Raw genomic sequence first — 57,671 nt, 5'->3', positions numbered from 1 at the left:
ATTTCATCGTACACTTCAGCTAGTGTTGACGTAATACGCAAACCCTTAATGGGTGTATAGCTCAAACTTGGACTGTCACCGGCAGTAATGTCATAGGAGACAAGGCGGTACAAAGGTTGGTTGTCTTCATCCACTGACATGACGATAACGGTTTTAGCCTGCGCGGACTCGAGCGAGTCGACCAGCTCATTCTGAGTCGGCTCAAGCAAAAGTTTAAAGTCGGTTTCCATAACATTTTCAACGCCGGTTTTTTGCAGCGCCACATGCACAGGTGCCAATTGGTAGGGAAGATCTTGTAACTCTAACTGAGCGATAAAAATCGATTTCGACTTAAACAGCTGGCTGGATATCAGGTAGGCGGGAACAATAACCAGCATTGCCGGAATAATAATTTCCACACTGCGTGACAACTCAACGATAGCCAGTAATGCTGCCATAGGTGCGTGGATACAGGCCGCCAGAATACCGGCCATACCCAATAGAATAAAGCTGTCAAAAGACAGAGCTTGCTGAATACCCAGCACGTCAACAGCACCGACAAAGACCGCGGCGATAATGGCACCAATACCGAACACCGCACCAATTAACCCGCCGGGGATACCCATGCCAAGAGCAATGGCAGCGGCAAATAGCTTAGCAAGCAATAAGGTTGTTAATAGTGACATTTCGCCCTGGTGATTAATCACCTGCTCAATAGCGGTTAGCCCGGGACCTAAACTGGTTGGAATAATAACTGCCAGAGAAGCGGTGATAATGCCTGCGAACAGTAGCCGGGTCAGTAAGGACATGTCTTTGACTGTATCCATTACATCCAGCATGAGTTTTTTGAAGATAACGCCGACGACGCCTAACACGACACCAAGAATAACCACCCAAGGCAACTGAGTGGTTGGAATGTCTTGTGCCGATAACATGGCCAACTCTGACGCAACGCCGAAAATTTCTTCGGTGATTAATGACCCGGCGACGGCTGACAGCATGACTGGAATAAAGACGTGGACTTTGTATTCCCGCAGTACCACTTCCATAACCAATACCATAGCGGCAAGTGGGGTATTAAAAGAAGCCGCAATAGCCGCTGCAATACCGCAGGCGGCAAGCGTGCGTAAGGCGTTTTTAGGGGCATCGACATGGAAGCCGAGCCAAGTCGATGCGGCGGCTCCTAAATGAACTGCGGGACCTTCGCGGCCGACACTGTACCCGGCAATCAGGGCAATAATTCCACCAAAAAACTGGTTAACGGTGCTGCGCCAAGGAAGCATGCCGTAATGTTGTTTCATGCGATGAATAACATAAGGAATGCCCATACGAACGTAGCGCGAGCCTGACAAACGAAAAATACCGTAAATTAATAACGCCGCCGCAATGGGTATGGTAAAACGAAGCGTTGTCGGCAAGGGTTCTTGCCAGTAAGTGTCGTTACCAATGAGATGAGCGCCGTACTCAATGGCAAAACGGAAACCGGCAATCATTAAAGCAGCAAGTACGCCACCGGCAAGCCCTAATAGACAGATAGCAATTGTTGTCGTTGGCATGGCCAATTGTTTGCGTAACTGCTGTCGTAATAAAGGCGCCATTTAGTGTTGTTCCTTAAACGAAACCCGGGCTCGAGGCTTGCATATTTATCAATAACATATCAGCATAAGCGGCTAATGGAAATGAGCGAGCATTATGAAGCAGTACTTTAATCTCAAATATTGGCAAAAAAGGTTCGGAAGGCTGCCTGTTTTCTTCGCGGTGGCAGGTCTACTGATTCTGTTTGCTTATCTGGCATATCTTGCCGGCGTTTGGCATGCAAAGTCGTTAAAAGAAACGGTCAGCGAACAGTCCGCACAACTTGATGATATGTATGAGCGCCTGGAACAGATGGAATACCAACGTCATGTTATGCAAGTAGAGTTGGATATTGAGCGTTCATCGAACCAAAGCCTGCAAGACGAGTTAACTGCGCTACAAAACGACAACTACGCATTACGTCGAGACCTCGCTTTTTACCAAAAGATAATGGCGCCTGAGTTGCAGGAAAGTGGCGTGACTATCGACTCCATAACAGTGACACCAAACCAGGCAGATAAGCATTTCCACTTCTCCTTGGCGGTTCTGCAAATTGAGCAACGCAGGCGCTTTGTTGAAGGGCGTGTCGCCATCGACCTGGTTGGTCGCATAGACGGTCAGAAAAAGCGCTTTGATTTAATGAAGCTTGCCAACATTAGCGGCGACGACCGTACCTTTACCATGCGTTATTTTTCGATTTACGAAGGTGATTTCTTCATGCCCGAGGGCTTCGTGCCTGAGCGTATTGACGTATCGGTGACATTAACCGATGGTGGTCGCGGCACGTTGAACCGTTCGTTTTTTTGGAAGGACATTCGCAAAGGTAAACCGGCGCCGAACGTCAGAACCGACGGCGATACTTGACCAAAATAGTCAGGTAAGAGAAAATGCCGATAGAGTTCAACAAAGGTGAAACACTATGAGCAGTTCTGCGGAAACAGCGGTACCTATTGAGTTTACCGAACAAGCCGCAAAAAAAGTGAGCCAACTCATTGCGGAAGAAGAAAATCCGAACCTTAAGTTGCGCGTTTATGTAACGGGCGGCGGGTGCTCGGGCTTTCAGTATGGCTTCACCTTTGACGAAACCCCTAACCCGGGTGACATGCAGGTGGAAAAAGAAGGAGTCACGTTGTTAGTGGATCCCATGAGTCTCCAGTATTTAATGGGCGGTATTGTCAGCTATGAAGAGGGCTTGCAGGGTTCGCGCTTCTTCGTCGACAACCCTAATGCCACTACAACCTGTGGTTGCGGTTCAAGCTTTTCTATCTAGTCTTTACAGGACGTCCGCTTCAGCTGAAAACTGGGCTTATTTGCGCTAAAATGACCTCACCATTTGTTGTGAGGTTTTTTTATGAGTGCATACGCTGAACATATCAAAACGGTTTGTGAGCGCTTCGACAAAGCACTGGCAGATACCGGTTTTGAATCGACCCTGGTTTACTCAGGTCAGCCACGAGTCGATTTTCTTGACGACAACGCGCCGCCTTATCGCGTCAACCCGCTGTTTAAATACTGGGTACCTGTTACTGAAAGCCCCAAAAGTGCGATTTTTTATCGCAAAGGCAGTCAGCGTCCTACCGTTTATCTATTCCAGGCCAGAGACTTCTGGCACGCTCCGGTTGATGTGCCCGAAGAAGAATGGCAGCAGTATGTCGACCTAAAAATTATCGATGACCTCAGTATTATGACTGATGATATCGGCAGTGAGCTGGCGAATACTGCATTTATCGGTGAGGATTTTGCAGAGCCGGTTCATAGCTGGAACGTAAAAGCGCGTAACCCACAAAACCTGATTGATCATCTGCACTTCCACCGAGCCATTAAAACCGAGTGGGAACTTGAGAACTTGCGTGAAGCCAATAAGCTGGCAGCAAAAGCGCATGTCGCCGCAAAAGAAGCTTTCTACGCTGAAAAAAGTGAGCTGGAAATTCATCACGCGTATTTGGCCGCCATTAACTTTCGTGAGTCACAGGTGCCCTATAACAGCATTGTCGCTTTAAACAGTCACTCTGCGATTTTACATTACGATGTCTATGACACAGAGCCGCCGAAGCAATTTCGTTCGTTCTTAATTGATGCGGGGGCACGTTACCGAGGCTACTGTGCCGATATCACGCGTTCATACGCATACGAAGAAGGTTTTTACGCTGACTTAGTAGAAGCAATGGATAATGCTCAGAAAGAGTTACTCAGCGAAATTAAGCCGGGCGTTAATTACTACGACTTACATGTGTCTATGCACCTGAAAGTAGCTAAAATCCTGAGTGACTTTGGCTTTATCAATGGCGATGCACAAAGTATTTACGACAAGGGTTATACCAGTGCCTTTATGCCGCACGGTCTTGGCCACTTTATTGGCTTACAGGTTCATGACGTTGGTGGCTTCCTGAAGTCTGACGACGGCAGCAGCTATGAGCGTAGTGAGCGTCACCCATTCTTGCGTTTATTGCGTGACATTGAAGAAGGTCAGGTCTTTACAATTGAACCGGGGCTTTATGTCGTTGACCAGCTGCTTGAAGAGCACAAAGACAGTGATGATATCAACTGGGACAAAGTGGACGAGCTAAGACCGTATGGTGGCGTTCGTATTGAAGACAGCATCGTGGTTGGTAAAGACGGTAACAATGAAAACCTGACTCGTGATGCTTTTAAAGCGCTTGGTGCAGAGTAAGGCTCACTCGTCGGCTCAATAAAATAAAGTTTTAGAGCCTAATACAACCGGGGCGGCTGCACCTGTCACAGCAGGGTGGTTCCCCGGTTTTTTATGCTCATAGCACCAACCTAACCAGGCAAAAGCCATTGCCTCAACCCATTGAGGATCAACCCCTAATGCCAGTGTCGTGTCGTACTTCTTTGTCTCAAGGCGCTGAGTAATTTCTGTTAAAAGTAATTCATTTTTGGTGCCGCCGCCGCAAAAATAAACTTGTTCAGGCTTGGTCGGTAATTTATTAAGTTCGTTACTCAGAGTTTCCGCGGTTAGCACGAGCAAGGTTCTTTGCACATTTTCAGGCGGGTAGTTTGCTTTAATAAGCGGCTTTAAATAGGACAGGTTAAACTCTTCACGGCCAGTACTCTTGGGCGCGGTGCGGGAATAAAAAGGGTGTTTCAGTAAAGCCTCTAAAAGTTCGTCAATGACCTTGCCCTGACGAGCGAAATGACCGCTCTCATCATAGCTTTTGTTCGCATCGCAGTGTTGTATCCACTGGTCCATTAAAGTGTTTGCCGGGCCGGTATCGAAACCAAGCAGTTGCTGCTCTGGCCCTAGCCAGGTGATGTTTGCAATACCCCCCAAATTGACAATGGCAACGCTTTTCCCCGGCTGAGCGAAAACATGTTGGTGAAAAGCGGGCACTAATGGTGCGCCCTGACCGCCGGCCGCTACGTCTTTGCGGCGAAAGTCGTGTATGACATTAACTTGAGTTTTGAAAGCCAGCCTAGAAGGGTCGCCTAATTGCAGTGTATACGGAGCGCTATGACTTGGCTTGTGGCGAACTGTTTGGCCATGACTGGCTATAGCTGTGACGCTTTTCGCCGGAATTTTGGCTTCACTCAGTAACTTATTCACGGCAGCAGCGGAATGCTCAGCGAATAACACATCAAGCTCTGCCAGCTCATCCGCGTTCCAGTGATCACTAATGCTGAGTGTTAATAGCCGGGCGCGTAATTCAGAGGGAAGTGTATAGCTGTGTGACGCATCGAGCTTCAGTTTTCCATCGGCCGTTATAGCAACCAGCACGGCGTCAATCGCGTCCATGCTGGTTCCTGACATTAAGCCAATATAACGTTCGGACATTACCTCATTGCCAGATAAACACGTTTATTGTCGTTTAATATCGCAATAATTTGGTCGGCTTGCTGGCGGAATGATGGCAGCTCCGACTCAGCCAATGATTTGGCTTGTGGCAGTTCAACTGTTCGAGGGTTTCTGTGTACCCCATCAACCAAGAACTCATAATGTAAGTGCGCACCGGTTACGCGGCCTGTCGCACCCACACGACCAATAACCTGGCCCTGTTTGACTCGGTCGCCAGTTCTGACGTGTTTGCGGCTTAAGTGTAAATATTTAGTGGTATAACGCTCGCCGTGTTGCACAAAAATATAATTACCATTTAAGTGGCTATAACCGGCTTGAACAACTTTACCGTCGCCAGATGACATAACAGGCGTGCCGGTCGATGCGGCGTAGTCAATGCCGTTGTGCGGACGCACACGGCCTGTAACCGGGTGCAAGCGGCGAGGATTAAAGCTTGAGCTTATGTACGTAAAGTTAACCGGCGAGCGTAAGAATGTTTTACGCATTGCTCGCCCATTTGGTGTGTAATATTGGCCATTGTCATGCAATATGGCCTGGAAGTGCTCGTCTCGGTTGACGAACTCCGCCGCAAGAATTTTTCCGTAACCGACAAATTCGCCGTCGACATAGTGGGTTTCAAATAAAACACTGAACTCGTCGTTTTTACGTAAATCGAGGGCAAAGTCGATATCCCAACCAAAAATATTCGCAATTCGCATAATCTGGTTATCGGTTAGTCCGGCACCGATACCCGCGTTCCAGAAACTGGAATCAATAACGGCGTGTGCAAACTCGGTACGCACCTCAACGTCTTTGGTTTCGACTTCTGCGACAAAGCTGTCTTTTTGACGGGTGATAATGAGCGTGTCGGTACCGTTAATATCGTGCGCTAACTGAACCAGTTTGTCGCTTGAATCCGTTGCAAAGCGCAGTAAGTCACCGGGGTGTACTTTACGCAATAGCTTCGCTTCTTCACCTGACTCAGTGACGCGGTAAAGCTCTTGTGCACTAAAACCTAACTTACTAAAAATGTCAGCCAGGTTATCGCCAGACTTGATTTGATAGGTTTGCCAATGCAATTCTTGTGCTGAATTGTCTTCGCTGTTGCCGTTGTTCTCAAAGGCCAGTTCCAATTGGTAACGTTTACCTGGAACCAGCTGATCAACGGAGGCTGTGTTCTTTGACGCCGTAGCCGGTTCTGAAGGAATCACCAACAAAATGAGTAGGGCAACACTAATCGCGCTGATTAGTATTTTATGAGAATGCGGAAGCTGCAGGAACATCCGCTGCATTTGAGAAACTACTTTCAATGTCATATTTAGCGCACTTTAGAACAAACTTTCTTTATTATGATTACCCATGCAAACGATACACAGGGTGTACTCGTTTACGACCTCAGAATAACCTTATGGTTTCGAGGATAATACGAAAAAACGCAGAATACCAGTTTCTGCGCTTAAAACAGTGTTAAGAATGGCGTAAAATAATGGGTTTGACTGGGCAATCGATGGAGAGGTTTGATGAAAACAGAAGTGGCAGAGGCGATAGCTGAGATTACACGTGGTGCCGAAGAGGTTCTGCTGGAAAAAGAATTGGCGGAAAAGCTGGAAAGTGGCAAGCCTCTGATTGTTAAGGCTGGCTTCGATCCAACCGCTCCCGATTTGCACCTGGGTCACACGGTTCTAATTAATAAATTGCGAGTCTTGCAGGACTTTGGTCATAAAATTGTGTTCCTTATTGGTGATTTTACCGGAATGATTGGCGACCCAACGGGGAAAAATGTGACTCGCAAGCCGCTAACGCCGGAAGAAGTGGCGGCTAATGCCGAAACCTATAAAGAGCAAGTCTTTAAAATTCTCGACCCTGAAAAGACAGACATTCGCTTTAACTCAGAATGGATGTCGAAAATGGGCGCTGCGGACATGATTAAACTTGCAGCCCGTCAAACAGTTGCCCGCATGCTAGAGCGTGATGACTTTAAAAAGCGCTACCAAAATAACCAGTCTATTGCGATTCACGAATTTTTGTACCCTCTGGTTCAGGGTTGGGACTCTGTCGAGCTTAAAGCTGACATCGAGCTAGGTGGTACAGACCAGCGTTTCAACCTGCTAATGGGGCGTGAACTGCAAAAAGAAGAAGGTCAGCGTCCGCAAACGGTCATTATGACGCCGTTACTGGAAGGTCTGGATGGCGTTCAGAAAATGTCGAAGTCGCTGAATAACTACATTGGCATTACTGAATCACCCAACGACATGTTCGGTAAGATAATGTCAGTGTCGGATGAATTAATGTGGCGTTACTTTGACCTTCTAAGCTTCCGCTCTATTGCAGAAATAGATGGCTTGAAAGCCGATGTGGCTGCGGGCAAGAACCCGCGTGATGTCAAAGTGCTGTTGGCGAAAGAGATTATCGCACGCTTCCATTCTGATGAGGCCGCAGAAAAAGCCGAACAGGACTTTATTCAGCGCTTTCAGAAAAATGCACTGCCTGACGAGATTGAAGAAAAGACCATAGCGGTCGGCTCTGAAGGTATGGGTATTGCTAATGTACTAAAAGAAGCGGGGCTTGTTCAGTCAACGTCTGAAGCATTACGAATGCTGAAACAAAATGCAGTGAAACTTGATGGCGAACGTTTTACCGATAAAAACTACGTATGCACCGATAAAGACTCTGGGGTGTATCAGGTGGGTAAACGTCGTTTTGCGAAGCTGACACTGACAATCTAATTACATCGTCCCTCAATAAAAACGCCGGTCACCTTAAAAGTGACCGCGTTTTTTTATAACTACTCTTTTTACAGGCTGTTAAACCCGGAAGCTCTTAATAGAGTCTTGCAGCTCATCAGCCAGCTTGGCAACTTCATTAGAAGCCTGGGCTGTTTGCTTAGAGCCGGAAGCGGTTTGTTCGGCAATAGAAACAATCGACTCCAGTCGCTCACTAATGTCGTGAGCGGTACGGCTTTGCTCTTGAGCGGCATTAGCAATGTGATTACTGCTATCAGATGCCTGATGTACCGATTCCGTAATTGACTGCAACGCCTGGGCTGCTTCGTCCGACTGCTGAACACTAAGCTCGGCCTGTTCGCGGCCACGGTTCATAACTTCTACCGCGCGCTTCGAGTCATTCTGCAGGTTTTCAATCATATCCTGAATTTCTTCAGTCGACTCTTGGGTACGGCTTGCTAGCGTGCGAACTTCATCAGCTACTACGGCGAAGCCTCGGCCTTGCTCGCCGGCTCGGGCGGCCTCAATAGCCGCGTTCAACGCAAGTAAGTTAGTCTGGTCAGCAATGCCGCGGATAACATCCAGGATGCCGCCGATATTACTGCTGTTCTCAGACAGTTGATCGATGACCTGGGATGCGCCCTGAATTTCGTGAGCTAACTGCTCAATAGTAGAGCGGTTTTTATCTGAAATTTCACGGACACGTTTTGCTTCATCGTCAGAATGCTGAATTTCGCGTAGAGCCTGGTCAGCGCCTTCAGCCATTTCACTGGCGGTGTTATTCATTTCCTGGGTCGCAGTTGCAACCTGCTCAATTTGACGGCGTTGTTCATCTATTGCGTTGGTAGTTTCGTCAGATACATTTGATGATTGCTCGGCTGCCGTTGCCAGTTGTGTAGCACGGTTCGCTATGCCTTCAATAAGCTTGCGAAGGTTACCCGTTAACTTATTAGTGTTTGTTGCCAACTCACCAAATTCATCTTGTGCGTCATAATCAACACGCTCAGTCAGGTTACCTTCTGCCATAATATTCAGCATGTGGTTAACACGCGACAGAGGTCGGCTGATACTGCGTACAGTTAACCAGGAAATCAGCACGGCTAATGCAATAGAAATAACCGTAATAATGCTGTTTATCCAGCTGCTGGTTGAAATTGAATCGGCTGCTGAGTTACGGCTGTCTTCGGCAATGTTTCGAACCGCTGTTTGCAATTCATCGGTTTGTGTCATCAGCGTATCAGACTGTTGCTGCGCCTGATCAAGAGTTTGGCCTGCATCGACACGACGTTGCTGGCGCAAAATAACGTTATCTGGATAAGAGCCAGCACCCTGCAGTTGATCAATGGCGTTGCGTACTGTTGTTACTGCATCGTCGACCATTTGCTCAGCACTGCCTGTCGATTCATTGTCTAATGCGTCGAGACGAGGACGAATGCTGTCGATATTGATATCAATTTCGCTCTTAATAACATTTGCTGAGTCGAGGTCGTTGGTTTTGTTTAAGTCGTACATTAGAGTTATCAAACTAGACAATGATGACTCAACATTGCTGGCTTCGCGCGCAACAACCTCGTTATTCGACATATCCATGGTGTCGAGTAGCATGATGGCTGCGTCATCTATACTGAAGGCTATTTCGTCAAGCTGATCGGCGGTGGTGCTTCGAAGTTCAAGGTACTCACGCTGATAGTTAAACAGTTGATCGATAAGGTCAACGTACTGTGTTACTGCAGCTTCTGTGTTGTTAATAAGTGCGCTTTGCCCTTCACCCTTGATTAGTCGTTGAAGGTCTTCTAATGAGCTCATAAGCGACTCTTCGGAAGTGTCAAATTCGCCGCGGTATGATTCTATTGCCGATAATGACTCTGCGTAATAAGTTTCGAGTTGAAGACCCGAAAGTTCTAGCGTATCAACCTTAATGGCCGCCACTTCGTTCAGAGCAGGCATGGCTTTGTCGTTAACGTTGTCGACGGATGAGCCAATGCTGTTAATGTTGAACAGTGAGCTCAAACTGATGACGAGTAAAAGCAGGGTTATGATGGCAAATCCACCAATCACTCGCATAGCAACCGTTATTTTCATGAAACCTTCCTCAGCACAGCAATGATTATCTTTGTATTCTAAGCACTAAACGCATTCTGGTAGTAAAATTTGTCGTTACTCAGGTCGTACAGCGTCATGTATTGTCCCCAAACACACCCGGTATCTAACGCGAGAATGTCCTGGCGATGGGTATTACCCATTAATGCAGCCCAATGTCCGAATAATAACCGATAGTCGCTGCCTGACCAAAAGTTAAACCATGGTTGCAAGTCATCCTGCGACGAATGTTGATTCGGATCATCTTTACGGGTTAAATCCAACTCGGCGTTTGGGTGACAATAGCGCATTCGTGTAAATGCGTTCACTATAAAACGGTATCGGTCAAATCCGCTAAGACTTGAGTCCCATTTTGAAGGCTTATTACTAAACATACTTTTAATAAAGTCTTCAAAATCATTGTTGTTCAAAACAGCGGAGACTTCGTCGGCATAGGTTTGAGCTTCTTCGACAGACCACCACGGGTAAATTCCAGCGTGTGAAATAACGGTCGATGGGTTTAACTGTTGCATGAGCGGTTGACTGCGTAACCAATCTACCCAATCCAGCTTCTCCGATGCCGTTAAAATACCGCTGAGCTTGTCGTTACGTTTTGCTTTTCTATGTCCAAGCAAAACAGCCACTAAGTTAAGGTCGTGGTTACCCAGTACCGTGTGGACGGAGTGTTCATTTTCATAAAAAAAGCGGATGGCATCTGCTGAATCGGGCCCCCGAGCTACTATGTCGCCGACACACCAAAGTTGGTCCGTTTTATGGCTAAAGCCAACGGTTTCCAGTAATGCCATAAGCTCACGGTAACAGCCCTGAATGTCACCGACTGCGTAAGTTGCCATAATTAATGAATAATATTCGGAATAGCGAGGCGGAAAGACGGAATATCCGCTTTAAATTGCTCACCGTTTTCGTCGATCATCACGTAATGGCCTTCCATTGTACCAATGGGAGTCGCTAAGACAGTGCCACTGGTATAGCTGAAAGACTCGCCCGCTTGTAAAACAGGCTGCTGACCAACAACCCCGTCACCGGCGACTCGAGTGATCTTATTTTCAGCATCGGTAATGCGCCATTCTCGAGCCAGCAGTTGTACCTGCTGAGAGGTCGTATTCGTAATGGTGATGGTATACGAAAATACATATTGCTCGGACTCAGGAGAAGACTGTGCCGATAAGTAGTGTGTATTGACTTCAATCTCGATTATGCCTGCCATAAATTACTCAGCCTGCTCAGTTAACCAATCTGAAAGCTTGCAATAATCCTCAACGGATAGCGTTTCTGGTCTTGCTGAAGGGTCAATACCCAGAGACTCTAACTGTTCAGCGGGTATTAGCCCCTTGAGGTTATTTCTTATTGTTTTACGACGTTGATTAAAAGCTGTCAAACACAAACTGTGTAGCTGTTTGCGGTCTTTAACCGGGTACGGGCTGTCTTTATACGGCGTTAAACGTACTACGGCTGACTCTACCTTGGGTGGCGGTGTAAATGCTGATGGTGGCACGTAAACAACCGGCGTCACTTCACAAGCCTGTTGTACACCAACGCTAATGCGACCATAGTTTTTTGAGCCAGGTTGTGCCGCTAAACGGTCGACGACTTCTTTTTGCAGCATAAAGTGCATATCTTCAATGCTGTCTGCGAATGACAGTAAATGAAAAATCAACGGCGTGGATATATTGTAAGGTAAGTTACCGAACACACGAACTGGCTTTTCCGCGGCAAATTGGCGAAAGTCAGTCTTAAGTGCATCGGCTTCTATTACGTCGAGCTTTTGGTTTAAAAACGGGTGCGTACGCAAGCGTTCAACCAAGTCACGGTCAATTTCGACAACTTTCAAATGACCGCTGCGATCGGCCACTGGCTCGGTTAATGCAGCTAAACCGGGACCAATTTCAATTAAGTTTTCGCCCGGTTCAGGGTTAATGGCATCAACAATTTCTTCGATAATGCCATCGTCATTCAAAAAGTTTTGACCGAAGCGCTTACGAGCGCGGTGACCCAGGTGGGTCTGGGAATGATTGTGGTGTTTACTCATAATAACTTGCGTTTGCCATATCAATAGCGGTTTGTATTGCCAAGCGGCAGCTACCGTCGTTTATATTGCCGGTACCCGCTAAGTCGAGTGCCGTACCATGGTCAACCGATGTTCTAATGTAGGGCAGACCGAGTGTAATATTGACCGCTTGCCCAAAGCCTTTGTATTTTAAGACTGGCAGTCCCTGGTCATGGTACATGGCGACAACAGCACTGGCGTCGTCCAAATATTTGGGCTGAAAGATGGTATCAGCCGGGTACGGGCCATGTAAGTTCATGCCGCCAGCATTGAGTGTTTCGATGACTGGCGCAATGGTATCAATTTCCTCATGACCTAAATGTCCGGATTCACCCGCATGGGGGTTCAAACCGCACACTAAAATTTTAGGTTGAACTTCTCCAAACTTGTTGGTCAAGTCGTTGTGCAAAATCGTCAAAATATTGGTTAAGCGTTCTTTGGTAATTGCTTTGGAAACGTACGCCAAAGGTATGTGAGTGGTGACTAATGCAACGCGTAACCCCTCGGTTGCCAACATCATGACAACGTCATTACAGTCGGCCTCGTGAGCTAAAAACTCGGTGTGCCCGGAAAACGCGACGCCGGCCTGATTAATGACGCCTTTATGCACGGGACCTGTCACTATAGCGTCGAACTCTCCGGCTAGGTTGCCGTCTGAGGCGCGCTTTAAGCAATCAACAACGTAATGGCCATTGGCGACGGTAAGTTCACCCGCTGTTACTGGCTCACAAACCGGCAAATGCTCTACCCATAAGTGCCCGGCTTCGTGCTTAGGCACTTTTTGCCCCTTTTCGTACTTATGGAACGTCACCGGCAAGTTCAGAAGCTCTGCCCTTTCCCGTAACATATTTTTGTCAGCACAAACGACAACAGCAGCCTCTAAGGGCTGCTGCGCCACTTTTAAAATTAAATCCGGGCCAATACCAGCGGGCTCGCCCGGAGTAAATATCAGGGTTGGGTAACTCACTCAGCAACCCGTCTTATGTAAGCTTGATCGCGCATTTCCTGCTGCCAGTTGTCCAACTCTTCACGGAACTTACGACTAAACAACATTTGGTAAGCACGCTCTTGTTTGCTTTCGTCCGTTGTGTCGGTTGTGCGTCTGTCTGTCACTTCGACAATGTGCCAACCGAACTGAGTCTTAAAGGGTTCACTAATGGTATTTGCAGCAATGGTTTCTACTTTCTCTTTAAACTCAGGCGCGTACTTGTCAGGACGAGCCCAGCCTAGGTCACCACCGCGTGATGCAGAACCCGGGTCTGACGAATGCTCTTTGGCTAATTCGTCAAAGGTTTTCTCGCCGGCAGCAATTTGTTCGCGGAATGTGTTTAGCATTTCTTTTGCTTTATTGTCCGATAAAATTACTGATGGCTGAATAAGAATGTGTCGAGCTTTCACTTCTTCGACTTCAACGGTTTGCTCGCCGCGTTTGTCCTGAACTTTCAGAATATGGAAACCAACACCACTGCGAATAGGGCCAACCACTTCACCAGCAGGTTTTCCATCCACCGCTTCTGCGAACAAGGTTGGCATGCTGTTAATTGTCATCCAGCCCATGTCACCGCCATCTAATGCGGCAGAGCCTGAAGAGGAGCGAATTGCTAAGTCAGAAAAGTCGCTGCCTTCGTCCAGTAAACGAAGGACGGTGTCAGCACGATCTTTCGCTTTTTCCAGCTCACTTTGCGATGAATTAGAGTCTGCAGCAATAAGAATTTGCCCTAAGCGGTATTCGGTTTGAGTGCTTTGGTTACTGTCTATTAGCTTGACCAGGTTATTAATTTCCTGAGGCGTAATAGAAACACGTTGTTGAACGGCTGCGCGCTGAACTTGCTGGATGGTAATTTCATTACGAACGTTCTCACGGTAGCTTGCCCAACTAATACCATTGTCAGCCATTTTTTGGCGGAGCTCATCAATGCTCAGGTTCTGCTCTTGCGCAATACCGTTAATGGCTTGCTCCAGTTGAGAGTCATTAACCTCAATGCCCATTCTATCGGCCATTTGTAGTTGAATTTCCTGCAAAATCAGTCGCTCTATAGCCTGAGTTTCCAACACTTCGTCAGAAGGTGCGTTCGCAGAGTTGAAGTTGTTACCGGCTTTTACTTGTTGCACCAGTTGATCAATTTGGCTTTGTAATACAACGCCATCATCAACAACCACAACAACCCGGTCCAGAAGTTGTTGTGCGTGAGTTGTATTACTGACCAGCAAAGGCGTCGCCAGAAGCATTGCCGTTGCAAAAAAAGCTACCAATTTTTTCATTCTACCTACCACTAGTTACTGAGATAAAAAGGACGGCGATAACCGTACGTACTTTTCTCAAGCATATCTATCAGCCCCCGGTTGTCAGAGGCCAAACCGCTAATAATAAATTGTATGCTAATACCATTGTCAAACTCGGTATCAGCGTTGATTGTCGCATTGTTAAATGCAGGTTCAAGGTCACGATTAATGCGTCGGTAAGCGCTGACGCGAACAGCCCAGCAACAATTGCTGTATTGAATGCCTACCATAGCATCATTTACCCGGTCGTGTGTTAAGTCATAAAACACATTGGCGGCGACTTGCCATTGTTTACTGGCGGCAAATACGGCCTGAGTACCCACTTGCTCAATATCGTTGTTAAGAATGTTGGTGGCCTTACGATGACTCACCTGCACCAAATTACCGCTGTTTTTCCGGTACTCCAGTGCGGTCTGACTCTTACGAGTGCTGTTAAGTTCCGTATCGTATTGAATGGAGCTTTTCAGTGACCACTCGTCAGTCATAGCCCAGTTGATATCCGCCACCCATTCGCTGTTACTGGAGGTGAAGGTAGGCTCTTCCGTTTCTTCAATTAACAGTGCTGTGCGGCTGTCTTCAATGTTATATATTTGCCCGAGGCTGGCTCGTAATACTTCGCGCTCATTATCTGTAAAGAGACTGGTGGTTAAGCCGTAAGTTATCTGGTTGGCTTCGGCAATGCGGTCTAGCCCAGAAAAACGACGGCTGCGAAATAAACCGTAATAGTCATCCTGCAAAAGAGCTGTGTCATAAATACCGATGTTCTGCTGATTTTCATAAGGTACATATAAGTACTGAATTTGCGGCGACAAGGTTTGACGGTAGCCATCGCTGGTGCTTCTCTCTAAATGCAGTTGAGCCTGCAGCCGCGCTCTGGGCAATGTCCGGGTGACATCTTCGTCTAGCCGGATGTCGTCGCTTTGTTGCTGGTAGCGAGTAAATAAGTAAGACAGTTCAGCTTCTGCGTCAAAAGCTGGTTTTTCATAGCGGTACTTGAAGCTGGGCTCGATATGAGCTCGCGTCGCGTAATTACTCGCCCTGTCTTGATTCTGGAAATAAGTGAGTTCAGTGTAAAGGTTGGTGCTAAAACCGGTAAACTTATTTTGCTGATAGTTCAGGCTTATTTGCGGCAGCGTTCGGAATGGGCTTAAGTAGTCGCCCAAAATCTCGTAATCTTCCGTTCGAACCTGAGCCGTCCAGTTTTCATTGATGTAATCAAGTTGAGCTACCCGGTATAAGTGAGTGTCAGCACGCCCGGCAAAGTCGCTGCCAAAATCATTTAAGTAGTTATCATCACTTATTTGCGTGCCGTCCAGGTACAGGCTCAACTTATCGTTAAATTGGGTTTTATGTTGAACATGCCAAAGGTAACGACTGTCTTCGGTGGCAATAGCTTTGTCACTATTTAAATATTCAAGGTTTAGCTGGCCGGCGCTTTCATCAAATAAATAACGATACTCCCCGGTCAGCATGGTGCCGCGCTCAGACATATAAACCGGCGCTACCGTGGCATCCATGTTTGGTGCAATATTGAAGTAATAAGGAACTTCAACTTCAAAGCCGTTATTAGATGACGAGTCAAAGGTTGGATACAAAAAGCCGGTTTTGCGGGCGTCGCTTATTGGGAAGTTGAAGTACGGTAAATAAAGAATGGGTACGTCAAAGAGTTCGAAACGGGCATGCCAGGCTTCACCGAAGTCGCTGTTCTCGTCTATTTCAATGCGCTCTGCTCTTAATTGCCAGGCTGGCGTGTCGCCGGGGCAGGTGGTGAAGCTGGAGTCTTGCAGAAGCACTTGTTGCTGTGACAAGAACAGCAGCTCGGCGTGTCCCCGAGCGTTGACGTTCTCCAGTCGATAGTCGCTGGAGTAAAGTCGGGCTTCGTTGCTGTTTAAATCCAGAAACAGCGATTCACCACTGACGTTTAAGTAGCCGTCGCTGAAGTTAATACCATTGCTGGCTTCAATTTGACCTTTTTGCTGATCAAGGGTTGCCGCTTGAGTTGACAGCCACTGGCCATTGCGCTGAATAATGACATTACCTTCAAAGTAAGCTTTGTCATTGGATAGAATACGAGTCGACTTAGACTCAACGCCTATCTCGCCAGCCTTTGTTGCTTGCAGGCGCACGGACTTATCGGCGATGCTCTCAACAGGCACTGCCTGGCATACCATAGGTTGGGATACTGAATTTTGCGGCGCTGCTGATGCCAAACCTGAAAGCGTTAAAAGCAGGACAGCCAGTAGCGACGTTACTGTGGTAAGCCTAAGTAACAAATGAGTCATCCGTTTTGGTTGTTGTTAGCGTTATTGTATCTGCGTAAAGGGCAATATAATAAAGCAATTTTGTTTGTTTCGCTATTTGATACACTGCAAGTTTAGGCACATAAAGCATATTTCTGGAGGACATTTTGGAAGATAAGCGAGAGCTGGCTCTGCAAGCCTGGTGTGAGTCGCAAACCGGAGTAACACAACCTACCCTGGAAGTGGTGTCGGGAGATGCCAGTTTTCGTCGTTATTTTAGAGCGACTAACGGCCGTGAGAGCCTTATTGCGGTTGACTGTCCTCCAGATAAAGAGCCTATGGAACCTTTTTTGGCGGTTGCTGAAGCGTACCGTGATGCTGGCGTTACTGTACCGGAAGTGATTGCGGCTGACACTGAACATGGCTTTATGCTGCAGTCAGATTTTGGCCAAATTTTGTTACTGAGTAAGCTTCACGCGCGCAATGCCCGTCAATTTTATGAGCAAGCCCTTGCTGCATTACCTAATATTATGGATGTCACCAACACCCGAAAAGGGGACTTGCCCAAGTTTGATAAAGCGCTGTTGGAACGTGAGTTAGGGTTGTTCAAAGACTGGTTATTGGGAACTCATTTAACCATAAGCTGGCAGCCTGAAGATGAACGTATTTGGAAGGACTTTTGCGACAAAATGATCAGTAATGCATTGTCGCAACCCCAGGTTGGCGTGCATCGCGACTATCATTCCAGAAACTTAATGCTGCTGAGCGATGACCGTATTGGCATTATCGACTTTCAGGATGCAGTGGTGGGCCCTATTACTTATGACGCTGCGTCGCTGTTGCGCGACTGCTACATCGAGTGGCCAGATGCATTGGTTGATGAGTTGAGTGATCGTTTGCGCCAACATTTAATAGAAACGAACCGATTAGCAGCACAGACTGGCTTAGCCCAGTGGCAACAGTGGTTTGACTTAATGGGCATGCAGCGGCATACCAAAGCGGCAGGCATTTTTGCACGACTGGCACATCGCGACAAAAAGCCGGGGTACCTGCAGGACGTGCCCAGAACCTTGGGTTATTTAGAACGCGTCAGCCAGCGATACAGTGAGCTGGAAGAATATAACGCCTGGCTCAATGAGCGTGTGTTGCCAGCGTGGGAGCAGCAATGAAAGCAATGATTTTAGCTGCAGGTCGCGGGCAACGTATGCGTCCACTGACCGATAACCAGCCAAAACCCCTGCTGCCTGTCGCCGGAAAGCCCTTATTGGCTTTCCACTTAGAAAAGCTCGCAAAGGCAGGAGTGACAGAAGTGGTTATTAACCATGCCTGGAAAGGCGAGCAAATTGAACACTTTGTTGGAGACGGCTCTGACTGGCAGATTCAGGTGTCATTCTCTCCGGAGCCCGAGGGCGGACTTGAAACCGCCGGCGGTATTATTCAAGCACTGCAGCTGCTCGGAGATGATCCTTTCTGGGTCATTAACGGGGATATTTGGACAGACTGGGATTACTCTGAGCTGCCGAAAAGCCTACCCGATGATAAGCTGGCGCATTTGCTGATGGTTGATAACCCACCGCATAATCCTGACGGTGACTTTGGTGTTGTCGACGGCTGCTTAGTTGAAAAGCCGCTAGGTGAATCAAAAACCTTTGCGGGTATTGGCTTGTATCGAAAAGAGTTACTGCAGCCATACCCTGAGGGCAAACTTCCGTTAAAACCGTTTTTTGAGAAAGCCATATCAGAACAAAACGTCCTTGCCTCTGTAATGAAAGGTCTTTGGACAGATGTAGGCACACCGGAGCGGCTTGAGCAACTGAATCAACAAGTAAGGAAGTATCAATGATTTGGGGAAAGGTAATAGGTGCGTTAGCCGGTTTCGCTTTTATGAAGTGGCCCGGGGCTATTTTGGGGGCGTTGGTTGGTCATTGGTTTGACCGTGGTATGGCTCAGGACTTTTCCAAGCGGGGTGCCTGGGGACGCTTCTTATACGGTGCTGAAAAAGCGGTGGGGGATGCAAACTTTATTTATACCCTATTTGCGGTGATGGGGCATGTGGCCAAAGCGAAAGGGCGAGTGACTGAGCGTGACATTGCACAAGCGCAGTATTTAATGCAGCAATTAAAACTGGGAACAGATGCCACCAAAGAAGCGCAAGATGCTTTTCGTGAAGGCAAAGAACCCACTTTTCCATTGCAACAAGTGATGAAAGATTTTAGTGCGTCGTTTTACGGCAATCGAGATGTTCTTCAGCTGTTCATGGAGCAATTAATTGGCCTGGCGCTGAACGATGGCGTGCTTGAAAAAGCTGAGCATGAAGTCTTGGTGGACGTGGCGAAAGCCTTAGGTTTTACGCGTTTTCAGCTCGATCAGTGGCTAATGATGGAAAAAGCGGCGTTTCGCTTTCATCAACAGCGTCAGCGCAGTCACGCCGGCAGCGGTGGACGCCAGTCGTCGACGAAAAGTGATTTAGAAGACGCTTACCAAATATTGGGTGTCACTGAAAAAAACAGCAATGCGGAAATTAAAAAGGCGTACAGGAAGTTGATGGCGCGACACCATCCGGACAAGCTGGCTTCACAAGGGCTTCCGGAAGAGGTGATGAAGCAGGCGCAGCAAAAAGCTCGTGACATTCAGGCGGCGTATGAACAGGTGAAAGAGCACCGAAACATTCGGTAGTTGTGGTTAATAACCGTGGAATTCGAGCCAGCCTTTTACGGTAGAGCGCAGCTCTTTTCGTCCTGAGTTACCGGAACTGAGTAGTTTTCGCTGACGGTAAGAAACGTGTTGGTATTTGGTGGCGAGTTTTTTTCGTAATGTCCACTGAGCGTCGAGCCAGTGATTACTCTCGGCAGTTCGAATATCCAGAATAGGCAGCGGCGACTTAGCGATTCGTTCCGACAGCGCCTTGTTGAAATGATACTGAGGAATGTAAGCATTCACTATCACCAATGCATCGGGCATCATTGAGGGTGTTTTTTCGAGTAACCGCAACGTAATATCGGCGGTTATTCCCTCTACAACCCAAACGGCAAACCCAGGCCGGCTTAGGGTTTCGTCCTGCAATAGCGCTATGCGGTTTTCAAGCGCAGCAACTAAAGGTTCAAATACACTGTCATCGGCTTGCTGTGGAAAATGCGTGCTTGTAGCGGGCGTTTGCAGGTTGTCTGTACGAATTGTGTTATCCGGTGGTGTCAACGCCCAGGTGGTCCAGCCAAAGTCCGGTGCGACGTTGTACAAATAACTGACATAAAATGACTGCAGCGGATGATAATGCCAGTCGGGAATAAGCGTCATTTGTCCACTCTCAAACGCCTGTAAATATTCTTTTTTTAGCACTAAAAAGCGTGCAGCGTCACCGTCCGTTAACCAATGAAGCTGGTCTTCGGGAAGGTAACGCTGCAAATCGTCCTGTGCATTCAACACAGGAGCAGTGACGAAAAACAGCAAAAAGGCGATAAGAAAATGACGTTTCATAGTCGTAATATCGGCTTTAGGGAACGGAACTTGATAATAAAAAGGCGTAAAAAATTAAAAAGGCAGCGGGCTTGTGAAAGTAACGGCTTGCTCGGTGAGAGGGTGGGCAATCGTTAATGAATGAGCATGTAAGTGTAATCGCTCAGTCATGTTAAAGGCGTCAGTGTGTGCGTAAAACTTGTCCCCCAAAATGGGGCAACCTAACGCCTGCATGTGGACGCGAAGCTGGTGTGAACGTCCGGTATGCGGGTAGAGCTCAACCCGTGAATAGTTTTCATTAGTTGCTAACACGCGGTAACCCGTGGTGCTGTCTTTGCCGGTGAAGAAGTCCATGTGTTGGCGAGGGCGGTTCGGCCAGTCACACGACAGCGGGAGTTCAACAACGCCTTGTTGCGCTGGTAAGCGGCTCCACACGTCAGCAATGTACGTCTTTTTAGTCACGCGCTGCTGAAATTGACGGCTAATATGGCTTTGAGCATGGCGAGTTTTTGCCAGCAAAATAACCCCCGAGGTTGCCATGTCGAGTCGGTGAACAACTCGAATATCGGGTAACACACGCTGTGCCCTGGTATATACAGAGTCGCGATGCTCAATATGCTTACCAGGTACACTGAGCAAGCCCCCTGGCTTATCAACCACCAGCAATTCAGAGTCCTCGTAAATAACTTTTAGGTAAGGCTCTAACGGTGGTCGATAATGCAAAAGGGCCATTAGTGATTATTCACCAATATGCGAATAGCTGTTAGCGACAGTTGTGGCTGCTCGGTTGCGGCCAACAAAGTGGCTTGGCGCTCTTTGAGAGCCTCAATTTCTGACTCACGAACGGATGGGTTCACGTCCTTTAATGCTTCCAGACGCTTGAGCTCGCGTTGCAGTGTCTCACTGATTTTTTCTTGCTGCGCCTTAACCAACCGTTCTTGCCAACTGCGAGCTTTGTCCTGGGCTCCGTGTATCAGATCTTGAGCCGGGCCTCGTAACTGCTTCAAAATTTGACGAGCGGTTTTTTTGTCGAGAAAGCTGGCTTGCTGATCAAGTAGCTCCCGTGAGACTTTATCGGACAGTTCTAGGCCCTGACTGTCGAGCAACAAACGCAGGTTACCTTGCGGACAAAATTCCTGAGCCGCGGTTTTAGCAGGAGCCGTTACTGTATTGGTGAAGTCCAGTTCGAGAAACCAGCTGCCTGCCGGAATGGCGGTGTTTTTCATTTGAGTAACGCACGTGCTGCCAAAATCGTCGGCGGACAGCAGTTCTAACGCGGCCTGAACCATCGGATGGTCCCAGCTAAGAAAGTCTACGTCCTCAAAGTTGAGTGCTGTTACCCGGTCGAAGGTGACAGTAATGCCATCCTCCGGCAGACCTGGAAGCCCTGGTATGCGCATGTGTTCGCTGGCGCGAATAAACCAACGATTCTCGTCCAGTACTTCGTTGTTAACACCAAAGCGATCCCAAAATGCGAGCATAAAGTCGGCGACGGTGTCGACGTCTGAGTCTGTTTCAATATGCCCGATAATGCGCTCGGCCTGCTCGGGGCGGCAGGCGTTCATTGCCTGCAGTTTGTCATGACCCTGCTTATTAAGTTCACGCCATGCATCACTCAACTCTTGAGTTTGCTGAATAATGTCGTCGGACAAGGGCTGACGTTTTTGAAGTGCCGCTTCAATGAAGGTGCCAAAGGCGTCGTAAAGTTTACGACCAATAGCATTACACTGGCGGAAGGCATTCATGCCTTGTTCATACCACGGCAGCAAAATGGACTCGCTTGAACCTGAAGTATAAGGCAGATAGATATCAATCGTATTTTGCTGACCAATTCGGTCTAAACGGCCAATGCGCTGCTCGAGTAAATCGGGGTTGGTTGGCAAATCGAATAAAATCAGTTGGCTAACAAACTGAAAGTTACGGCCTTCGCTGCCAATTTCAGAGCATAATAATACTGGGCTGCCGTCTTCTTCACTTGCAAAGAATGCTGCGGAACGGTCACGTTCAGTCAATGTCATGCCCTCATGGAAGGTGGCTGCCTGAACCCCGGCTAAAACGCGCAATGCTTCCGATAAGTCGAGTACCTGCTCAGCGGTTTTACAAATGAGGAGCGCTTTAGTATTGCGATTCTCTTTAATGTGGTTAATGAGCCAGTCGACTCGTGGGTCATCCATCCACCAGGGCATACCCTCTTCTGGCGTAAGCTCAGGCAGTTCTATGGGATGGAATCGGCGCTCGGGAAAGCCGCCAATGTCCGCACGACGGTTTCGGAACATGACTCGACCGGTACCGTATTTATCGAGAAGCTCATCGAGTTTCTCGTTATCGGTAATTGATTCTGCTTGTTCGGCGAGCTCTTTGTAATGCTCTTGCTCTGTTAAAAAGGCTTCGTAGTCATTAAAACGATCAGGATCCAGCAGTTGCAAACGCAGGAAGTGTCCTTCCGAACCCTCTTGCTCAGGCGTTGCTGTTAACAGCAATAGTCCGGGAATGGATTTACACAGTGCTTTGACTTGCGCAAACTCGTCAGCGTCGGGTTGTAAGTGGTGGGCTTCGTCAATGACGAGTAAGTCGAAATCAGCGTCCGACAAAGCACTTTGCCATTTCGGCTCTTTAATAAAGTCACTACTGACAATAATATGCTGCTCAGTGAGAAACGGGTTTCCTGTATCTTCCGAGGCTTGCTCACAACGCTCTTCGTCAAACAGAGTGAAGCTTAAAGCTAAGCGGCGACGCAGTTCGATGAGCCATTGATGCATGAGCGATTCAGGCACCACTATCAGAACTCGACTGGAGCGGTCGGTCATCAGTCGGCGCTTTATGATCATGCCAGCTTCAATAGTTTTACCTAAGCCTACTTCGTCGGCTAAAAGAACGCGTGGGTGGTAGCGGTCAGCCACTGTTTTTGCAATATATAACTGATGTGGCAGTAAGTGCGTGCGCACACCCAAAAGTCCGGCGACTTCGCTGTTTTGATACGCAGCCAAATGCTGATTCGCTTCGCAGCGTAATTGGTACATATCTAAGCGGTCGGCTTGTCCCGCCAGTAAACGGGTCAGCGCTGGGTTGTTGTCAATTTGGTACGACAACTGTGGTTCAGGAACCGTGACTGTTTCCTGGGTGTCCTCGCGTGTGCCGTGGTAAGTGACAATGCCTGCCGCTTCAGACAGCTCCTCAATAATAAAAGTCCAGCCCTCGGCGTGTTTCCCTTGCTGTCCTTCCTGCAATAGGTAACGGGCTAAAGGCGCTTCTTGTGCAGCATATAAGCGCACCTCACCGTTGGCAGGAAACATAACGGTTATGTGGCGTCCCTCTGCTTGTGTGATAAGGCCAAGCCCCATTTCCGTTTCAGTTTCACTGAGATACCGTTGGCCGACTCTAAATTCACTCACTGCAGAACTCCCAATCGCTTTATTTAAGGGCGGCAATGGTACTGAATTCACCGAAAAATTCCGAGAAAAAAATTTTCTCTGTGTCACTATTTTGTCATTAATTTTAGGCTAAGCTGTAATTAAACAGTAACGACAAAAGGTAAATGCCTATGTCTGAAAATAAAGCGGGTAAATACTTCATCCTCGACACCAACATTCTACTGCATGACCCTCTTGCCTTCCTCAACTTCGACGAGCACAACGTTATTATTCCAATGGTTGTTCTCGAAGAACTCGACAAAATTAAAGACCGAAATAAAGACGTCAGCCGTGAGGCGAGGGTGGCGATTCGTTCTTTAGAAGAGGCATTAAAAGAGGCTCGGCCGGATGAAATTATTGATGGTGTAAAACTCAGCCGTATGCACGGCGAGCACAACGCTCAAGGCACGTTGGCAATATTCCCGGATTATCAGTTGGAACAAAACGAGTCGGTTCTGTCTTTGTCCGAGAATGACCACCGTATTATTCAGGCTGCACTGGAAATTCAAAAAGATAAATCTCCGGCAGAAGTCGTGCTGGTGACAAAAGACATTAATATGCGTCTGAAAGCCAAAGGCGCGGGCATGAAATATGTCGAAGACTACCGTACCGATCAGCTTATTGACGATATTCGCTTACTGACCAAAGGCTTTTATAAATTTGAAGGGGATTTCTGGTCGCAGGTCGGTAGCGTGGAAACCCATCAGGAAGGACGCGATGCCTACCATACAATGGGGCGTGAGCTGCTGCCGCAGGTTTTTGCCAACGAATATATTATTGATGAAACCAGCAGCTTTGCGGCCCGGGTGGATACCTACGACAAAGACTCGGTAACCCTTATGGACTTAGGCGTTGAACGGTTAATGTCGTATGACGCCTGGGGAGTGCGACCAAAAAATATCTATCAGGCAATGGCGCTGCATGCTTTATTAGACACCCATATGGATATGGTCATTCTAACGGGGCCTGCCGGGAGCGGAAAAACCTTTTTGGCGCTTTCGGCGGCTTTGCAAATGGTAGTCGAGCAGGGCATTTATGAAAAAATTATTGTGACCCGCAATACGCCGGAAATTGCTGAGTCGATAGGCTATTTGCCAGGTACGGAAGAAGAAAAAATGGCACCTTGGCTATCGGCTATTACCGACTCACTGGAAGCTTTACACAAGCATGATGAAAGCATGGAGTCGAGTCTTAGCTACATTATGAAAAAGGCGAACATTCAGTTTAAGTCTTTAAACTTTATGCGTGGACGCAGTATTCAAAACGCCATTGTCATTCTGGATGAAGCGCAGAATTTAACGGCCTCACAGCTTAAAACACTCATAACTCGCTGTGGGGAGAACACGAAATTGATTGTATCGGGGAACCTGGCGCAAATAGACAGTTATTACTTAACCGCGGTCACATCGGGCCTGACTTATATTGTGGAACGTTTTAAAGATTACCCGGGCAGTGCGACTGTTAACTTAAACGGTGTGGTACGCAGCTCCTTGGCACAATTTGCGGAAGAGCATTTATAAAGCGGGGAAATTAATTCACGGGTTTTACAGTGTACTGACCGGTACGAATATGAAACTCAGTATCTTCACCTACGGTTCCCGCCGGCATAGCGGCGGGGCCGGTAACATCAACCAGCACGTATTGAATGCCTTCATGCTCAATGGTCGTGTCATTATCACGCTTGCTCATATTAATGCCGAAAACCGCATGCTCGGGTAAGTAAATAATTGCCATTTTAGCGTTATTGATAATGTTACGCATAATAGCCGTCATTAGCGTCACTTTGCTGTCGCAATCGCCTTGGTTGTAATAAATCAGTTGATTCGGTGGAGTAAAGCCATCGCCGCGGCTGTCGAGTTTGTTGGTCAATTCGTTGTAAGGTATTTGCTGTAGGAAACTGGTCACATAATTAATGTAATTTCGCTGTGTATTGTCACCCAACTGCTCGCCAATCGCATTAATTAGCGGCTTTATGACGTTCTCCATTTCACTGGCTATAGCGGCATGGTCTGGAATGATACCTCGCTCTCCAGGTGGCAGTGAGATACTTTCGTAGAAATTAGAATCCAGATAGTCAATCCAACGCTCATTGTAGTACTCGCGCAAGCGTCTCTTGTACTGTTCGAGCTGAGTTTGCTGCTCTTGATTTCTCGCCCGACTTGTCACTAGTTGCACGCTTTGCTGCCTGGGGGTTAGTTTTGCTTGAATACCTCGCCAATTTTGCTGGCGAATGTATCGATTGAGCTGGCGGCTTAATTCACGCTGACTGCGTTCACGATTAAATCCGCGGTAACGCTTTAAGGGTTCCAGGAAGTCTTTTTTGTGGGCGGAAAACTCTATGGCGTTTTGATTACCATCGAAGTCGTCCCAGTGATACGAAAAGTGGAGTTGGTTGTCTTTTTCATCAAGCTGAAAAAAAGATTGAGCAAGGCTGCTCGAGGAAAATAACAGTAAAAAACTGAGAGAAAGCCAGAAAAACGCACCGTTATGATGTGTCACGCTGGCTTCCTTAACGTCCTTAAAACTTCATTTCCGTAATGGGGCTTTCTTCGAATTTAAGGTCGATTTGGTACTCGACACCGCCCGCACGGACAAAAAAGTAGGTTTTTTCTTTCTTAAAGACTTCTAATAAAGACACCAGTCTAAGCCCCGGTCTACGCTCTGGCGGAAGGTCAGTAAACTCAACGCCACTGCGCGATACGAGAATGTTGTCGTATTTAGGCCCAGTAATTAAGAGAAGTTTTTTATTTTCATCTTTTAAGAGAATTGTATTGCCCGTAACTGAATACGGTTCTTCGTTACCAAACAAGGTCAGCTCCTGTCACATCAACTGATTACTGAGCACACTATAACGAATTATCGCTGGTTGGCAAAGAATTGCTCAAGAAATCCTCGACAATTAGCAGTGCGGCTTGACTATCGACAAGTCCTTTTTCGAGCTTTTTATAGCCGCCGCTGTTAAATAGCTCTTCGCGTGCAGCCGTTGAAGTCAACCGTTCGTCTTGAAAAGATACGGGCAAGCCGAAACGTCCATGTAAGCGATTACCGAACTTTTTGGCACGTTGGGTCAGTGGTTGCTCGCTACCATCCATATTTAAAGGTAGCCCCACAACCAGGCGCTCTGGCTGCCACTCTTTAAATAACTGCTCTATAGCGTCCCAGTTAGGAATGCCGTCTTTGGCTTTTAAAGCGCTAAGCGGTGACGCTGTCCCGGTAACACTTTGACCAACGGCGACTCCGATACTTTTGGTGCCAAAGTCAAAGCCAATTATTGTGCTCATGCGTGTCCTACGTCAGGCGCCAATTTCCAAACATCGAAACCGAGCTTCTCGGTTGCTTTTTGCCACCGTTCACTGACAGGAGTATTGAATAAAAGCTCAGGGTCGGCAGGTATCGCTAACCAAGAGTTCTCTTCCATTTCCTCTTCTAGTTGGCCTGCTTCCCAACCCGCGTAACCCAGTGTCAGCAAAAAGTGCTGCGGTGCGGCCGAGGAGCCCAGCGCCTCCAAAATATCACGCGATGTGGTGACCATAATATCGTCGCTCATTTTTAAGCTGGCGCGCCAATTGTCTTGTGGCGGGTGAATGACAAAACCACGCTCGCGACCGACAGGGCCGCCTTGATAAACCTGGCCTTGCAGATACTCGTTGTTATCCGGGTAAACAATTTCTAATTTATCCAGTAACGATGTTACGCTGAGCTCCGCAGGCTGGTTAATGACCAGCCCCATAGCGCCCTCTTCATTGTGCTCACAAATGTAGGTAACGGTCCGTTTAAACGCTGGATCGTTTAGCATGGGTGTTGCTATCAAAAAATGGTTTTGTAAGCTGTTCATCGATTCACCGACTCCTTAACGATAATCTCTACTTTCGATATGGGGGCGCAAAGAGGAAATTCAATTTAATTTCGACTCGGCAGCTTCAAACACCAATTCGGCAATATTGATATCGTAAGCGTTTTCAATTTCCCGCATGCAGGTTGGGCTGGTTACGTTTATTTCTGTTATACGGTCGCCAATGACATCCAGACCAACCAAAATAAGGCCTCTTTTTTTCAGTTCAGGTCCAACTTTACGTGCTAGCGCCCAGTCACTGTCGGAAAGCGGCTGTGCGCGACCGCTGCCGCCTGCCGCTAAATTACCGCGAGTTTCACCGGCGCTGGGAATACGAGCTAATGAGTAAGGCACCGGCTCACCATCAATAATCAGAATGCGCTTGTCACCGTCTTTAATTTCCGGCAAATATTTCTGAGCCATGGCGTAGCGCTGGCCTTTCTCGGTGAGGGTCTCAATAATAACGCTCAGGTTGTTACCGTCTTCGGTGACTTTAAAAATTGAAGCGCCGCCCATGCCGTCCAACGGCTTCAAAATGACATCGCCGTGCTTTTTGTGGAATGCTTTTATAACGTCTGCACGGGCACTGACCACGGTGTCAGCAATAGCGTCCGCAAACCACGAGGTGAACAGCTTTTCATTACAGTCACGAAGGCTTTGCGGCTTATTCACTACCAGGCTGCCACGATGTTCGGCAAGCTCTAATATGTGCGTGGCATAAAGGAATTCGCTGTCAAACGGCGGATCTTTGCGCATCATAATGACATCGAAGCTTTCCAAAGGCAGGTATTCGCTGTCACCAAGGTCATAAAAGTCAGTTTTTTGGTCGCGGACAGTGACCTCCTGTGCGAACGCCATCGGGTTTCCGTTGTCGATAACTAAGTCGCCCAGCTCCAGGTAGAAGCATTGATAACCGCGCGCTTGTGCCTCGAGTAATAAGCGGAAGCTGGTATCTTTCTCGGTCTTTACGTCGGCGATAGGGTCCATCACCATTGCTAACTTTTTCATATAAACTCCTTTAGCGTAAATCGCCAAACTGATACTGCACAGCGGTTAAAGCAGAGAGCGCTGCGGTTTCTGTTCTTAATATTCTTGGGCCTAACTTCATGGGTTTAAAGCCCTGGCTTGCCGCGTTGCTGACTTCGTCATCGGTAAAACCGCCTTCGGGACCAATCAGTAACTGAATACCCTTGTCAGCTTGAGTATAAGATGACAGCGGCTGTTCTGCTGTTGGATCGAGCGTTAACCGCAAGCCGTCAAAGCTGTTGTTTATAAAGTTTTCCAGCGTCTGTGCCGGTTTAACGTCCGGTACTACACTGCGGCCGCACTGCTCACAAGCCGAGCGCACTATTTTCTGCCATTGTTGCTGTTTTTTTTCGAGCCTGTCACCGCTGAGCTTTACGCCGCAGCGCTCGCTAAACAACGGCGTAATTTCGCTGACCCCCAGTTCCACTGATTTTTGCAACACGAAGTCCATACGGTCGCCACGCGAAATAACTTGTCCTAAGTGCACATGAACCGGAGATTCAATATCGTTCGCTTCGGCTGCGGTTGCCTTAAAGGATGCAGACTTTTTGGCAACATGAGTGATGGTTGCCGGGTAGTTTCTGCCGTCCCCATTGAATAGGACAATGCTATCGTTTACGTTTAAACGCAGCACTTTGATCAAGTGTTGAAAACCGTCAGCACTCAGTTCGGCTTCAACGTTTAGGTCGATGGGATCAGGGTGATAGATCCGCGGTACTCGCATGCTATTCGCCTTATTCGGACTTTTAGACGTCCAGAAGTAGAAAAAAACAGAGTGATCGGTTACATTATGCAACCAGTATTGAGTGATTTCATCAAAATAAAGGAATAGTGGGCATATGTCACGTCACCTGTTTACTTCAGAGTCAGTGTCCGAAGGGCATCCGGACAAAATTGCCGACCAGATATCTGATGCGGTTTTAGACGCCATTTTAGCAAAAGACCCTAAAGCCCGTGTTGCTTGCGAAACTTACGTTAAAACCGGCATGGTGCTGGTTGGCGGTGAAATTTCAACAAAAGCCTGGGTTGATGTTGAAGACCTGGCTCGTCAAACCGTCAAAGACATCGGCTATCGACATTCCGATATGGGGTTTGATGGGGCGTCGTGTGCAGTATTAAACGCCATCGGTAAACAAAGTGGTGATATTAACCAGGGCGTTGACCGTACTCATCCTGAAGAACAGGGCGCAGGTGACCAGGGGCTGATGTTTGGCTATGCCTCGAACGAAACCTCCGTTCTAATGCCTGCACCAATTACTTATGCGCATCGAGTGATGCAACGTCAGTCGGAAGTGCGTAACAACGGCACGCTGGACTGGTTACGTCCTGACGCCAAAAGCCAGCTGACTTTTGTTTATGAGAACGGCAAGCCCGTCGCCATAGATACCGTGGTTCTGTCAACGCAACACAGAGAAGACATTACTCAGGAAACTTTGCGTGAAGCGGTGATGGAAGAAATTATTAAACCGGTATTGCCGGAGCAGTGGATTTCCAAAGACACGCAATTCCATATTAACCCAACCGGACGCTTCGTCGTTGGTGGGCCTATGGGTGACTGCGGTCTGACGGGTCGTAAGATCATTGTCGATACTTATGGCGGTATGGCACGTCACGGTGGTGGTGCTTTCTCAGGTAAAGACCCATCTAAAGTGGATCGTAGTGCGGCTTATGCTGCACGTTATGTTGCTAAGAACTTAGTCGCCGCCGGTTTAGCGGAGCGTTGCGAACTGCAAATTTCTTACGCCATTGGTGTTGCGGAGCCAACCTCTATCAGCATTGATACCTTCGGTACGTCTAAGCACTCAGAGGAGCAATTAATTGCACTGGTGCGCCGTCATTTTGATTTACGTCCTTATGGCTTAATTAAAATGCTCGACTTAGAGCGTCCTATTTATAAGCAAACAGCGGCATACGGGCACTTTGGTCGTGATGGCTTGCCATGGGAACAAACGGACAAGGCTGCCGATTTACAGGCCGATATTTAGCCAGAAATTAACCAATAAATTTGCTTGTACCCCCTGAAATGTGGAGAATACGCGCATCGCAAGTTGCTCTTCATCCTCAGGGGGTTTTTCATGTCAGATCGTCAATATCTCGCCAATGCCATCCGTGCACTCAGCATGGACGCAGTTCAAAAAGCCAAGTCGGGACACCCCGGCGCGCCAATGGGCATGGCAGATATCGCAGAAGTGCTGTGGCGTGACTACCTAAAGCATAACCCGAATAACCCGGACTGGGCTGATCGCGACCGCTTTGTGCTGTCGAACGGTCATGGCTCTATGTTGATATACTCATTGCTGCATTTGACGGGTTACGACTTAGGCATTGATGATTTAAAACAATTCCGTCAGCTGGATTCTAAAACCCCTGGCCACCCCGAGTATGGTTATACCCCTGGTATTGAAACGACGACCGGCCCTTTGGGTCAGGGTATTGCTAATGCTGTTGGTATGGCGTTGGCAGAGAAAGTACTTGCGGCACAATTTAATCGCGAAAACCACAATATTATCGACCATCACACATACACATTCCTGGGTGACGGCTGCTTGATGGAAGGCATTTCTCATGAGGTATGCTCTTTGGCGGGCACCCTAGGTCTTGGCAAGCTGATTGCGTTTTACGACGACAACGGTATTTCAATTGACGGTGAGGTTGAAGGCTGGTTTACCGATAATACTGCTAAGCGCTTTGAGTCTTACGGTTGGCAGGTTATTGAAGCGGTTGACGGTCATGACGCACAAGCAATTACACAAGCTATTGAAGAAGCACGCTCAGAAACTGAGAAGCCAACACTGATTATCTGTAAAACTGTTATCGGTTTTGGTTCGCCGAATAAGCAAGGCTCTGAAAGCTGTCATGGCGCACCTCTGGGTGACGATGAAATTGCAGCTACTCGCAAACAGTTGAACTGGTCGCACGATGCCTTTGAAATCCCTGCTGATGTCTATCAGCAGTGGTCAGCAAAAGACAAAGGCGCAGCGGTGGAGTCATCGTGGAACAAGCGTTGGGTGGCTTATGAACAAGAGCACCCAGAGCTCGCAAAAGAGTTGAAGCGTCGCCTGAATGGCGAGCTGCCGGAAAACTTCTCGACAACCGTTTTTGACTACGCACAAAAACTACAGAACGCACCGGAAGCCATTGCAACGCGTAAAGCGTCGCTGAATGTATTAAATGAGTTGGGTCCAAAATTGCCGGAACTGTTAGGCGGTTCAGCTGACTTAGCCGGCTCTAACCTGACGTTGTGGGACGGCGCTAAGGGCGTTACCGCAGACGACGCTAGTGGCAATTATGTTTACTACGGCGTGCGCGAGTTTGGTATGTCGGCCATTATGAACGGTGTGACGCTGCACGGCGGCTTCAAAGCTTATGGCGCGACCTTCTTGATGTTTATGGAATATGCACGTAATGCGGTTCGTATGGCGGCGTTAATGAAACAGCCAAGTATCTTTGTGTATACCCACGACTCTATTGGCCTGGGTGAAGATGGTCCCACACACCAACCGGTTGAACAGTTAGCAAACTTACGTCAAACACCGAACTTGCAATGCTGGCGCCCATGCGACCCTGTGGAAACCGCAGTAGCCTGGGGGGCAGCAATACAAAGCAGTAAAACACCGTCGGCATTGGTGTTTAGTCGTCAGGGAATGCAGCAGCAAGAGCGTGACGAAGAGCAAGTAGCAAGTATTGCTCGTGGTGGTTACATCCTGAAAGACTGTGAAGGTCAGCCTGAAATTATTTTCATTGCGACTGGCTCGGAAGTGGATTTGGCCGTTGAAGCCTATGAGCAACTCTCTAAAGAAGGGCGTAAGGCGCGCGTTGTTTCAATGCCATCGACTAATGTGTTTGATATTCAAAGCGCTGAATATAAAGAGTCGGTCTTACCGGCAAACGTAACACGCCGTGTTGCAATTGAAGCGGGTATTACCGACTTTTGGCTGAAGTATGTTGGCTTAAACGGTGAAGTAATAGGCATGACCACTTTTGGTGAGTCAGCGCCTGCCGGTGATTTATACAAGCACTTTGGCATTACCGCTGAAAGCGCTGTGGCCGCTGCCAAACGTTTATTGGACGCGTAAATGAGCAAAGCTGTTCGTATCGCAATTAATGGCTTCGGTCGTATTGGCCGAAGCTTTTTGCGTGCACTGTACGAAAATAATTACCGAGATAGTATTCAAGTCACTTTGATTAACGAGCCTGCGGCGTCGGAAGCGATAGCCCATTTGTTAAAATATGACTCGAGTCATGGTCGCTTCGGTTTCAAGGTAACGCAATCAAATGATGAACTCACGGTTGCCGGTGATGATATAGCCTTAGCTCATGAAACTGAAATTGAAGCGATAGACTGGCGTTCCTATAACGTCGATTTTGTTGTCGATTGCACAGGGGTTTACGGTTCTCAGGACGACGGTCAACGTTACTTAAAGCAAGGTGTTAAGCGGGTACTGTTCTCGCACCCGGGGAAACCTGACGTCGACTTTACCGCTATTTACGGCGTGAATGAAAACGAACTTTCACCCGAACATAAAGTGATTTCCAACGGCTCTTGTACCACGAACTGTATTGTCCCGGTTATTAAAGTGCTGGATGACGTTTTTGGTATAGACTCAGGTGCTATCACTACGATTCACTCGGCAATGCACGACCAACAGGTTATAGATGCTTATCATCCGGACTTACGGCGTACGCGTGCCGCAGGCCGGTCCATTATTCCGGTCGATACAAAATTAGCGCGCGGCATTGAGCGTATATTGCCGCACTTAGAAGGGCGCTTTGAAGCCATTGCTGTGCGGGTGCCAACCACCAATGTGACCGCAATGGACTTAAGCGTTACGCTAAATAGTGACGCGACGCTGGAAATGGTCAATAAAGTGCTCAAAGAGCATAGCGCTGGTGCGTTGCAAGGCATTCTGGATTATACCGAAGAGCCACTGGTTTCTATCGACTTTAACCACGATCCTCATTCGTCAATTGTGGATGGTACGCAAACTCGCGTTAGCCATAAGCGGTTGGTAAAGCTTTTATGCTGGTGTGATAACGAATGGGGCTTTGCGAATCGGTTACTGGATACGACTCGCAAAATGGCCGAACAGATTTAATCTGAATTTAAAGAAGAGAGGTTTTAGATGTCTGTCATAGCAATGACCGATTTGGATTTATCAAATAAGCGTGTACTGATTCGCGAAGACCTGAATGTGCCGGTTAAAGACGGCAAAGTCGCATCAGATGCTCGCCTGAAAGCGGCTATTCCAAGCATTAAAGCTGCGTTGGACGGCGGCGCGAAGGTTATGGTTATGTCCCACTTGGGCAGACCGACCGAGGGCGAGTACGATGCGCAGTTTTCAATGCAACCGGTTGTAGACTACTTGGCAGATGCTCTCGATTGCCCGGTACGTTTGTGCAAAGACTATCTTGATGGCGTTGAGATTGAAGCGGGCGAGCTGGTTATTTTTGAAAATGTACGTTTCAACGTGGGTGAGAAGAAAAACGATGACGAGCTGGCTAAGAAGCTAGCTGCCTTGTGTGATGTCTATGTTATGGATGCATTTGGCACGGCTCACCGCGCTCAGGCATCGACACATGGTGTTGCCAAATATGCGCCCGTTGCTTGCGCAGGCCCTTTGCTGGCAGCTGAATTAGACGCTCTTGGCAAAGCATTGGAAAATCCGAAACGTCCATTAGTGGCTATTGTTGGCGGCTCTAAAGTATCGACGAAATTAACGGTGCTGGAGTCATTAAGTGGTGTTGTTGACCAGCTTATTGTTGGCGGTGGTATTGCTAATACTTTCGTAGCTGCTGCCGGTCATAATGTCGGTAAGTCGCTATATGAAGCCGACCTCACAGACGAAGCCAACCGGTTAGTTGAACAAGCTAAAGCCAAAGGTGGTGATATTCCGTTGCCGGTGGATGTAGTGACAGGCAAAGAATTTAGTGCGGAAGCTAAGGCTGAAACCAAAGCGGTAGATGCTGTGGCTGACGATGACATGATTTTCGATATTGGCCCAAAAACAGCAGAGCAGCTTGCCTCTATGCTGACTAACGCTGGCACCATTGTTTGGAATGGCCCGGTTGGCGTATTTGAATTTGAGCAGTTCGGAAATGGCACAAAAGCCATTGCGGATGCCATTGCCAATAGCGATGCTTTTTCAATCGCGGGCGGTGGTGACACCCTTGCAGCCATTGATCAATATGGTATCGCTGATAAGATAAGCTATATTTCAACAGGTGGCGGAGCATTTCTGGAGTTTCTGGAAGGCAAGACTTTACCCGCAGTGGCCGTTTTAGAAGAGCGCGCAAACGACGCCTGAACCCAAGTTTTATAATTTAAAGGAGTATTTTTATGGCCCTGGTGTCATTACGACAGTTATTGGATCACGCCGCCGAGCACGACTACGGTGTACCGGCGTTCAATGTAAATAACCTTGAGCAAATGCGTGCGATTATGCAGGCAGCGGACGCAACTGACAGCCCGGTTATTGTTCAGGCTTCAGCAGGCGCACGCAAGTACGCAGGTGCTCCTTTCCTCCGTCACTTAATTCAGGCAGCGGTTGAAGAATGGCCACATATCCCTGTGGTTGTTCACCAAGATCACGGCACGTCACCGGCGGTATGCCAGCGTTCTATTCAATTAGGCTTTAGTTCAGTCATGATGGACGGTTCGTTGCTGGAAGACGGCAAAACCCCTGCTGATTATGACTACAATGTTCGAGTGACTAAGCAAACCGTAGAAATGGCACATGCTTGTGGTGTCTCTGTTGAAGGTGAACTCGGCTGTCTGGGCTCGTTAGAGACAGGTGAGGCCGGTGAAGAAGATGGCGTTGGCGCTGAAGGGAAATTGTCACACGATCAGCTACTGACCGACCCGGAAGAAGCCGCTGAGTTTGTTAAAGCAACCAATGTGGATGCGCTGGCGATTGCTTGTGGTACGTCTCACGGCGCTTATAAATTTACGCGTCCACCAACAGGCGATATTTTGTCTATTGATCGCATTAAAGAGATTCATCGTCGCATTCCGGGTACACATTTGGTGATGCATGGTTCATCGTCTGTACCTCAAGACTGGCTGAAAGTCATTAATGAGTTTGGTGGCGAAATTCCTGAAACTTACGGTGTCCCGGTTGAGCAAATTCAGGAAGGCATTAAAAACGGGGTTCGTAAAGTCAACATTGATACTGACTTACGTTTAGCGTCTACCGGTGCTATCCGTCGCCACTTGGCAGAGAATCCATCAAACTTCGACCCGCGTAAATTCTTAGCGGCAGCGACAACGGCGATGGAGGAAATCTGCAAAGCACGTTATGAAGCCTTCGGCTGTGCAGGCATGGCAAGTAAAATAAAACCAATAACATTAGAAACCATGTTCCAGCGCTATGAGAATGGCGAACTAAACGCAATTGTAAAATAAAGGGGCTGCTGTGCGTTTATCAGTATTATTTGCAAGTTTATTTTTGTCGGTATCGGCCAGTGCGCAAACTTTTATGTTTGACGATGCTGACGATATGGACACAGAAACGGTTGAAGAGTGGCAGGCAAGTGCGGAATTTGGCCTTCTGTACACGTCAGGAAACACCGATACAGAAAGCTTAAAAGGTAAGCTTAATGTATCGCGCGACGTCCAGAACTGGCGTCACAAAGGTGTTATTGACTACTACACCGCAGAGCAAGAAGACCAGTCAACGGGTGAGTCGATAGAAACCGCTGACCGTATGTTTGTCTCTGCGCAAAGCAACTATAAGTTTTCGCCAGACAGCCGTTCATCGCTCTTTATCTTCGGCTCTTACGAAGAAGATGAGTTCAGCGGTTACGAATATCAGGCAACGGTCGCAACCGGTTACGGTGCTCGCTATCGTTACGATGAAGACTTATACGCTGATTATGAAATTGGTCCGGGTTACTCTCGAACTAAACCAATTCAAATAGAAGGTGAGCCGCCTGTTGAGTCAGAAGGGCAAATGATTCTTCGTTTAGCGGGCAGTGTTGACTGGAAAATTTCCGAGAACTCAAAGTTCAATGCATTGCTGTCATCTGAACTGGGTGAAGACAACACTAAGAGTAAAGCAGAAGTCTCATTGTCATCGAACATTAACAGTTCACTAGCAATGAAGTTTTCTGTCAGCGGTACGCACAACTCAAACGTATCTGATGAAAGCATTGAAAAGCTGGATACGGAAACGGCTGTTACTCTGGTTTATACGTTTTAAGGTCTATTCAGACTTAATTGTTCCTAAAAGGCCGCGTTGAGTAAATCTGCGCGGCTTTTTTCATAAAATTGTCATAAAAGCGTCTTAAACTGACCGCATTATTCAAAGCGGTTTGACGTTATGCGCGTATCCACATTCAGTCGAGTTTCTTCTTTTGTTTTACTTGGGTTGTCGCTGGTTTTTTTAACGGTTCTGTTTTGGTCGAGCAACAAGCTCAACACTATTGAGGATAAGCAGGCAACTTATTCGTCAGTAAAGCAAAGTCTGATGGTTAATGTGGTTACTGATCTAAGTGGCTACCTGCAGTCCGGAAATACCTTACTGCTTACTGACGCCCAAAAGGCAGTAGAGCACGCCGAAACTAAATTGGTTGACTTAGGCTTTGATAAAAAATCCGATATTGTTAACCAGCTCCAGTCTATAAATACCAGAATAGGCAAAGATTACCGATCAGTTGGGAAGCTCTCTGGGCAGGAAACTGCTTTGCTTTTTAATGCTGAGCGTTCATTGTCGAATGAACTTTCCCGGTTATTTGATTACGCCCGAAAAGGAATTGCAAACAGCCCGTCCGCCAGCCAAAAGTATGCTCAGGTTGGTAGTGACCTCATCCTATTAATAAATGAGCTTGTTCATACCCGGGAGCGTTTGTTTAATGGAGAAGTTGAGCAGGATGTTCTTCAGCAAGTTCTTAACTCGATCAAGCAAGAAATAAATAGGTTGGAGGGGTTACCAGCACTGGGCGTGAAGGAAGAACTGCCTGACCAGTCAATGATGCTTGTTCAACGTGAGGCGAAAGAGCTGGGCCCTAAAATACTCTCGGAGATGGCCAGTCTGGTTAACCGTTATCCACGAGAGTTATCGTCCACTTTAGAGTTAATAGCCAAACGAGAGCAGGCATTCAAAAGTATCTCAAACGACATTGCGCAAATTCAGGCAATAGCAGTAGCTGCTGAAAAGCAGCTTATCGACGTTCAGCAAGAACAACTTTTACAAATAAAGATAACCATTGTGGCGTTAGTTGCCGCTTTACTACTCTTTGCTTTAATTAACTTTTTGTTGTTAAAACAAATGGTTTTGACGCCTCTTCGAAGTTTGCGTAACGCTATGCAGCAACTCCTTGAGCAGCAACAGCTTACCTACTTACCCGGCGCTGATAAAAAGACAGAGTTTGGGGAAGTTGCTAAGTTTTTTAACGGAATTCTTGAGCAAACAAAGTCCAGTGAAGCGCAGAAGTCTCGTCAAATGTCTGTCGTAAATGACGCACTTAAAACGGTAATACAAGAGTTGCAGGAGCTGGTCTCATCATCACATAAAACGCAAACATCGGCAGAATCAACGATTGAGGGCATTAATCAGCTCAATGAACTGACGACCTCTTTAAATAGCTGTACGGCAGCGCTTGAGCAAAATGCGCTAGGTACACAAGAGTCGATGCAAGTAAGCCGAGAATACATCAGAAAACTGAGTGATGCGTCGAACGTGAATGAGCAGGCAATGAAATCTGCAAAAACGTCGGTTAATGAACTTGCCAGCTCTGTAGAGCAGGTGAGTTCGGCACTGTCTGTTATTTCGGGTATCGCTGATCAAACTAATTTACTGGCGCTAAATGCTGCAATTGAAGCTGCTCGAGCCGGGGAACAAGGGCGTGGTTTTGCGGTTGTCGCTGACGAGGTAAGGCAATTAGCCCAGAAAACTCAGTCCTCACTGACCAGTATTGATAGTACATTAGGAAAGCTGACGGACGCATCCGCTGCTATCGACAGTAGCTACCAGAATATTATAGAGACGAGCTCAAATCAGCATGAGTACGTTAATGTCCTGGTTGATACTGCGGACGAAGTTTCGAAGAAAGCACAGGCTTCAAGTGACGAGGCTAAAACCTCATTGCAGCTCGCAGAGCAGCAGAGCTCAAGGGTTACAGCGTTTTCAGAGGAAATTCGATCGTTAATCGATAATATGAGTCATGCCCATCAGTTGTTGCAAAATGTCGAACTACAGGTTGATAAGCAACAAAGTGAAATTGAGCAAGCGTTCAGCTGATAGATGTTTAATCAAACATCACGGTTCCATTTACAGAAACTTTTCGCTACCATTCGCGCAGCTAACAACAGCTGAAAAAATTGGAACTGGTTATGTCAATGAACTCATTCCTTGGGGTATTTGCAAAGTCCCCGATAAAACCAATGATCGAACACATGGACGAAGTGCACCGCTGCGCTGAAGCGCTTAAAGAATTTTTTAAAGCGGTATACGCTAAGGACTGGGCGTCGGCAGAAACCGCTCGTAGTAAAATTGTTACGCACGAGCAAAAAGCGGATGAACTAAAGCGAAAAATCCGTTTGAATCTTCCAAGTGGCTTATTCATGCCAGTCGAGCGTACTGACTTACTCGAGTTGGTTTCTCAGCAGGACCGTATTGCTAACAAAGCCAAAGACATTTCAGGTCTTATGACCGGCCGCGAATTAACCATTCCTGAACCGCTGGTGAAAGACTTCGATGCTTACCTGAATCGCTGTATCGATGCCGCTGCCAAAGCCAGAGAAACCATAGGTGAGTTTGACGACTTATTAGAAACCGGTTTCAAAGGTCGCGAACGCGACATTGTAGATGACTTCATTGCAGAACTTGATGCCATTGAGGCGGACACCGATAAATTACAAATCCAGTTACGCAAAGACTTGCGCAAAATTGAGCTGGATATGAACCCTCTAGATGCCATGTTCTTATACCGAATTTTGGACTGGGTGGGTGACTTAGCTGACTTGTCAGAACGAGTTGGTGCACGTTTTGAATTGATGCTGGCGCGAGTCTAAGCGGAGTCTAATTTATGGATATTATTTCAAGTTACAGCATGCTGCTTATCGGCATGGCGGCTATTTTCGGCTTTTTTATGGCCTGGGGCATTGGTGCTAACGACGTTGCTAACGCCATGGGCACATCGGTTGGTTCAAAAGCGCTAACCATTAAGCAAGCCATTTTAATTGCCATGATCTTTGAATTTGCCGGTGCTTACCTCGCTGGTGGCGAAGTGACCTCCACGATACGTAAAGGCATTATCGACTCAGCCTACTTTGTTGATCAACCTGAGCTTCTTGTCTTCGGTATGATTTCTGCGCTTCTGGCAGCAGGCTTTTGGTTGCTTATCGCGTCTTACCTCGGTTGGCCAGTATCGACAACACACTCAATTATTGGTGCTATTGTCGGCTTCTCGGCTGTTGGTGTCAGTATGGAGTCTGTGCAGTGGGCGAAAGTTGGCGGTGTTGTAGGGAGTTGGGTTATTACTCCAGCAATTTCCGGTTTCATTGCCTACCTCATATTTATGAGTGCGCAGAAGCTTATATTTGATCGCTCCAACCCGCTAAAAATGGCGCAACGTTACGTTCCTTTCTATATGGGGCTTGCAGGCTTTGTTCTTTCGCTGGTTACCATTAAAAAAGGTTTAAAACACGTGGGTTTAAACTTAGGCAGTCTTGAGGGCTATCTTTGGGCCCTAGGTGTCGCCGTGATTGTGTTCGCTATTGGTAAGCTTGCCATTGGTCGACTGAAGTTTAATCCGTCCGATGACAAAGACATGCACTATACCAACGTCGAGAAAGTATTTGCGGTACTTTATGGTGGTAACTGCCTGTGCGATGGCATTTGCTCATGGCTCCAACGATGTTGCTAATGCTATTGGCCCGCTTGCCGCTGTTGTCAGTGTCGTAACAAATGGTGGTGAAATAGGTGGCAAAGCGCAGTTGGCATGGTGGGTGCTTCCGCTAGGCGGTATTGGTATCGTTGCCGGTCTGGCAATGCTGGGCAAACGTGTTATTGCGACCATTGGTAAAGGTATTACTCACTTAACGCCTAGCCGTGGTTTCGCTGCCGAACTGGCCGCTGCGTCTACCGTCGTGCTTGCGTCAGGTACTGGCTTGCCAATCTCTACTACGCAAACTCTGGTAGGTGCTGTACTGGGTGTTGGTATGGCGCGTGGTATTGCCGCTCTTAATTTAGGCGTTGTCCGCAATATCGTTGTGTCTTGGGTTGTGACCCTGCCGGCGGGTGCCATTATGTCTATTGTCTTCTTCTATATCCTGAAGGCGATATTCGGCGTGGCATAAGCTTCGCCAATTAAGAAGCCATGAAAAGGCAGCCTGTTTCAGTGACAGGCTGCCAACTTTCCAGTAAAATCCGCGCTTTAAAAGTGTTCCAGAAAAAGCGCAGGTATGTCAGAAAATAACCCGTCTTCTTTAAAAGTCAGTGACTTCTCGTTCGAATTGCCTGACGAGCTTATCGCTCGTTATCCGCAGGAGCAGCGCAGTGCTAGTCGCCTGCTTCAGGTCAATGCCGAGTCAAAGTCGATAGAGCACAAACAGTTTACTGACATTGTTGATACCCTGAGCTCAGGTGACCTCTTGGTATTCAATGACACTCGCGTTATTCCTGCTCGCCTACTGGGTGAAAAAGTATCCGGCGGAAAAGTAGAAGTTTTGATAGAGCGCCTACTGGATGAGTACCGGGTATTAGCTCATGTTCGCTCGAACCGCTCGCCTAAAGCGGGCGCAGAGTTGCTTTTGGAAGGTGCTGTAAAGGTCACTATGTTAGCGCGCCACGATGCGTTATTTGAGCTTAAATTTGAGCATGAAGAACCCGTATTGGACATTCTTGAAGAATATGGTCACATGCCGTTACCGCCATACATCGACCGTCCGGATGAAAGCTCCGACAAAGAACGTTATCAAACCGTTTATAACCGTGAGCCGGGAGCTGTCGCAGCGCCAACCGCGGGGTTGCATTTCGACGACGATATTCTGGAAAAGCTGAGAAACAAAGGTGTTAACTTTGCTTATGTAACGCTGCATGTTGGTGCGGGGACATTCCAGCCGGTGCGCGTGGAAAATATCAATGATCACGTCATGCATAGCGAGTACGCAAAGGTCAGTGAAGAAACCTGCAATGCTATAAAAGAGACGAAAGCCAATGGTGGCCGAGTTGTGGCAGTAGGCACGACCTCCGTACGCTCGTTGGAGTCAGCGGCAAATGCTTCAAACAGTGACAATATCGAACCCTTTTTCGACGACACCGATATTTTTATTTATCCCGGTTACGAATTTAAAGTGGTCGATAGCTTAATAACGAATTTCCACTTACCGGAATCGACACTCATTATGCTGGTTTCAGCCTTCGCCGGACGTGATTTAATTATGGACGCTTATCAGCAAGCCATTAATGAAAAATACCGATTCTTTAGCTACGGCGATGCAATGTTGTTGCAGCGATAAACAGACAATTTTTGAAGTGATACATTATGACAATGAAATTTGAACTTGATAAAACCAGTGGTCGTGCCCGCCGTGGACGCATGCAGTTTGAGCGTGGCACCGTAGAAACACCTGCTTTCATGCCCGTTGGGACACTGGGGACCGTTAAGGGAATGACCCCGGAAGAGGTCAAAGACACCGGGGCTCAGATTTGTCTGGGGAATACTTTCCACCTAATGCTTCGCCCGGGCACGCAAATTATTCAGCAGCATGGCGACCTGCATGACTTTATGAACTGGGATAAGCCCATTCTGACGGACTCGGGCGGCTTTCAGGTATTTAGTCTTGGTGAGCTGAGAAAAATTACCGAAGAAGGTGTGACCTTCCGTTCGCCAATTAACGGTGAGAAGATTTTACTGACGCCAGAAAAATCGATGCAGGTTCAGCGCGAGCTTGGGTCTGACATTGTCATGATTTTTGACGAGTGTACGCCATATCCGGCGACTCAAGCGGAAGCTCGTAGCTCTATGGAGTTGTCTCTGCGCTGGGCTGAGCGTTCTAAAAAAGCGCACGAAGGAAATAAGTCAGCGCTTTTTGGTATTATTCAGGGCGGTATGTACGAAGAGCTGCGCGACATTTCCTTGAAAGGCTTAACTGACATTGAGTTTGACGGCTACGCGATAGGCGGCTTGTCGGTAGGCGAGCCCAAAGAAGACATGATGCGCATTTTAGAGCACACGGCGCCCAAAATGCCGGAGCAAAAGCCACGCTACTTAATGGGTGTGGGCAAACCGGAAGACTTGGTTGAAGCCGTGCGCCGTGGTATTGACATGTTTGACTGTGTCATGCCAACCCGTAATGCGCGTAACGGTCACCTGTTTATCAGTTCCGGCGTGGTAAAAATACGTAACGCGGTGCACAGAACCGATACCGGCCCGTTGGATGAAAACTGTGACTGCTACACTTGTAAAAATTACTCTCGGGCGTACTTACATCACTTAGACAAAACCAATGAAATGTTGGGTGGGCGTTTAAACACTATCCATAACCTACGTTTTTATCAAAAGGTCATGAGTGATATGCGCGATGCGTTAGATAACGATACATTCGACAAGTTTGTCGAGGCGTTTTATCAGCAGCGCGGTCAGTCAGTTCCGCCGCTGGACTGAAACTTCTCAAGCATTTTCTGGGTAGGCAAGTAATGTTCAGCAGAGGAAAGCTCCTGTGCTGAACTCAGCGCTGCCCAGGCCTGTTCAACCCAGCGGGCTCTTAAATGCTCCTGTTTTTTGTTCACTCTAGCGAGTGCCAGATAAGCTTTGGCTTGGACGTGATACGCGGCATCTGGTCTGGAATATTTAGCTGGAGCGCCCATATTATTTAGAGCGTTCAATAGCCGGGTGGTGTACTCGGTATCCGAAAAAATGGGCTCAAGCCCGAGCAGGAACTCAATGCGTTCACGGTGATGCGTCAAATCATCACCATGCTCACTAATTGCATTGTCGAAATGTGATAGTGCTAGCTCGGCAGTCTCCTGGGCCTCGCCCAAGTTGCCGTCTTCAATTAAGTGCTCAGTATAATGAGCAAATACTTGCCCGTGCGAATGTTGATGAACCGGGGCACTGTATATGCTTTCGTAAGTGTCGAGTTTATTGAAAGCGGTAAGAGCCAGCCCTCCTAGTATTAGGGTGGAGGCGGTCAATGCCGTTGCCCAGCCCAGGCGTCTTCGTTGCTTGTAAGATTTAGCTCGCCATTTAGCTAGCGTATTAGCCAGTTCCGACATGTCAGTAAATGATTCATAAGAGTCGACGGCAAGTGCTTTCTTAATAATGTCCGCTAGCCCTGATGGCAATCGGCGCTTATCGGCTACAGGTTGCATTAAAAATACATCAGGGGTCATGCTGGCAAGAAGAAGTAGCAGTAATTCACCAACCTGATAGATATCTTGTTGCTGAGACTCTCTCGAAACGTTTTCAGCGATACTTAAATCAACCAATACAGGCACATCGGACTGCTTCTGTTTCGACAAAATGATGTTATGTCCTTTCACATCATTATGAGCGTACCCCGACTTGTGTAGTGCGCTTAAAGCATTGGCAAGTTGATAGGTAATTTCAACCGCATCGTTAACTGATAAGTGCTTATTGAGTTTATCGAGCCTGGTCCCTTCAACATACTCCATGACAAGGAATAAAGATGAAGAGGTGACTTCTGGCTCACCAATGTCATAAACGCGACATAATGAAGGGTGTGAAACCTGAGACAGTAAGCGAGCTTCGCGAACCAAACGGTTACGACTGACTAACGAGGGAGAGCGAGCGAACTTCACGGCCACGGTACGCTGAAGTCTCTGGTCGTAAGCTTTATAAACCAAGCCGCTACCGCCGTAACCAAGCAGGCCTTCGCATTGGTAACGTTCGGGTATCGGGTATGGGAATGTGTCTCTGGAATAACTAATAGCCAAGTTCGCATCCTTACTGTCTAGCTAATTCAGAGTCTAGCGAGCATAGTCGGTAAACAACAGGATCCAAGCTAACGAAAGCCTTCCTTATAACAACTGACGTCAATTGACATCGACTGATAAATATCGAGTATTTACTTAAAAAGTAGCAGATATTCGCTATTATGAATGGTTAATAAAATAATAATAAAAAAGGACAGCACTAATGCAGAATGGCATAGGTGTTTTGGCGAACAACCGGTTTCGGCAGCCTGCTCAAATTTCATTACAGTCAAACGGTGGTTACCAGACATTGAACATCACGCTGGTTGGCCAACAATACCCCGACTACTTGATTCTTGAATTGTCCCGCCAGTATCGTTGGCAGGATGTATTGCCCCAGTTAAAAGCGAATAAAACATTTGCGTTTACCACAGTGGCTGCATCGGGTGAGCAAATAACAGGAACGGTCGATTTACTCAGCATGACACAGTTTCCGCAAAAGTTATTGTTTGTGAGTTATCCTCGAGAAGCGAACATTCAGCCTTTACGCACATCTCCTCGCATTCCGGTTAACTGTAGCGCAGAACTTCAACTGCATCATGCAGAGGGTAACGGTAATCCATTAAGCGGTACCGTTGTCGATGTATCGGGAAAAGGTATTGGTTTCCAATATCGAGGGACTCAACCGGTTTCTCTGGAGGGCGAAGACGGGTTACAAGCCAGCGTAACAGTGACTGAACCGGGTAACGATTTGTCACTTGGGCTTTTCCATGTAAAAAGTTTGGATATTGTTGGACCAGGGGTATGGCAGTTTGGGTTAGCGTTTAAAAATAAGCCTGACGAGTTCCAGAATTTGCTGGGAAAACTGCTGATGGCATCGTCGGAAGTTAAGGCATTATTGAGTGACAACGATATTGGTTTTGAAACATTGGATAACACTTTACAAGCCGAATCTTAGTCGGTACAATTCAGCACCAATTTAAGCCAGTAGCGGCTAATTTTTAATCAAATAGATAATTTATCCGAGGTGATGTTTTAATGCCAGTCGTAAAAGTGAAAGAAAACGAGCCGTTTGACGTAGCTTTGCGTCGTTTCAAGCGCTCTTGTGAAAAAGCAGGTGTTCTGTCAGAAGTTCGTCGTCGTGAACACTACGAAAAGCCTACTGCAGAGCGCAAGCGCAAGAAAGCCGCGGCCGTAAAACGTCACGCTAAAAAGCTGGCTCGTGAAAACGCTCGTCGTACTCGTTTATACTAAGAGCGTTTAACGACAATTTGAGTGTTCACTTTTTCGTAAAGTGCTGGAAGCCGTGACTTGTTGTCGCGGCTTTCGTGTTTCTGTTGATTCTTTAACCTTGAAACTGAGACGGCAATGGCAGGCTTGATCCCTAAAAGCTTTATTCATGATTTACTCGAAAGAGCAGACATTGTTGAAGTCGTTGACAGTCGTGTGCCGCTAAAAAAAGCCGGCAAGAACCATCAGGCATGTTGTCCTTTCCATAACGAAAAATCGCCTTCCTTTACAGTCAGCCAAGACAAGCAGTTTTATCACTGCTTTGGGTGCGGCGCTCATGGTAACGCTATCGACTTTCTTATGGAGTTCGATGGCCTTCAGTTTCCGGACGCGGTCGAAGAATTGGCAGGTTTGTTTGGGGTGCAGGTACCCAGAGAAGAACCGGAAAACCCGCAAGCGGCGCAGAAGAAGCAACAGCAAACTCAGGACGATGTCGCGATAATGAATCAGGCGGCACGGTTTTATCAGCATCAGTTAAAGCATCATGCGCGTTCGGAGCAAGTTATTAACTACCTGAAAAAGCGTGGTCTGAGCGGCGAAACGGTTAAGCGCTTTCAGATAGGCTATGCCCCGGACGACTGGGACAGCTTGCTAAAAACCTTCGGGCAAGGTGCTAAGCAGCGCCAACAGTTGCTCGAACTGAAGCTCATTAACCGTAACGATAAAGGTCGTCATTATGACTTTTTCCGTGACCGGGTTATGTTTCCCATCCACGATCGGCGCGGGCGGGTTGTCGGCTTTGGTGGACGAATCATTGAAGGTGACGGACCAAAGTATTTGAACTCACCGGAAACGCGTTTGTTTCATAAAGGTAGTGAGCTCTACGGTTACTGGCATATGCAGCAAGCTGTGCGCCGACCAGATCAAGTGGTAGTTGTTGAAGGTTATATGGATGTCGTTGCGTTGTCTCAGGCTGGTATTGACTATGCCGTTGCATCGCTGGGTACGGCAACGACAACTGAACAGCTACAGCGTTTATTCAGAACTTCACCGCGTGTTGTCTGTTGTTATGACGGAGACCGAGCGGGTCGAGATGCCGCCTGGCGAGCGCTGGAAAATGCGCTACCTTTATTAAAAGATGGTCTTGATATGGCCTTTTTATTTCTGCCAGAAGGTGAAGACCCGGACTCCGTTGTCAGGGATAAAGGCAAAGAAGCGTTTGAACAGGCATTAACTCAAGCGAAGCCTTTCACTGAATACTTTTTTGAACACTTGCAGGAAGGTATCGACGTTAGTACTGATGCCGGCCGCTCACAGCTACTCAGTACAGCAAAGCCACTGATTGAGAAAATAGCCAGTGGGTACTACCGCGATGCTTTAATGCAACGGTTAGCTGAAATACTTCGACGTGAAACGTCTCAGTTAGAGCGACATTTTGACAAGCCTAATCAGAAGCGGCCTAAGTCCGAGTCAATAAAGATGACGCCAATTAGAAAGGCGATATCTTTACTGCTTCAATACCCGCAGCTTGGCACTAAAATAGCGGTTAAGGAAGAACTGCGGGCACTTCAGCTAAATGGCGTTGAGCTGTTCATTGAACTTCACAAACAATGCGCGAATAAGCCAATGACAACAGCGCAGGTACTTGAGAGCTCGCGCGACAGTGCCTATTACTCAGCTCTGCAAAAGCTAGCGCTTTGGAATCATCAGCTCGATGAAGAAAACATTGAGCAGGAATTCTCTGATATTTTTATTTATTTGATAGACCAGTATTTCGAACAAAGAGCAAACGCACTCTTGAAAAAATCGCAAGAGGGCGCATTAACTAAGGTAGAGCGCCAAGAATACCAGACAATTATACAGTACTTAAACAAGGCGAAATAACACTCGCTAGTCAGCCTTTTCTAGCTTAAAAGACTGAATTCTGTTATACTGTCTGGTCATTTTGGGTATTCTACATTCACAGTCATGGGTGGAACGTCTGTATGCAGCAGAGTCGGCAATCGCAACTGAAAGTACTTATTGCGAAAGGCAAAGAGCAAGGTTTTTTAACTTTTGCTGAGGTTAATGACCATTTACCTCAAGAAATTGTAGATTCCGATCAGGTTGAAGATATTATTCGCATGATCAACGACATGGGCATCCGTGTCTTTGAGAGTGCGCCGGACGCCGATGACTTGATGATGGCCGAGAGCGCAGCAGACGAAGATGCTGCGGAAGAAGCTGCTCAAGCCCTAGCGTCGGTCGACAGCGAAATAGGCCGAACAACTGACCCAGTGCGTATGTATATGCGTGAAATGGGTACTGTTGAACTGCTGACTCGTGAAGGCGAAATTGATATTGCCAAGCGCATTGAAGAAGGTATTAACCAAGTTCAGTGCTCTGTGGCGGAATACCCTGAAGCCATTAATTTCTTATTGGATCAGTGGGACTCTTACGAAGCGGAAGAGTTACGCTTAACCGATATTATCTCTGGTTTTATCGACCCGGAAGAGGTCGATGAAGCGCCTGTTGCTGCTACTCACGTTGGTTCTGAACTGCCAGAAGAAGAGCTGGAAGACGAAGACGACGATGCAGACGATGACGAAGAAGAAGAGTCAGATACTGGTATCGACCCTGAATTCGCTCGTGCTAAATTCACCGAGCTGCGTGAACAATACGAAGCGACTCGCCAGGCAATTGCCAAGCATGGTCGTGATGGTGCCGATGCCCGCGTTGAAATTGACAAACTAAGCGATCTGTTTAAACAGTTCCGTCTGGTACCAAAGCAGTTTGACCGTCTAGTTAAAGACATGCGTTCAATGATGCAGCGTGTGCGCGTGCAAGAACGTATTATTATGAAATTAAGCGTTGAACAAGGCGGTATGTCTAAGCGCGATTTCATGAAGGCTTTCGCAAGTAATGAAAACAGCATGGCGTGGGTTGATGCGCAAATTAACTCAGGCGAGAGCTACGCAAGTACAATGAAAGAAACACGCGACGAAATTGAGCGTTGCGTGAATAAGTTGGTCGACGTTGAGAAAGAGACCGGCTTAACCATCGGTAAAGTTAAAGAAATTAACCGCCGTATGTCTATTGGTGAGGCGAAAGCCCGCCGTGCGAAAAAAGAGATGGTGGAAGCCAACCTGCGTTTGGTTATTTCAATTGCGAAGAAATACACCAACCGAGGCCTGCAATTCCTGGACTTAATTCAGGAAGGTAACATCGGCTTGATGAAAGCGGTGGATAAGTTCGAATATCGCCGTGGTTACAAGTTCTCTACCTATGCTACGTGGTGGATCCGCCAGGCAATTACTCGTTCAATTGCGGACCAGGCTCGTACGATTCGTATCCCGGTTCACATGATTGAAACCATCAATAAATTGAACCGTATTTCGCGTCAAATGTTGCAGGAAATGGGCCGAGAGCCGCAGCCGGAAGAACTGGCTGAGCGCATGATGATGCCGGAAGACAAAATTCGCAAAGTTCTCAAAATTGCGAAAGAGCCGATTTCAATGGAAACCCCTATTGGCGATGACGAAGATTCGCACTTGGGTGACTTCATAGAAGACAATACGCTGGATCTGCCTATCGACTCGGCGACCTCTGAAAGCTTGCGTAACTCAGTGCGCGAAGTGCTCGGCGGCCTTACCGCTCGAGAAGCGAAAGTCTTGCGTATGCGTTTTGGTATTGATATGAATACTGACCATACTTTGGAAGAAGTTGGTAAACAGTTTGATGTAACTCGTGAACGAATTCGTCAAATTGAAGCCAAAGCATTAAGAAAGCTTCGTCATCCAAGCCGCTCTGAGCAGCTGAAATCGTTCTTGGATGAGTAAGATATTCTCTGACACAGGAGGCAGCATGGGTAATAACCGTGACAATTGGCCGAAACGTATTATTGACTCGCATTTGCATATTTACGATGACGAGTTTCCGCTAATTGAAAACCAAGGTCATATCCCTGAGCCTTTTTATATTGATGATTATCGGAATTTAACACGTGGCCTGCCTATTGAAGGCGGTGTTATTGTGTCGGGTTCATTCCAGGGCTTTGAGCAGCGTTATTTGAAAGCCGCACTGGAAAATTTGGGTGACAACTTTGTAGGCGTGACCCAACTACCAGGCTCTGTGAGTGATGAAAAGATTCAGCAACTGAACGAACACCGCATTCGTGGCGTTCGTGTGAACCTGAAGCGCGGTGTTCACCGCGACATTGAAGGTATTGTTGAATTTGGTAAGCGTATTTGGGACTTAGCGGGTTGGCATTTGGAAATTTACGTCGACAGCCGCGAGCTTGACGACATGGTGCCTACGCTGCTGAAGCTCCCAAAACTTAGCGTTGACCACTTAGGTATGGCTAAGTCGGGCTTGTCGCAAGTGCGTCGTTTAGCCGAAGGTGGCGTAAGAATTAAAGCCAGTGGTTTTGGTCGCACAGAAGTCAATGTGGCTGATGCTGTTAAAGCGCTATATAAAACTAACCCAGATGCTTTAATGTTTGGCACCGACTTACCAGGTACTCGCAGTAACCGTTCGTTTGAGCCTTCGGACATTACAACCATTGTGAATGCGTTGGAAAGTGCCGACGGTGGTGCAGATGCTGTTGATAAAGTATTTTATCAAAATGCACGCGACTTCTACCAACTTCCTTAATAAGAGCGAGTGACGCAACGTGCAGTCACTCGCAAGCCACACCCGCACTAATCGCTGGTTCGCTATCGCTATTATTGCGATAGCGATAGGTGGTCTGCTGCTGACTTATTGGCAGTCATCCGGTCAGTTAATCAGTCGAACGACAAGCAGCCTTGAGCAAACCTGCGCGGCTGTTCAGCGAACTGTTAGTAACCTCTATCCCTCTTCTGAAAGTAAGCAGCAAGCGGTTAGTAACCCCGAGCTTTTGTATCAGGCTATTAGCGAGTCTATTCGCAATAAGGAACACACGCTTGGCGGCTTTTGGCACATTGAAAATGGATTCATGGGCTACGCGGTAGCCTCTTCACGTGGTAACTCGCAAGACAGCCAGTTAGCCGGAGCTGTCCAACTGGCTATAAGCTCCGCAGCCCGAAAGGCAATTGCTGATAATAAAGCTGCTGCAAATGTCACTGAGCAGCTGCCTATACGTGTCGTGGTGGCATGTCCGGAAAAACAGCACGCTGGGCTTGCCATATGGCTTAGTCATCCCATACAGCCGGTACAGAATTATTTTAGTGTCACTGCAAGCGTGCTATTTGTGTTGCTGGCATTAATTGGTGTTGCCATTATTGTGCGAGAGTCAGCGTTTAATCGGCGTTGGCACAAAGAGCGTGATCGCATTGTGAATGACGCTGAAGATACTAGTAAAGCCGTTTCTGTGACCTCTGAAATAGGTGAAATACAGCCTTTCCTTCTTTTGTTGTATCAAGCACGCCAGCAAGTACAGGCTGCTGAGCGAGAACTCGAGAAAGAAGCTGACAAGCTTCGCCTTGCCTCTGAAAAAACCTTAGCCGGTCGCATGGCACGTTCAATGGCGGCATTAGCTTTGAGTAATTTGGAAAATATCGAGAAACGGTTAAGGGACAGTGATAGCGCTGAATTGAAATCTAAAGTACAAGAGCTTGTGAGCTTGTTTGAAGCCTTCTCACAGCTGTCGCCAGATATGCAGGGGCTTGATAAAAGCGACCTCGAGTTAGAGGCCTGGCTGCAGGATATTGCGGATTATCATGAAAGCTTTTCAGGTGAGAAGAACATTACCGTAACTTCTATTGTCGACGATAATATTCGTGTCACGATAAGCCCATTAGTGTTTCGTTTTGTTTTTGACTTCCTGCTTCGGCATGTCGTGAGGTTTATACCGGTGAACTCCGAAGTGCTGATACAGGCAAATATCGAAGGCAACTTTGTGAATGTGTCCGTGTGCGACGAAAGTAACGGCGTAGCCAAGAAAAACTTAGGAGCTATGTTCGAAACCGATGACGTAAACCCGGACGCTTACGGCGTTGGCTTAAAAGTGATCAAAGACGCAATAAAAAGTCAGGGCGGCGACATAAATTACGAAAAACTTGAAAAAACATCGCGATTTAACGTGCTGATACCCATGACAAAAGGGTAAAAAGTTCGTATAATCTGCGCCGCTTTCAAGCATTCCAACCAGAAATGGCCCCTTAGCTCAGTGGTTAGAGCACCCGACTCATAATCGGTTGGTCCGCAGTTCAAATCTGCGAGGGGCCACCATACTTTTCAAAGACTTAGCTATTATTTAAGTCGTGAAAAGTAAAGTGTCATTTAAAAAAGCGGTAGTTAGAGCGGTAGTTAGCTTTAACGAGCGACCAGTCCCGTTGTTTAAGATCAAAATTATTTAAGAGCCGTAATAGCAAAAAGCCACCCGGGCGGATGGCTTTTCGTAAACTTTATTCTCAAGAGAACTTCCCCTTGGAGCGATGTTCTGCCGGAACAGGATGACGATAAACAGGAAATCTAAAATAATTATTTATCGTATCGATATGCCAGAACTCTCCGCTTGTCATAGGTACTTTCACTCCCTCAGGAAAAGCCTTTGCTGCTATCCAGTTGCGAATGACGCGTTCTTCACGGTTAAACAGGCAGCTAAGGTCCTCAATCGTTAAGAATGCTTTATACATAGCTATCTCCTATTTGCAGTTAGCGTACCCTTTTCGGTTGTTATCTGAACTGTGTAGTGACGCGAAAAAGTTGATCACATCAATTAGTCGCCATTTTCGGTGACAGCCGTCCCGTTGTAATACCGGGGCTGGAGCGAAGCCCGTTCGGTACCAGTCGTACCATGTGCTGGCGGGCACATTGAAAGTGGTGACTATTTGTTTTTTGCTGATCAAAACGGTAGTTAGTAAAGTATGCGCAAGAGCAGGGTGTTCCAGGATTTCACTGGTATTTTTCATTTTAATATACCTTTAAATGAATCAAAAAATTAAAGTGCGAACCGATTTCGTTCGAGAACTATTATCGCTGCAAAAAAGCATCGCATTTTGAACAGACCGGCCGAATTCGGCATGTCTGTTCTGCACACTTAATTAATTTTTGACCGAATTCGGTTGTTATCAACAAAATTCTTAGCGAGATCGTCTTAAGTATCAGATGGTTATACTTAGTTTGGGCTGGTCGATGGAAAAGATGCAGGGCTATGTCACAAAAAGCTTTTGTGACATAGCTATAGAAAAATTATGCGCTTTCCGATGGTGACGAGAGTAAGCGAAGTGGACTGGATGATAAATCTTCGAATTGTTTGACTTCAACTTCATGCTCGGCGTCGCGAATGTACGTAAAGAAGTCAAAACGAGCATTACCTTCTGCAACACGATATTCTCTCAGACGACGTTTGTTATGTACAAACTGCTGATATTCTGAATAGTGTTCGATATCCAAAGCACGAGTTCGATTAAGAATACGTTGCTCAAGCCGGAATGCAGCATGCTCTGACGAGCAGATGTAATAGAACACAAGGTCAACACTCCTTGCCCTATGAATAATATTATGACTGTAGCTAAGTGCACGCTTTCGAGCTGCGCGTTTTAATGCATTATTGACAGATTCTTGATCTCGGCAATTTAATACGACCTTTGTTTTGCCGGTTTTATAAATAAACACTGGCCCAGTAGTGGACTCAAACATGACCCTGTAGACATACACGACCCCATACTCTCGAAAGCGATCGACGCTTGCGGTTCTAACTGAGAATTTTTTAGGGAATGGGCTTTTTACGTTCTTATTTACATATTTGTTAATAACAACGCTACCATCACTAAATTCGGAGGTGACATTAAACCGTATCTTGGCGCTACCGTCGTCTCTCACACCACTCTGGACACGCTCTAAACTAACAAATGAGGGCTCTTCGAGAGGGTATACTGGTACCTCTGACATGGCGAGAGCGAGCTTGCGAGCGTATGCCGGAATAATGTCGGTGATGTCTTTAACATTACGCAAATGGCGAATTGTCGTCGTAACAACAGTGGTTAGAAAAACCACAACGATCGGGTAACGATCATACTGTTTGAAATAGTTTTTAAAGACTTCTCGGTCAGCATCAATAACATCATCAGCGAAAACGACTTTAAAGTTTTTAACGTCTCTTTCGGGATCACGCGCAGCAATAATTTCTCTAACGAGCAGTGTGAACAACGCTTTGCCGGCCTTGGTCGAAAAAGGTAAGATATCAAACGAATACTTGGTTACAGCCTTATTTTTTCGTTTCGCTAGCTCATTTTGGTGCACCTGCCGCAGTTCGATTGCCCTATGAAAAAGCGCTGAGTAGCGACTAGGATTCCCAATATTGTTTAGAAAACTCAAGTCGTCGACGTCTAGATCGTTATCAGTAGATGCTAAAAACTTGTGCAGATTCATTGTGCAAACTCCTTATTCTCAAACGCCCAAAGCGGGTTCTCCCAGGTAATCCAAACCTCATCTAACTTTTTTTGAAGAAATTCAGTTGAAGAAGAGTTGAATGGAAGGCCATAGAAAAACAAGGCTTTACGTACCCAGGTTTTTATTGCTTCGCGGTTGTTCTTCTCATGCCCGTCCCCGACCAGCATCACTGCATCGTCACTGTCTAACTCCATGTATGTTTTACACAAACAGCGGGCAATCTTATCTGCCATCACTTGTTCATCATCGCTCAGAACAATTTGGTGGCGTTTAAAAATGTAAGCTTCTTCAAGTCGTGGTTTCATACAAAACTCCTCGTAAACTTCTGGTGTGATGGTTCCTGGGAAAGATCTCGGGTAACGTAAACGGTGGAGAATGCCAGCTTCTGACAGCTCGTACTTAGCTGTATCGAACTCATGGCTCCGCTTAAAATGTTTGTACAAATCAATAGCCAACGATGGAAATTCCAGTGTTGAAGGGACTTCGCTTTGCTGTGCAAGCTGTGCCTGCCACCAGCCTTGTGCGAACGCAACTGCATTAATTGACTTGTCGTTAAACATATATTGAATAATGCGCGACTTAACCAATAACGCTGAAATAAGTCGGCGGTTTTTAATCTCAAAGTTAATAACTGTCATGTTTCTCTCTCTTTAGCGTGTGATTACAAAACACTGTAAATTTGATCAGTGAGGATCTTGAGAGTCAATAGCCTGAGTAACCGACTTGATCCGTTTTGATCCGACATCGGTTCAAAACGACCAAAATAATTAAATTTATTCTTCGTAAACATGTGTACGGCAACTCAATATCGTTACTTTTATCGTTTAATGCAGACGGAATTTAGTCATTGAGCACCTCCCAACTCATCGAGTAGCTCAGACCAACGCTCTAATATCTCGAGCTTTTCGTCTCGGTAGTCGTATCGGTTGTAGTGCCGGTTAGATACGTCCGAGAAAGCGTGGTTGTGCAGCCGATTCAAATGATTTTCGGTTCCCATTTTGTGGCGTAGCATTAATGTTTTTGCGGTACGCCGAAGGTCGCGAGGCTGGAAGTCTGCAATGCCGTAACGCTTCTGAATTTTTTTGTAAGCGTGCGCCAAGCTGCTCGAAGGGGCTGCTTCGGTAAAAATATTTCGTTTCGGCATAACTAAATCACTGACCCCTGCAAAGCTTTTGAGTTGCTCTAAGTAATTTGTTAGTGGCTGGATGAGTGGAATAATGTGGTCCCGGCCATTTTTCGTAATATCACCGCGCATTAGCCAATCACCAGTTTCAAAGTCTATGTCACTCCATTTAGAGTTGATGATCTCGAAAGGCCTCTGCCCAGCAGAGTAAAGGTGAACCTTAATGAGCAGTCTGAAATCTGCACTGACACCGTTTTTCTGCGAGTCGTTAACCGCTTCGAAAACTTTTTCGAGTTCATTTTCGGTTAATAACCGATCGCGGGGAATTTCAGCATGACGCTGCGTTGGGATGATAGCTACGGGGTTCTTTTCTAAACGAAATAAAAACGACGAACTTTGATCCGCTGGGTTGTTGTCGTGCTTCAGCCCCGCTGAAAATGCAGCATGTAGATAAGCTCTAACGCGGTTGGAGTGAGCGACAGCGCCACGGCGTATCATTACCGCGAGCACTCGCTTTATTTGTTCTGGCGATACCTGGTTCGCAGGCTGGCCCGCAGGAATAATCTGCAGGGCATTGCGTTCAAGGTCTGCTTTTACTTCGTCCGCTGTGCGCCTTCCTTTACGGCGCATGTCGCTTACATAGTATTCAATTAATTCGCCAAAAGTTCCGGTAGTGACACTTTTCGCTTTTGCTGAAATGGCCGTTGGTCCCAAGGTTTTAGGATCAACCCCGTTTGCTACCGACTGAGATAGCAGGTTAGCCTTTGCACGGGCCTTTGTTAATGAAAGATCAGGGAATGCACCAAGCGTGATATAGCTGCGCTTTCCACTAACGTAATAGCGGAATACAAACGTTTTGGTTCCGCTAGGGTAAACAACAACCCCCAGTCGCCCGGTGTTACGTTGCGACGATGTTTCCCACTCTTCATATTTCTTTGAGCGAGGTTCTAGGCCTTTGACGTGTTTAACTGTGAATTGAGCGTATTTCATTTACTCTAACCGTGATAAACCGAACACGGAGCGAGATATATAAAACTTTGCAAGGGGTGGACAAGAACTTCGGATCAAAATGAACCAAGTCGGTGCAAAACTGCTGGTTTTTGAATTCTAAAAGTCAGATAAATTCTGGCTGTAGGGCTGTAAATTTAAATTATTACAACTAACATACAATCATCATACCCAACTGTTGTCCGAGCTAAAATATTGCAAGTATCTGGTAAGCAAGAGTTTAGGCTTAAAATTGGAGATAGGGTCTCCCTATCCGATTTTAGCCGTTGGAAAGTTACAGGGTTTGCTTATAAAAACGGACTGAGCGTTCGCTTAAAACGTAAAGGCTCTGAACGTTATATGGCAATTCATAAAGTGCGGGATGCGAATGGTGTCGCATTGGAGCCTGGAAATAAATACTTGCTAATTCTAGGTGATGAAACATCAAGGTTTGTTTTAAGGTTAAACGTAGTCGGCAACTGTAAAGCATCAGTTATATCAATATATGGAGAAGATAAATCAAGAAAGGTTGGGGGGAAGTGGGCTTCAAAGATTAACTACACAAAATTTTGTGGCACTAAAAGAGCATTTGATCTTGAGCCTGAAGCCGTTGTTATAAAAGTAGGGAATGAGGTAAAAATGCGGGCAGACTTTGGCAGTACTCATTATTATGGGGCGATTGAAATGTCCAATAAAGTTGGAATTGTAGAGTCGATAGAAAAACCAGAGCGTGCACTAGATTGGACGACCACGTTGACCGTGTCCTTTACTGGTATAAGAAAACAATACCGTGTGCATCGGTTCATTGATTCTTCAGGGAACATGATGCAGTTAGGTTGGCATTATCGTATCCAACGAGATCAGAATACCTTTTTTGCCATACCTACTAGACGGATTGATCCGGATCGAGTCGAATGGAGTGACCCTGACCCTGACCCTGACCCTTAGCAATCCTTTTAGCTTGCAAGTTGCGAATGCGTATAAAGTGCTACTTATATTACCATTAGGGTTCTGAGACTGAAGTTAGTTTAGAGTTTAATTCGTAGATCTGACTTTCAACTTTTCTCATAAGTACCGTTTTTTGATCTAGCTCACGTTCGAGCTCTTTTATACGCGACAGAAGTCTATCGCTAGTGGGGTCATTCTCTACTGGTTTTTTATCCTTTGATTCGTTCAGCTCGTTGCGTTCTATACCATTAGACTTTACTGGGTGTTGATAAATTTCGCGCAAAAAGCCCTTGATGTAGTCCTGATAGTATTCGTCAGAGCCTTTGTCCTCTTTTAGTTGTCGTGAAAAAGCTACATGGGAAGACATAAGAACTTGTTTGTAATCGTAATCTTCGGCCAAATTCTTTTGAAATATGTATCGGTTTGCAGCGAACCAAGCTCCAGTTAATAGTACAGGTATTAACGATAGGCGTGCAATTACGTGAGAAATATCAAGGCTAGACGATTCTATTATTTTATAGCCGATATACAGAGCGCCTGCTATAAACGCAGCAGCAAGCAGAACCCATAGCAACGAAGCTTTCGAGCCTGCTTTCGAGAGTGTTCAATATTCTGTGTCAGCCAAGTTTTCATAAATCTATGTGGCCATCCAGTCGACCTTCAAAGTGGATGGTTAGCTGAGACAGTGT

The 57,671-nt window shown here is 47.0% G+C and carries 50 protein-coding genes, 1 tRNA gene and 1 pseudogene (1 of these 52 running past the window's edge); 27 read left to right on the top strand and 25 right to left on the bottom strand.

Annotated features, from left to right (window positions below; all coding sequences use genetic code 11):
- Positions 1-1,577: the 5' portion of a chloride channel protein gene (locus BLT32_RS08330; protein WP_053953883.1), read on the bottom strand. The gene continues 112 nt to the left of window position 1, outside the view; the window shows 1,577 of its 1,689 coding nt (coding positions 1-1,577); it begins with the start codon at positions 1,575-1,577; the stop codon falls past the left edge of the window.
- A 94-nt stretch (positions 1,578-1,671) separates the two neighbouring features.
- Between BLT32_RS08330 and BLT32_RS08325 the strand changes: the two genes are divergently transcribed.
- The 3 genes from BLT32_RS08325 to pepQ all read left to right on the top strand — a co-directional run bounded on the left by BLT32_RS08325 (position 1,672) and on the right by pepQ (position 4,225).
- Positions 1,672-2,418, top strand: coding sequence for a DUF6776 family protein (locus BLT32_RS08325; protein WP_053953884.1), 747 nt, complete (start codon positions 1,672-1,674; stop codon positions 2,416-2,418).
- Between the two features lie 55 nt (positions 2,419-2,473).
- Entirely contained in the window at positions 2,474-2,824 is a 351-nt protein-coding gene (gene erpA, locus BLT32_RS08320) for an iron-sulfur cluster insertion protein ErpA (RefSeq protein WP_053953885.1), read from the top strand.
- An 81-nt stretch (positions 2,825-2,905) separates the two neighbouring features.
- A complete protein-coding gene (pepQ, locus tag BLT32_RS08315) occupies positions 2,906-4,225 on the top strand; it encodes a Xaa-Pro dipeptidase (protein ID WP_053953886.1) in 1,320 nt (439 codons plus the stop codon).
- 15 nt (positions 4,226-4,240) lie between these two features.
- Here the strand turns inward: pepQ and BLT32_RS08310 are convergent, their stop codons facing one another.
- Together BLT32_RS08310 and BLT32_RS08305 are read right to left on the bottom strand one after the other, a co-directional pair.
- Positions 4,241-5,347 carry an anhydro-N-acetylmuramic acid kinase gene (locus BLT32_RS08310; protein ID WP_053953887.1) on the bottom strand — a complete coding sequence of 369 codons (1,107 nt, stop codon included), beginning with the start codon at positions 5,345-5,347 and terminating at the stop codon, positions 4,241-4,243.
- Positions 5,347-6,663 carry an OapA family protein gene (locus BLT32_RS08305; protein WP_082343233.1) on the bottom strand — a complete coding sequence of 439 codons (1,317 nt, stop codon included), beginning with the start codon at positions 6,661-6,663 and terminating at the stop codon, positions 5,347-5,349. Before BLT32_RS08305 ends, BLT32_RS08310 begins: the two co-directional genes overlap by 1 nt.
- 204 nt (positions 6,664-6,867) lie before the next feature.
- Here BLT32_RS08305 and tyrS point away from each other — a divergent pair, with 204 nt between their 5' ends.
- Positions 6,868-8,073 (top strand): tyrosine--tRNA ligase, encoded by a 1,206-nt coding sequence (tyrS, locus tag BLT32_RS08300; RefSeq protein ID WP_053953888.1) that lies wholly within the window; start codon positions 6,868-6,870, stop codon positions 8,071-8,073.
- 78 nt (positions 8,074-8,151) lie between these two features.
- Here the strand turns inward: tyrS and BLT32_RS08295 are convergent, their stop codons facing one another.
- Genes BLT32_RS08295 through BLT32_RS08265 form a run of 7 tightly spaced genes read right to left on the bottom strand, consistent with a single transcriptional unit; the run spans position 8,152 to position 16,782 of the window.
- On the bottom strand, positions 8,152-10,152 hold the full coding sequence (locus tag BLT32_RS08295) for a methyl-accepting chemotaxis protein (protein WP_053953889.1): 2,001 nt from the start codon (positions 10,150-10,152) through the stop codon (positions 8,152-8,154).
- A gap of 38 nt (positions 10,153-10,190) precedes the next feature.
- Positions 10,191-11,003 carry a symmetrical bis(5'-nucleosyl)-tetraphosphatase gene (locus BLT32_RS08290; protein WP_053953890.1) on the bottom strand — a complete coding sequence of 271 codons (813 nt, stop codon included), beginning with the start codon at positions 11,001-11,003 and terminating at the stop codon, positions 10,191-10,193.
- A 2-nt stretch (positions 11,004-11,005) separates the two neighbouring features.
- On the bottom strand, positions 11,006-11,377 hold the full coding sequence (gene apaG / locus BLT32_RS08285) for a Co2+/Mg2+ efflux protein ApaG (protein ID WP_053953891.1): 372 nt from the start codon (positions 11,375-11,377) through the stop codon (positions 11,006-11,008).
- A 3-nt stretch (positions 11,378-11,380) separates the two neighbouring features.
- On the bottom strand, positions 11,381-12,199 hold the full coding sequence (rsmA, locus tag BLT32_RS08280; protein ID WP_053953892.1) for a 16S rRNA (adenine(1518)-N(6)/adenine(1519)-N(6))-dimethyltransferase RsmA: 819 nt from the start codon (positions 12,197-12,199) through the stop codon (positions 11,381-11,383).
- Positions 12,192-13,184, bottom strand: coding sequence for a 4-hydroxythreonine-4-phosphate dehydrogenase PdxA (pdxA, locus tag BLT32_RS08275; RefSeq protein ID WP_053953893.1), 993 nt, complete (start codon positions 13,182-13,184; stop codon positions 12,192-12,194). Before pdxA ends, rsmA begins: the two co-directional genes overlap by 8 nt.
- Positions 13,181-14,479 carry a peptidylprolyl isomerase SurA gene (surA, locus tag BLT32_RS08270; RefSeq protein WP_053953894.1) on the bottom strand — a complete coding sequence of 433 codons (1,299 nt, stop codon included), beginning with the start codon at positions 14,477-14,479 and terminating at the stop codon, positions 13,181-13,183. Before surA ends, pdxA begins: the two co-directional genes overlap by 4 nt.
- Positions 14,480-14,490: 11 nt before the next feature.
- Complete coding sequence (locus tag BLT32_RS08265) at positions 14,491-16,782, bottom strand: LPS-assembly protein LptD (RefSeq protein ID WP_053953895.1); 2,292 nt, start codon at positions 16,780-16,782, stop codon at positions 14,491-14,493.
- A 125-nt stretch (positions 16,783-16,907) separates the two neighbouring features.
- Between BLT32_RS08265 and BLT32_RS08260 the strand changes: the two genes are divergently transcribed.
- The 3 genes from BLT32_RS08260 to djlA are packed head-to-tail and all read left to right on the top strand — an operon-like array spanning position 16,908 to position 19,416.
- Complete coding sequence (locus BLT32_RS08260) at positions 16,908-17,909, top strand: aminoglycoside phosphotransferase family protein (RefSeq protein WP_053953896.1); 1,002 nt, start codon at positions 16,908-16,910, stop codon at positions 17,907-17,909.
- A complete protein-coding gene (murU, locus tag BLT32_RS08255) occupies positions 17,906-18,583 on the top strand; it encodes an N-acetylmuramate alpha-1-phosphate uridylyltransferase MurU (protein WP_053953897.1) in 678 nt (225 codons plus the stop codon). The genes BLT32_RS08260 and murU overlap by 4 nt, the downstream gene beginning before the upstream one ends.
- A complete protein-coding gene (gene djlA, locus BLT32_RS08250; protein WP_053953898.1) occupies positions 18,580-19,416 on the top strand; it encodes a co-chaperone DjlA in 837 nt (278 codons plus the stop codon). The genes murU and djlA overlap by 4 nt, the downstream gene beginning before the upstream one ends.
- A gap of 6 nt (positions 19,417-19,422) precedes the next feature.
- Here djlA and BLT32_RS08245 read toward each other — a convergent pair whose 3' ends face one another.
- Genes BLT32_RS08245 through rapA form a run of 3 tightly spaced genes read right to left on the bottom strand, consistent with a single transcriptional unit; the run spans position 19,423 to position 23,585 of the window.
- A complete protein-coding gene (locus BLT32_RS08245) occupies positions 19,423-20,214 on the bottom strand; it encodes a DUF3530 family protein (protein WP_053953899.1) in 792 nt (263 codons plus the stop codon).
- A 54-nt stretch (positions 20,215-20,268) separates the two neighbouring features.
- Positions 20,269-20,925, bottom strand: coding sequence for a pseudouridine synthase (locus tag BLT32_RS08240; RefSeq protein WP_053953900.1), 657 nt, complete (start codon positions 20,923-20,925; stop codon positions 20,269-20,271).
- Complete coding sequence (gene rapA, locus BLT32_RS08235; protein WP_053953901.1) at positions 20,925-23,585, bottom strand: RNA polymerase-associated protein RapA; 2,661 nt, start codon at positions 23,583-23,585, stop codon at positions 20,925-20,927. Before rapA ends, BLT32_RS08240 begins: the two co-directional genes overlap by 1 nt.
- A 143-nt stretch (positions 23,586-23,728) precedes the next feature.
- On the opposite strand from rapA, the gene BLT32_RS08230 reads away from it, so the two are divergent.
- Entirely contained in the window at positions 23,729-25,123 is a 1,395-nt protein-coding gene (locus BLT32_RS08230) for a PhoH family protein (protein WP_407716541.1), read from the top strand.
- A 10-nt stretch (positions 25,124-25,133) separates the two neighbouring features.
- Here BLT32_RS08230 and BLT32_RS08225 read toward each other — a convergent pair whose 3' ends face one another.
- Genes BLT32_RS08225 through BLT32_RS08200 form a run of 6 tightly spaced genes read right to left on the bottom strand, consistent with a single transcriptional unit; the run spans position 25,134 to position 29,185 of the window.
- Positions 25,134-26,102 (bottom strand): hypothetical protein, encoded by a 969-nt coding sequence (locus tag BLT32_RS08225; protein WP_053953903.1) that lies wholly within the window; start codon positions 26,100-26,102, stop codon positions 25,134-25,136.
- Positions 26,103-26,121: 19 nt separating this feature from the next.
- Positions 26,122-26,412, bottom strand: coding sequence for a hypothetical protein (locus BLT32_RS08220; RefSeq protein ID WP_053953904.1), 291 nt, complete (start codon positions 26,410-26,412; stop codon positions 26,122-26,124).
- Between the two features lie 37 nt (positions 26,413-26,449).
- Positions 26,450-26,884 (bottom strand): Holliday junction resolvase RuvX, encoded by a 435-nt coding sequence (ruvX, locus tag BLT32_RS08215; protein ID WP_053953905.1) that lies wholly within the window; start codon positions 26,882-26,884, stop codon positions 26,450-26,452.
- Complete coding sequence (locus tag BLT32_RS08210; protein WP_053953906.1) at positions 26,881-27,438, bottom strand: YqgE/AlgH family protein; 558 nt, start codon at positions 27,436-27,438, stop codon at positions 26,881-26,883. Before BLT32_RS08210 ends, ruvX begins: the two co-directional genes overlap by 4 nt.
- A gap of 60 nt (positions 27,439-27,498) precedes the next feature.
- A complete protein-coding gene (gshB, locus tag BLT32_RS08205) occupies positions 27,499-28,443 on the bottom strand; it encodes a glutathione synthase (RefSeq protein ID WP_053953907.1) in 945 nt (314 codons plus the stop codon).
- 10 nt (positions 28,444-28,453) lie between these two features.
- Positions 28,454-29,185: a 16S rRNA (uracil(1498)-N(3))-methyltransferase gene (locus BLT32_RS08200; protein WP_053953908.1), complete on the bottom strand. Its 732-nt coding sequence runs from the start codon at positions 29,183-29,185 to the stop codon at positions 28,454-28,456.
- Positions 29,186-29,300: 115 nt separating this feature from the next.
- On the opposite strand from BLT32_RS08200, the gene metK reads away from it, so the two are divergent.
- From metK to tgt, 11 genes and pseudogenes are all read left to right on the top strand, one after another.
- Entirely contained in the window at positions 29,301-30,446 is a 1,146-nt protein-coding gene (metK, locus tag BLT32_RS08195) for a methionine adenosyltransferase (protein WP_053953909.1), read from the top strand.
- A 90-nt stretch (positions 30,447-30,536) separates the two neighbouring features.
- The gene (gene tkt, locus BLT32_RS08190) at positions 30,537-32,537 is read left to right on the top strand and encodes a transketolase (RefSeq protein WP_053953910.1); all 2,001 of its coding nucleotides are present in this window, start codon (positions 30,537-30,539) and stop codon (positions 32,535-32,537) included.
- Entirely contained in the window at positions 32,538-33,557 is a 1,020-nt protein-coding gene (gene epd / locus BLT32_RS08185) for an erythrose-4-phosphate dehydrogenase (protein ID WP_053953911.1), read from the top strand.
- A gap of 27 nt (positions 33,558-33,584) precedes the next feature.
- Positions 33,585-34,766: a phosphoglycerate kinase gene (locus tag BLT32_RS08180; protein ID WP_053953912.1), complete on the top strand. Its 1,182-nt coding sequence runs from the start codon at positions 33,585-33,587 to the stop codon at positions 34,764-34,766.
- A gap of 32 nt (positions 34,767-34,798) precedes the next feature.
- The gene (fba, locus tag BLT32_RS08175; protein WP_053953913.1) at positions 34,799-35,863 is read left to right on the top strand and encodes a class II fructose-bisphosphate aldolase; all 1,065 of its coding nucleotides are present in this window, start codon (positions 34,799-34,801) and stop codon (positions 35,861-35,863) included.
- 10 nt (positions 35,864-35,873) lie between these two features.
- Positions 35,874-36,659, top strand: a complete 786-nt coding sequence (locus BLT32_RS08170; RefSeq protein WP_053953914.1) for a DUF481 domain-containing protein — start codon at positions 35,874-35,876, stop codon at positions 36,657-36,659.
- 120 nt (positions 36,660-36,779) lie between these two features.
- Positions 36,780-38,699 (top strand): methyl-accepting chemotaxis protein, encoded by a 1,920-nt coding sequence (locus tag BLT32_RS08165; RefSeq protein ID WP_053953915.1) that lies wholly within the window; start codon positions 36,780-36,782, stop codon positions 38,697-38,699.
- 92 nt (positions 38,700-38,791) lie between these two features.
- The gene (locus tag BLT32_RS08160; RefSeq protein ID WP_053953916.1) at positions 38,792-39,472 is read left to right on the top strand and encodes a TIGR00153 family protein; all 681 of its coding nucleotides are present in this window, start codon (positions 38,792-38,794) and stop codon (positions 39,470-39,472) included.
- Between the two features lie 14 nt (positions 39,473-39,486).
- Positions 39,487-40,759, top strand: a pseudogene (locus BLT32_RS08155) (inorganic phosphate transporter).
- A gap of 105 nt (positions 40,760-40,864) precedes the next feature.
- Positions 40,865-41,920 (top strand): tRNA preQ1(34) S-adenosylmethionine ribosyltransferase-isomerase QueA, encoded by a 1,056-nt coding sequence (gene queA, locus BLT32_RS08150; protein WP_053953917.1) that lies wholly within the window; start codon positions 40,865-40,867, stop codon positions 41,918-41,920.
- A gap of 32 nt (positions 41,921-41,952) precedes the next feature.
- The gene (gene tgt, locus BLT32_RS08145) at positions 41,953-43,068 is read left to right on the top strand and encodes a tRNA guanosine(34) transglycosylase Tgt (RefSeq protein ID WP_053953933.1); all 1,116 of its coding nucleotides are present in this window, start codon (positions 41,953-41,955) and stop codon (positions 43,066-43,068) included.
- Here the strand turns inward: tgt and BLT32_RS08140 are convergent.
- Entirely contained in the window at positions 43,044-44,360 is a 1,317-nt protein-coding gene (locus BLT32_RS08140) for a protein kinase domain-containing protein (RefSeq protein WP_053953918.1), read from the bottom strand. The genes tgt and BLT32_RS08140 overlap by 25 nt on opposite strands.
- A 202-nt stretch (positions 44,361-44,562) precedes the next feature.
- Here BLT32_RS08140 and BLT32_RS08135 point away from each other — a divergent pair, with 202 nt between their 5' ends.
- The 7 genes from BLT32_RS08135 (at position 44,563) to BLT32_RS08105 (ending at position 51,758) form a co-directional block, all read left to right on the top strand.
- Positions 44,563-45,297 (top strand): PilZ domain-containing protein, encoded by a 735-nt coding sequence (locus BLT32_RS08135; RefSeq protein WP_053953919.1) that lies wholly within the window; start codon positions 44,563-44,565, stop codon positions 45,295-45,297.
- Positions 45,298-45,377: 80 nt separating this feature from the next.
- Complete coding sequence (rpsU, locus tag BLT32_RS08130; protein WP_006954239.1) at positions 45,378-45,593, top strand: 30S ribosomal protein S21; 216 nt, start codon at positions 45,378-45,380, stop codon at positions 45,591-45,593.
- Between the two features lie 114 nt (positions 45,594-45,707).
- Positions 45,708-47,453, top strand: a complete 1,746-nt coding sequence (gene dnaG, locus BLT32_RS08125) for a DNA primase (protein WP_053953920.1) — start codon at positions 45,708-45,710, stop codon at positions 47,451-47,453.
- A gap of 101 nt (positions 47,454-47,554) precedes the next feature.
- On the top strand, positions 47,555-49,387 hold the full coding sequence (rpoD, locus tag BLT32_RS08120) for an RNA polymerase sigma factor RpoD (RefSeq protein WP_053953921.1): 1,833 nt from the start codon (positions 47,555-47,557) through the stop codon (positions 49,385-49,387).
- 25 nt (positions 49,388-49,412) lie between these two features.
- Positions 49,413-50,201: an amidohydrolase family protein gene (locus tag BLT32_RS08115; RefSeq protein ID WP_053953922.1), complete on the top strand. Its 789-nt coding sequence runs from the start codon at positions 49,413-49,415 to the stop codon at positions 50,199-50,201.
- A gap of 19 nt (positions 50,202-50,220) precedes the next feature.
- A complete protein-coding gene (locus BLT32_RS08110; protein ID WP_053953923.1) occupies positions 50,221-51,636 on the top strand; it encodes a histidine kinase in 1,416 nt (471 codons plus the stop codon).
- Positions 51,637-51,682: 46 nt separating this feature from the next.
- Positions 51,683-51,758 (top strand) — tRNA-Ile (locus BLT32_RS08105).
- Between the two features lie 182 nt (positions 51,759-51,940).
- Here BLT32_RS08105 and BLT32_RS08100 read toward each other — a convergent pair.
- The 4 genes from BLT32_RS08100 to BLT32_RS08085 all read right to left on the bottom strand — a co-directional run bounded on the left by BLT32_RS08100 (position 51,941) and on the right by BLT32_RS08085 (position 56,037).
- Entirely contained in the window at positions 51,941-52,165 is a 225-nt protein-coding gene (locus tag BLT32_RS08100) for a hypothetical protein (RefSeq protein ID WP_053953924.1), read from the bottom strand.
- Positions 52,166-52,721: 556 nt separating this feature from the next.
- Complete coding sequence (locus BLT32_RS08095) at positions 52,722-53,903, bottom strand: hypothetical protein (protein WP_053953926.1); 1,182 nt, start codon at positions 53,901-53,903, stop codon at positions 52,722-52,724.
- Entirely contained in the window at positions 53,900-54,562 is a 663-nt protein-coding gene (locus tag BLT32_RS08090; RefSeq protein ID WP_053953927.1) for a hypothetical protein, read from the bottom strand. The genes BLT32_RS08095 and BLT32_RS08090 overlap by 4 nt, the downstream gene beginning before the upstream one ends.
- A gap of 206 nt (positions 54,563-54,768) precedes the next feature.
- Positions 54,769-56,037 carry a tyrosine-type recombinase/integrase gene (locus BLT32_RS08085; RefSeq protein ID WP_053953928.1) on the bottom strand — a complete coding sequence of 423 codons (1,269 nt, stop codon included), beginning with the start codon at positions 56,035-56,037 and terminating at the stop codon, positions 54,769-54,771.
- 213 nt (positions 56,038-56,250) lie between these two features.
- Between BLT32_RS08085 and BLT32_RS08080 the strand changes: the two genes are divergently transcribed.
- Positions 56,251-56,982 (top strand): hypothetical protein, encoded by a 732-nt coding sequence (locus BLT32_RS08080; RefSeq protein WP_074668946.1) that lies wholly within the window; start codon positions 56,251-56,253, stop codon positions 56,980-56,982.
- A 55-nt stretch (positions 56,983-57,037) separates the two neighbouring features.
- Here BLT32_RS08080 and BLT32_RS08075 read toward each other — a convergent pair whose 3' ends face one another.
- Entirely contained in the window at positions 57,038-57,556 is a 519-nt protein-coding gene (locus BLT32_RS08075) for a hypothetical protein (protein WP_053953930.1), read from the bottom strand.
- Positions 57,557-57,671: the final 115 nt, after the last annotated feature.

The organism is Idiomarina zobellii (assembly GCF_900100855.1).
In the GTDB taxonomy this organism is placed as follows: Bacteria; Pseudomonadota; Gammaproteobacteria; order Enterobacterales; family Alteromonadaceae; genus Idiomarina; species Idiomarina zobellii.
This window is presented reverse-complemented; position numbering and strand designations above follow the sequence as displayed.

Coding starts and splice junctions, on each gene's coding strand:
- BLT32_RS08325 (WP_053953884.1), top strand. CDS start 1,672: ATGAAGCAGTACTTTAATCTCAAATATTGGCAAAAAAGGTTCGGAAGG.
- erpA (WP_053953885.1), top strand. CDS start 2,474: ATGAGCAGTTCTGCGGAAACAGCGGTACCTATTGAGTTTACCGAACAA.
- pepQ (WP_053953886.1), top strand. CDS start 2,906: ATGAGTGCATACGCTGAACATATCAAAACGGTTTGTGAGCGCTTCGAC.
- BLT32_RS08310 (WP_053953887.1), bottom strand. CDS start 5,347: ATGTCCGAACGTTATATTGGCTTAATGTCAGGAACCAGCATGGACGCG.
- BLT32_RS08305 (WP_082343233.1), bottom strand. CDS start 6,663: ATGACATTGAAAGTAGTTTCTCAAATGCAGCGGATGTTCCTGCAGCTT.
- tyrS (WP_053953888.1), top strand. CDS start 6,868: ATGAAAACAGAAGTGGCAGAGGCGATAGCTGAGATTACACGTGGTGCC.
- BLT32_RS08295 (WP_053953889.1), bottom strand. CDS start 10,152: ATGAAAATAACGGTTGCTATGCGAGTGATTGGTGGATTTGCCATCATA.
- BLT32_RS08290 (WP_053953890.1), bottom strand. CDS start 11,003: ATGGCAACTTACGCAGTCGGTGACATTCAGGGCTGTTACCGTGAGCTT.
- apaG (WP_053953891.1), bottom strand. CDS start 11,377: ATGGCAGGCATAATCGAGATTGAAGTCAATACACACTACTTATCGGCA.
- rsmA (WP_053953892.1), bottom strand. CDS start 12,199: ATGAGTAAACACCACAATCATTCCCAGACCCACCTGGGTCACCGCGCT.
- surA (WP_053953894.1), bottom strand. CDS start 14,479: ATGAAAAAATTGGTAGCTTTTTTTGCAACGGCAATGCTTCTGGCGACG.
- BLT32_RS08265 (WP_053953895.1), bottom strand. CDS start 16,782: ATGACTCATTTGTTACTTAGGCTTACCACAGTAACGTCGCTACTGGCT.
- murU (WP_053953897.1), top strand. CDS start 17,906: ATGAAAGCAATGATTTTAGCTGCAGGTCGCGGGCAACGTATGCGTCCA.
- djlA (WP_053953898.1), top strand. CDS start 18,580: ATGATTTGGGGAAAGGTAATAGGTGCGTTAGCCGGTTTCGCTTTTATG.
- BLT32_RS08245 (WP_053953899.1), bottom strand. CDS start 20,214: ATGAAACGTCATTTTCTTATCGCCTTTTTGCTGTTTTTCGTCACTGCT.
- BLT32_RS08240 (WP_053953900.1), bottom strand. CDS start 20,925: ATGGCCCTTTTGCATTATCGACCACCGTTAGAGCCTTACCTAAAAGTT.
- BLT32_RS08230 (WP_407716541.1), top strand. CDS start 23,729: ATGCCTATGTCTGAAAATAAAGCGGGTAAATACTTCATCCTCGACACC.
- ruvX (WP_053953905.1), bottom strand. CDS start 26,884: ATGAGCACAATAATTGGCTTTGACTTTGGCACCAAAAGTATCGGAGTC.
- BLT32_RS08210 (WP_053953906.1), bottom strand. CDS start 27,438: ATGAACAGCTTACAAAACCATTTTTTGATAGCAACACCCATGCTAAAC.
- gshB (WP_053953907.1), bottom strand. CDS start 28,443: ATGAAAAAGTTAGCAATGGTGATGGACCCTATCGCCGACGTAAAGACC.
- BLT32_RS08200 (WP_053953908.1), bottom strand. CDS start 29,185: ATGCGAGTACCGCGGATCTATCACCCTGATCCCATCGACCTAAACGTT.
- metK (WP_053953909.1), top strand. CDS start 29,301: ATGTCACGTCACCTGTTTACTTCAGAGTCAGTGTCCGAAGGGCATCCG.
- tkt (WP_053953910.1), top strand. CDS start 30,537: ATGTCAGATCGTCAATATCTCGCCAATGCCATCCGTGCACTCAGCATG.
- epd (WP_053953911.1), top strand. CDS start 32,538: ATGAGCAAAGCTGTTCGTATCGCAATTAATGGCTTCGGTCGTATTGGC.
- BLT32_RS08180 (WP_053953912.1), top strand. CDS start 33,585: ATGTCTGTCATAGCAATGACCGATTTGGATTTATCAAATAAGCGTGTA.
- fba (WP_053953913.1), top strand. CDS start 34,799: ATGGCCCTGGTGTCATTACGACAGTTATTGGATCACGCCGCCGAGCAC.
- BLT32_RS08165 (WP_053953915.1), top strand. CDS start 36,780: ATGCGCGTATCCACATTCAGTCGAGTTTCTTCTTTTGTTTTACTTGGG.
- BLT32_RS08160 (WP_053953916.1), top strand. CDS start 38,792: ATGTCAATGAACTCATTCCTTGGGGTATTTGCAAAGTCCCCGATAAAA.
- queA (WP_053953917.1), top strand. CDS start 40,865: ATGTCAGAAAATAACCCGTCTTCTTTAAAAGTCAGTGACTTCTCGTTC.
- tgt (WP_053953933.1), top strand. CDS start 41,953: ATGAAATTTGAACTTGATAAAACCAGTGGTCGTGCCCGCCGTGGACGC.
- BLT32_RS08135 (WP_053953919.1), top strand. CDS start 44,563: ATGCAGAATGGCATAGGTGTTTTGGCGAACAACCGGTTTCGGCAGCCT.
- rpsU (WP_006954239.1), top strand. CDS start 45,378: ATGCCAGTCGTAAAAGTGAAAGAAAACGAGCCGTTTGACGTAGCTTTG.
- dnaG (WP_053953920.1), top strand. CDS start 45,708: ATGGCAGGCTTGATCCCTAAAAGCTTTATTCATGATTTACTCGAAAGA.
- rpoD (WP_053953921.1), top strand. CDS start 47,555: ATGCAGCAGAGTCGGCAATCGCAACTGAAAGTACTTATTGCGAAAGGC.
- BLT32_RS08115 (WP_053953922.1), top strand. CDS start 49,413: ATGGGTAATAACCGTGACAATTGGCCGAAACGTATTATTGACTCGCAT.
- BLT32_RS08100 (WP_053953924.1), bottom strand. CDS start 52,165: ATGTATAAAGCATTCTTAACGATTGAGGACCTTAGCTGCCTGTTTAAC.
- BLT32_RS08095 (WP_053953926.1), bottom strand. CDS start 53,903: ATGAATCTGCACAAGTTTTTAGCATCTACTGATAACGATCTAGACGTC.
- BLT32_RS08090 (WP_053953927.1), bottom strand. CDS start 54,562: ATGACAGTTATTAACTTTGAGATTAAAAACCGCCGACTTATTTCAGCG.
- BLT32_RS08085 (WP_053953928.1), bottom strand. CDS start 56,037: ATGAAATACGCTCAATTCACAGTTAAACACGTCAAAGGCCTAGAACCT.